At 70.7% G+C, this 47,214-nt stretch carries 45 protein-coding genes; 24 read left to right on the top strand and 21 right to left on the bottom strand.

Annotated features, from left to right (window positions below):
* Positions 1-1,189 (bottom strand): alpha-amylase family glycosyl hydrolase (locus tag K8638_RS41800; protein WP_223760373.1); only part of this gene is annotated, 1,189 nt, incomplete at its 3' end.
* Positions 1,190-2,157: 968 nt separating this feature from the next.
* Positions 2,158-3,102, bottom strand: coding sequence for a tetratricopeptide repeat protein (locus K8638_RS41795; protein ID WP_223760372.1), 945 nt, complete (start codon positions 3,100-3,102; stop codon positions 2,158-2,160).
* A 123-nt stretch (positions 3,103-3,225) separates the two neighbouring features.
* Between K8638_RS41795 and K8638_RS41790 the strand changes: the two genes are divergently transcribed.
* The 5 genes from K8638_RS41790 (at position 3,226) to K8638_RS41770 (ending at position 9,497) form a co-directional block, all read left to right on the top strand.
* Positions 3,226-3,774 (top strand): hypothetical protein, encoded by a 549-nt coding sequence (locus K8638_RS41790; RefSeq protein ID WP_223760371.1) that lies wholly within the window; start codon positions 3,226-3,228, stop codon positions 3,772-3,774.
* Positions 3,775-3,882: 108 nt separating this feature from the next.
* A complete protein-coding gene (locus K8638_RS41785; RefSeq protein WP_223760370.1) occupies positions 3,883-5,226 on the top strand; it encodes a TIGR00366 family protein in 1,344 nt (447 codons plus the stop codon).
* A 94-nt stretch (positions 5,227-5,320) separates the two neighbouring features.
* A complete protein-coding gene (locus K8638_RS41780; RefSeq protein WP_223760369.1) occupies positions 5,321-5,824 on the top strand; it encodes a hypothetical protein in 504 nt (167 codons plus the stop codon).
* Between the two features lie 546 nt (positions 5,825-6,370).
* Positions 6,371-6,667: a hypothetical protein gene (locus K8638_RS41775; RefSeq protein ID WP_223760368.1), complete on the top strand. Its 297-nt coding sequence runs from the start codon at positions 6,371-6,373 to the stop codon at positions 6,665-6,667.
* Between the two features lie 304 nt (positions 6,668-6,971).
* Positions 6,972-9,497, top strand: coding sequence for a sodium-translocating pyrophosphatase (locus K8638_RS41770; RefSeq protein WP_223760367.1), 2,526 nt, complete (start codon positions 6,972-6,974; stop codon positions 9,495-9,497).
* Positions 9,498-9,581: 84 nt separating this feature from the next.
* On the opposite strand, the gene K8638_RS41765 is transcribed toward K8638_RS41770, so the two are convergent.
* Positions 9,582-9,902, bottom strand: coding sequence for a transcriptional regulator (locus K8638_RS41765; RefSeq protein WP_223760366.1), 321 nt, complete (start codon positions 9,900-9,902; stop codon positions 9,582-9,584).
* Positions 9,899-10,303 (bottom strand): hypothetical protein, encoded by a 405-nt coding sequence (locus K8638_RS41760; RefSeq protein ID WP_223760365.1) that lies wholly within the window; start codon positions 10,301-10,303, stop codon positions 9,899-9,901. Before K8638_RS41760 ends, K8638_RS41765 begins: the two co-directional genes overlap by 4 nt.
* Before the next feature lie 411 nt (positions 10,304-10,714).
* Between K8638_RS41760 and K8638_RS41755 the strand changes: the two genes are divergently transcribed.
* The 3 genes from K8638_RS41755 (at position 10,715) to K8638_RS41745 (ending at position 12,237) form a co-directional block, all read left to right on the top strand.
* Positions 10,715-10,918, top strand: a complete 204-nt coding sequence (locus K8638_RS41755; RefSeq protein WP_223760364.1) for a cold-shock protein — start codon at positions 10,715-10,717, stop codon at positions 10,916-10,918.
* Between the two features lie 101 nt (positions 10,919-11,019).
* Positions 11,020-11,586 (top strand): DUF99 family protein, encoded by a 567-nt coding sequence (locus tag K8638_RS41750; RefSeq protein ID WP_223760363.1) that lies wholly within the window; start codon positions 11,020-11,022, stop codon positions 11,584-11,586.
* A 216-nt stretch (positions 11,587-11,802) separates the two neighbouring features.
* On the top strand, positions 11,803-12,237 hold the full coding sequence (locus K8638_RS41745; RefSeq protein ID WP_223760362.1) for a hypothetical protein: 435 nt from the start codon (positions 11,803-11,805) through the stop codon (positions 12,235-12,237).
* A gap of 79 nt (positions 12,238-12,316) precedes the next feature.
* Here K8638_RS41745 and K8638_RS41740 read toward each other — a convergent pair whose 3' ends face one another.
* From K8638_RS41740 to K8638_RS41730, 3 genes are read right to left on the bottom strand one after another with little or no spacing between them, the layout of a single operon-like run.
* On the bottom strand, positions 12,317-12,850 hold the full coding sequence (locus K8638_RS41740) for an NUDIX domain-containing protein (RefSeq protein ID WP_223760361.1): 534 nt from the start codon (positions 12,848-12,850) through the stop codon (positions 12,317-12,319).
* 56 nt (positions 12,851-12,906) lie between these two features.
* Positions 12,907-13,404 carry a hypothetical protein gene (locus K8638_RS41735; protein WP_223760360.1) on the bottom strand — a complete coding sequence of 166 codons (498 nt, stop codon included), beginning with the start codon at positions 13,402-13,404 and terminating at the stop codon, positions 12,907-12,909.
* The gene (locus K8638_RS41730) at positions 13,394-13,951 is read right to left on the bottom strand and encodes a DUF2378 family protein (RefSeq protein ID WP_223760359.1); all 558 of its coding nucleotides are present in this window, start codon (positions 13,949-13,951) and stop codon (positions 13,394-13,396) included. The genes K8638_RS41735 and K8638_RS41730 overlap by 11 nt, the downstream gene beginning before the upstream one ends.
* A gap of 53 nt (positions 13,952-14,004) precedes the next feature.
* Between K8638_RS41730 and K8638_RS41725 the strand changes: the two genes are divergently transcribed.
* Positions 14,005-14,757 carry a hypothetical protein gene (locus K8638_RS41725; protein WP_223760358.1) on the top strand — a complete coding sequence of 251 codons (753 nt, stop codon included), beginning with the start codon at positions 14,005-14,007 and terminating at the stop codon, positions 14,755-14,757.
* Positions 14,758-14,824: 67 nt separating this feature from the next.
* Here K8638_RS41725 and K8638_RS41720 read toward each other — a convergent pair whose 3' ends face one another.
* The 5 genes from K8638_RS41720 to K8638_RS41700 form a co-directional block, all read right to left on the bottom strand.
* Complete coding sequence (locus tag K8638_RS41720; protein WP_223760357.1) at positions 14,825-17,947, bottom strand: efflux RND transporter permease subunit; 3,123 nt, start codon at positions 17,945-17,947, stop codon at positions 14,825-14,827.
* 37 nt (positions 17,948-17,984) lie between these two features.
* Positions 17,985-19,091, bottom strand: coding sequence for an efflux RND transporter periplasmic adaptor subunit (locus tag K8638_RS41715; RefSeq protein WP_223760356.1), 1,107 nt, complete (start codon positions 19,089-19,091; stop codon positions 17,985-17,987).
* Positions 19,088-19,873, bottom strand: coding sequence for a TetR/AcrR family transcriptional regulator (locus tag K8638_RS41710; RefSeq protein ID WP_223760355.1), 786 nt, complete (start codon positions 19,871-19,873; stop codon positions 19,088-19,090). The genes K8638_RS41715 and K8638_RS41710 overlap by 4 nt, the downstream gene beginning before the upstream one ends.
* 241 nt (positions 19,874-20,114) lie before the next feature.
* Entirely contained in the window at positions 20,115-20,927 is an 813-nt protein-coding gene (locus K8638_RS41705; RefSeq protein WP_223760354.1) for a M57 family metalloprotease, read from the bottom strand.
* Between the two features lie 298 nt (positions 20,928-21,225).
* Positions 21,226-21,927 carry a DUF2293 domain-containing protein gene (locus K8638_RS41700; protein WP_223760353.1) on the bottom strand — a complete coding sequence of 234 codons (702 nt, stop codon included), beginning with the start codon at positions 21,925-21,927 and terminating at the stop codon, positions 21,226-21,228.
* A gap of 134 nt (positions 21,928-22,061) precedes the next feature.
* Here K8638_RS41700 and rnz point away from each other — a divergent pair, with 134 nt between their 5' ends.
* Complete coding sequence (gene rnz, locus K8638_RS41695) at positions 22,062-22,985, top strand: ribonuclease Z (protein ID WP_223760352.1); 924 nt, start codon at positions 22,062-22,064, stop codon at positions 22,983-22,985.
* Positions 22,986-22,988: 3 nt separating this feature from the next.
* On the opposite strand, the gene K8638_RS41690 is transcribed toward rnz, so the two are convergent.
* Entirely contained in the window at positions 22,989-23,513 is a 525-nt protein-coding gene (locus K8638_RS41690; protein WP_223760351.1) for a hypothetical protein, read from the bottom strand.
* A 226-nt stretch (positions 23,514-23,739) separates the two neighbouring features.
* On the opposite strand from K8638_RS41690, the gene K8638_RS41685 reads away from it, so the two are divergent.
* The 3 genes from K8638_RS41685 to K8638_RS41675 all read left to right on the top strand — a co-directional run bounded on the left by K8638_RS41685 (position 23,740) and on the right by K8638_RS41675 (position 27,200).
* Entirely contained in the window at positions 23,740-24,510 is a 771-nt protein-coding gene (locus tag K8638_RS41685; protein ID WP_223760350.1) for a rhomboid family intramembrane serine protease, read from the top strand.
* Positions 24,511-24,671: 161 nt separating this feature from the next.
* Positions 24,672-26,372: an amidohydrolase gene (locus K8638_RS41680; RefSeq protein ID WP_223760349.1), complete on the top strand. Its 1,701-nt coding sequence runs from the start codon at positions 24,672-24,674 to the stop codon at positions 26,370-26,372.
* 270 nt (positions 26,373-26,642) lie between these two features.
* Positions 26,643-27,200: a hypothetical protein gene (locus K8638_RS41675; RefSeq protein ID WP_223760348.1), complete on the top strand. Its 558-nt coding sequence runs from the start codon at positions 26,643-26,645 to the stop codon at positions 27,198-27,200.
* Positions 27,201-27,245: 45 nt separating this feature from the next.
* Here K8638_RS41675 and K8638_RS41670 read toward each other — a convergent pair whose 3' ends face one another.
* Positions 27,246-29,243 (bottom strand): hypothetical protein, encoded by a 1,998-nt coding sequence (locus K8638_RS41670; protein WP_223760347.1) that lies wholly within the window; start codon positions 29,241-29,243, stop codon positions 27,246-27,248.
* A 102-nt stretch (positions 29,244-29,345) separates the two neighbouring features.
* Here K8638_RS41670 and K8638_RS41665 point away from each other — a divergent pair, with 102 nt between their 5' ends.
* Positions 29,346-30,584 (top strand): DUF6068 family protein, encoded by a 1,239-nt coding sequence (locus tag K8638_RS41665; protein WP_223760346.1) that lies wholly within the window; start codon positions 29,346-29,348, stop codon positions 30,582-30,584.
* Positions 30,581-30,901 carry a DUF4286 family protein gene (locus tag K8638_RS41660; protein WP_223760345.1) on the top strand — a complete coding sequence of 107 codons (321 nt, stop codon included), beginning with the start codon at positions 30,581-30,583 and terminating at the stop codon, positions 30,899-30,901. The genes K8638_RS41665 and K8638_RS41660 overlap by 4 nt, the downstream gene beginning before the upstream one ends.
* A 39-nt stretch (positions 30,902-30,940) precedes the next feature.
* Here the strand turns inward: K8638_RS41660 and K8638_RS41655 are convergent, their stop codons facing one another.
* From K8638_RS41655 to K8638_RS41645, 3 genes are all read right to left on the bottom strand, one after another.
* The gene (locus K8638_RS41655; RefSeq protein WP_223760344.1) at positions 30,941-31,507 is read right to left on the bottom strand and encodes a GNAT family N-acetyltransferase; all 567 of its coding nucleotides are present in this window, start codon (positions 31,505-31,507) and stop codon (positions 30,941-30,943) included.
* 300 nt (positions 31,508-31,807) lie between these two features.
* Positions 31,808-32,248, bottom strand: coding sequence for an organic hydroperoxide resistance protein (locus K8638_RS41650; RefSeq protein WP_223760343.1), 441 nt, complete (start codon positions 32,246-32,248; stop codon positions 31,808-31,810).
* A gap of 16 nt (positions 32,249-32,264) precedes the next feature.
* Positions 32,265-32,720: a MarR family winged helix-turn-helix transcriptional regulator gene (locus K8638_RS41645; RefSeq protein WP_223760342.1), complete on the bottom strand. Its 456-nt coding sequence runs from the start codon at positions 32,718-32,720 to the stop codon at positions 32,265-32,267.
* 163 nt (positions 32,721-32,883) lie between these two features.
* Here K8638_RS41645 and K8638_RS41640 point away from each other — a divergent pair, with 163 nt between their 5' ends.
* From K8638_RS41640 to K8638_RS41630, 3 genes are all read left to right on the top strand, one after another.
* Positions 32,884-33,669: a HipA family kinase gene (locus K8638_RS41640; RefSeq protein ID WP_223760341.1), complete on the top strand. Its 786-nt coding sequence runs from the start codon at positions 32,884-32,886 to the stop codon at positions 33,667-33,669.
* Positions 33,647-34,057, top strand: a complete 411-nt coding sequence (locus K8638_RS41635; RefSeq protein ID WP_223760340.1) for a DUF3037 domain-containing protein — start codon at positions 33,647-33,649, stop codon at positions 34,055-34,057. Before K8638_RS41640 ends, K8638_RS41635 begins: the two co-directional genes overlap by 23 nt.
* Positions 34,058-34,163: 106 nt before the next feature.
* Positions 34,164-35,144, top strand: coding sequence for an endonuclease/exonuclease/phosphatase family protein (locus K8638_RS41630; protein ID WP_223760339.1), 981 nt, complete (start codon positions 34,164-34,166; stop codon positions 35,142-35,144).
* Positions 35,145-35,163: 19 nt separating this feature from the next.
* Here K8638_RS41630 and K8638_RS41625 read toward each other — a convergent pair whose 3' ends face one another.
* Positions 35,164-35,679 (bottom strand): DUF421 domain-containing protein, encoded by a 516-nt coding sequence (locus tag K8638_RS41625; RefSeq protein WP_223760338.1) that lies wholly within the window; start codon positions 35,677-35,679, stop codon positions 35,164-35,166.
* Between the two features lie 67 nt (positions 35,680-35,746).
* Entirely contained in the window at positions 35,747-36,520 is a 774-nt protein-coding gene (locus tag K8638_RS41620) for a J domain-containing protein (RefSeq protein WP_223760337.1), read from the bottom strand.
* A gap of 192 nt (positions 36,521-36,712) precedes the next feature.
* Between K8638_RS41620 and K8638_RS41615 the strand changes: the two genes are divergently transcribed.
* From K8638_RS41615 to K8638_RS41590, 6 genes are all read left to right on the top strand, one after another.
* Positions 36,713-37,432 carry a PaeR7I family type II restriction endonuclease gene (locus K8638_RS41615; RefSeq protein ID WP_223760336.1) on the top strand — a complete coding sequence of 240 codons (720 nt, stop codon included), beginning with the start codon at positions 36,713-36,715 and terminating at the stop codon, positions 37,430-37,432.
* 24 nt (positions 37,433-37,456) lie between these two features.
* Positions 37,457-39,148, top strand: coding sequence for an Eco57I restriction-modification methylase domain-containing protein (locus K8638_RS41610; protein WP_223760335.1), 1,692 nt, complete (start codon positions 37,457-37,459; stop codon positions 39,146-39,148).
* A gap of 63 nt (positions 39,149-39,211) precedes the next feature.
* The gene (locus K8638_RS41605; RefSeq protein ID WP_223760334.1) at positions 39,212-41,833 is read left to right on the top strand and encodes a M1 family aminopeptidase; all 2,622 of its coding nucleotides are present in this window, start codon (positions 39,212-39,214) and stop codon (positions 41,831-41,833) included.
* A 198-nt stretch (positions 41,834-42,031) separates the two neighbouring features.
* Complete coding sequence (locus K8638_RS41600) at positions 42,032-43,978, top strand: PAS domain-containing protein (RefSeq protein ID WP_223760333.1); 1,947 nt, start codon at positions 42,032-42,034, stop codon at positions 43,976-43,978.
* A 196-nt stretch (positions 43,979-44,174) separates the two neighbouring features.
* Positions 44,175-44,348, top strand: coding sequence for a hypothetical protein (locus tag K8638_RS41595; protein WP_223760332.1), 174 nt, complete (start codon positions 44,175-44,177; stop codon positions 44,346-44,348).
* 4 nt (positions 44,349-44,352) lie between these two features.
* The gene (locus tag K8638_RS41590) at positions 44,353-45,444 is read left to right on the top strand and encodes a DUF3616 domain-containing protein (RefSeq protein WP_223760331.1); all 1,092 of its coding nucleotides are present in this window, start codon (positions 44,353-44,355) and stop codon (positions 45,442-45,444) included.
* Between the two features lie 33 nt (positions 45,445-45,477).
* On the opposite strand, the gene K8638_RS41585 is transcribed toward K8638_RS41590, so the two are convergent.
* A complete protein-coding gene (locus K8638_RS41585; protein WP_223760330.1) occupies positions 45,478-46,380 on the bottom strand; it encodes an anti-sigma factor in 903 nt (300 codons plus the stop codon).
* Complete coding sequence (locus K8638_RS41580) at positions 46,377-46,931, bottom strand: RNA polymerase sigma factor (RefSeq protein ID WP_223760329.1); 555 nt, start codon at positions 46,929-46,931, stop codon at positions 46,377-46,379. Before K8638_RS41580 ends, K8638_RS41585 begins: the two co-directional genes overlap by 4 nt.
* Positions 46,932-47,214: the final 283 nt, after the last annotated feature.

Here is a 47,214-nt window from a genome sequence, read left to right as displayed (position 1 = left end):
CGTGAAGGGGGCCTATACCCCTCGGCCCCCCAAGCGGAAGCCCGCCGCCTCCCGCAGGTGAAGATGCGATTCCCCTGCGGTGGGGGTCCTTCTCCCAGTCGAGCGGCGGAGGCTCCTGATAGGGCTGGTAGGCCGCACCCATCTCGTCCCCCGTGTAGACGAGCGGGAGTCCGGGCAGGGTGAAGAGCAGCGTCGCGGCGGCGCGGGTGATGTCGGGGCCGTGGCGGGTGATGAAGCGCTCGCCGGTATCGTTGTTGTTGATGAAGCGCATCACCATGCCACCCGGAGGCGTCTGGGCATCCGCGAGGGCCTCCCGCAGCCGGGGGGCAATCCGCGCGGGGTCCTCCCACACCTTCTCCCAGGCCCAGTGGCCCGGCTCGCGGGTCCAGTCATAGGCCGCGTCGAAGCCATGGCGGAAGTAGTAAGGGTCCTTCGCGCTCGCCTCCGCGACGAGGAACACCGTGGGCTTCAGCTGCTCCAGCGCGGCGCGCGTGCGCGTCCAGAGCGTGGCGTCGCGCGCCTTCACGCCCCAGGCCACGTCGAGCCGGTAGCCATCCACGTCGAAATCGCGGACCCAGTACTCCAGAGCGTCGATGACCATGTCATCGACGCGCGGGTCGTCGAAGTTGAGGTTGGGCAGGTGCTCCCAGTCGAAGTAGTGCTCGGGCTTGCCCGGCGCCTTCCAGTCGTAGAATTCGTAATAGGGAGACGCCTTGCCGCGCCGGAGCGCGTCCTGGAAGAAGGTGTGCTCGCGCGCGGTGTGGTTGGGGACGAAGTCCATGATGACGTGCATGCCCAGCTCGTGGGCACGGCTCACCAGGGCGCGGAAGTCCTCCTTCGTCCCGTAGTCCGAGCGAAGGTCGAAGTAGCTCGTCACCGAGTAGCCGAAGTCCCCCGGAATCGTCTCGTTGATGGGGGACAGCCAGATGACGTCGACGCCCAGTTCCTTGAGCTGGGGCAGCCGCGCGGTGACGTCCTTGAAGGGCTGCTTGCCGAAGAGGCTCGGCACGACGCCGTAGAGGGTGGCGTCACGGCCCCAGGGGTGGGCCCAGCCACGGCCGGAAGTGGGAGCGGAAGCCGCGGCCGAGCGCGCGGGAGCCGCGGCGTGGGCGCTCACCGCCAGGAGAAGGACGAGTGCAGGGACGGAAAGCGCCCAGGCGGGGCGCGCGGCCGGAGCGGGACGGGACATGGCCGCGTGGCTAGCATGTCGCGGGTGGGGCCCCCCGCCCCGTGCGCGCGAGGTGTCGTGAGGCGGAAGGTCCGCGTGTGGGCTGCTGAGCAGAAGGCCCGGGCATTCGCCGCTCATTCATGACGCAGCAGGGAATCACCCAAGGACAGGCGCCGCCCGGCGGTGCCTGGGCCATGGCGGTCCATCGAAAAAGGCGCGGCCGGGGCGGCCCTCGATTGAAAGGAGAGCTCCTCCCGCAGCGTGGTGTCTACCCCAGGGGTCTGACATGGCGGGGAGGCTGGGGCCTGCCACCGGCAAGGACCCGGCGGGTCACGCGGAATGGACGCTCCATTCCGCGCAGGGCGGCCCGGAGCAGGAGACAAGGCGGGGAGGTAAGGCCGAGAAGCGGGAGCGCTGCACGGGCCACTCGGAACGGAAGCTCCATTCCGGACCTGGGCGACCCGGGTGGAGGAGCTGACAAGATGGAGAGGCCAGGCCCATGAGTGGCGAGCGCGTGGCGGGCCACGCGGAATGGAACTTCCATTCCGAACCTGCCACGGCTCGAGGGAGGGCTGACAGGCCGGGCGGGAAGGCAGCGCCCGTGAGCGGTGAGCGCATGACCGGCCACGCGGAATGGAAGTTCCATTCCGGGCCTGGGTGGCTCGGGGGCTGACAGTCCGGGCGGGGGGCAGGGCCCATGAGCGGTGAGAGCATGACCGGCCACGCGGAAATGGAAGTTCCATTACGGACCCGAGCGGCGCAGGGGGCAGGCCGGGGAGGCGGGCCCGATGAATGGAGAGCGCCCGGAAGGCCGCTCGGAACGGACGCTCCATTCCAGACCTGCGCGGCCGGGGGGCGACATGGCGGGAAAGCGGAGGCTGGGGCCTCGCACGCGCTCAGGCTCCGGGCACTCCGAACATGTCGGAGATGCCGTTCCTGCGACTGCGCGGCCGAAGTGGCTTCGCGGCAGGACTCATCCGCGTCCTGAATCAGTAGCCGAAGACCTGCTTCTGCTTTCCCTTCGCGAGCAGTGCATCCTCCTTCCGCTGCTCGCGGGCCACCCACGCCTGCCCCTGTTTCCACTCAGCGTCGAGCTCCACGCACACGCCCTTCCACGTCAAGTCCTCGCCGTCCGGGTTGTACTTCCGGACGACGCGCATAAGGCCCGCGGCATGATCGGCCGCGAGTGAATGGCCATGCAGCTCGGCCTGGCGCAGGGCACGCAGCGCGAGGTGCTTGTGGCCGTGCCATGCGAGCGCGTTGCCGAGGCTGAACCACAGGTGCGGGCTCTTCTCGCCGCTGCCGAAGCGAATCATCCCAACGAGCCCCTCCAGGACGTCCTTCGGCAGCTCGGGCCGCTCGCCAGGGTTGGCCCTGCGCTTCTCGCTCAGAACGAAGGCGGCCCTGCCTGCATCGATGGGCAGGCCCAGGAACTCCTCCTTCTGGACGAGCGTGGGGTCCTCCTTCAGCCGCATCAGGTACTCGATGGCGCGCACCTGGTACTTCTCACGGCCGAAGTGCGCGTCGGGGTTGATGGCGATGGCGCGGCGCAGGTGCTCCAGGGCGCGCGGAAAGTCGCCCGCGTGGGCGTGGAAGGTGCCGACGTTCGCCTGGGTGGTGTAGAGACCCGGGAAGCGCTTCTCCTTGGCCTCCATCGTGGCGAGCGCCTCGGGAATGCGGCCGAGCTTCTCGTACGCCACCGCGACATCGTCGAAGCGCTCGGGGCGCACGTCGGGCCGCTCCAGCATGGGCAGCGTGTACGCCAGCTTCTTCTCGTAGAAGGCCGGCGAGTGCTTGAAGATGCGCCCCCGCACCACGTCCGCCACGTCCCTGTGGTTGAGCGACTCCTCCTGGAGGGTGTCGTTGTCCCAGAGGCAAGCGTCGGCGGGGTGGAAGGGCAGCAGCAGCGCCGCGGACAAGAGCAGGGCGGACACATGTCTCATGGCGCCAGCGTAGAGCACCGTGGCAGGGCCGGGACACGGCGTGACACCGGCGCGTCCGAGCGAGACCGGACTCATGGCGGCGGTTTCCTGGAAGTGACGTAGGCTCCCCCGCGCATGCTCCCTCCCGAAGAGCTCGAAGCCCTGCGTCGTGAACTGGCCTTCCTCGCCGGCGATGAGGTCGGGGAGGAGCTCCTGGCCGAGTTGCTGAGCCGCGTGGTGGAGGCGACGCGCGATGCCAGGGGGGAGCGCACCCTGCGATTCGAGTCGCCTCACGAGGAGGGTGAGCTGTTGACCTGGACCCTCCTCCCCCCTGACGAGCACGTCGACCCGCAAGCGCCGCCCGCGCTGAGACGCATCCTGGAGCGCTGTGGGGGCTCCTGGCTGGGGGAGCCGGGAACGTCGGGCTCCGTCGTGCTGCACGACGGCTTCTCGGGGACACTGGGCGCACTGGGGCGTGACCTGGGACTGGACGCGGAGCGTGACGGTTTCGAGTACTCGCCCGAGCTGTGCGCGCCCATCGATGTCGGGTTCGGCCGAGTCTTCGTCTACCACCCCGTCACTGGCGAACTGCGTCACTTCGACCAGGACGGAGGACTGGAACCCGAGAACCAGGGCGACGTGGGCTCGTGCTTTCTCGCCCTCATCGAGGACGCGCTGGGGTGATGGCTCATGCCACGCCCCTCGCACGAGGGCCCTCGAGGAGGAAGAGAGTGTAGAACTGCCCTCCCCTGCCCCGTCCCGGGGCACGGCCCTCACAGGAGCCCCCGTCGCGTGGAGACCCTCGTCCGCATCGCGGAAGCACTCGGCCGCTTCTCGGCGCGCTTCGTCCCCAGCGCCTTCTCCATCGCGGTGCTGCTCAGCCTGCTCACCATGGGGCTCGCCATGGGGTGGGCGGGAGCCGCTCCGCCCAAGGTGCTGGAGTCCTGGGGCGGCGGTTTCTGGGAGCTGCTCACCTTCTCCATGCAGATGGCGCTGGTGATGTTCACCGGCTACCTGCTGGCCCTCACCACCCCGGTACGCGCCCTGTTGGAGCGCGTCTCCGGACTCGCCCGCACGCCCCGTGGCGCGGTGACGCTGATGGCCTTCGTCTCCATGGCCCTGGCCTACATCAACTGGGGCCTGTCCCTGGTCGCCAGCGCCATGCTCGTGCGCTTCATGGCGCGCCGCCGGCCGGACGTGGACTACCGGCTGCTCGTCGCATGCGCGTACTTCGGCCTCGGCGCCACCTGGCACGCGGGCCTGTCCGCCTCCGCGCCGCTGCTGGTCGCCACGCCGGGCCACTTCCTGGAGAAGAGCGTCGGCGTGCTGCCCATCGACCGCACCCTCTTCTCTCCCTTCAACGTGGGCCTCACCGTCGCCGTGGTGGCCGGCATGACGCTGCTGGCGTGGGCCCTGCACCCACGGCCGGAGAACGCGGTGCGGGTGGACCCGGCCCTGCTGGAGAAGCTGGGAGACTTCGTCCCTCCCGAGCGCCCCAGCGAGCGGAGCCCCGCCGTCTGGATGGACCACTCGCGGCTGCTCAACGTCATCTTCGGTGTGCTGGGGCTCCTGTGGCTGGGCCGGCACCTGTGGCTGAACGGCGGCTGGCGCGCGCTCAACCTCAACGTGGTGAACTTCACCTTCCTGGTGCTGGCGGTGCTGCTGCACGGCACACCCGCGCGGCTGCTCAAGGCCAGCGAGGAGGCCGGCACCGTGCTGCACGGCATCGTCCTCCAGTTCCCGCTGTACGCGGGCATCTACGGCATCTTCAAGGCCACCGGCCTGACGGACCGCATCGGCGAGCTGTTCGTGTCGCTCTCCTCGCGCGAGACGTTCCCCGCCATCGTCTACCTCTACAGCGGCGTGGTGAACTACTTCGTCCCCTCCGGCGGCTCCAAGTGGGCCATCGAGGCGCCCTACCTCCTGAACGCCGCGTCCACGCTGGGCGTGGCGCCGGAGAAGGTGGTGCTGGCGTACGCCTGGGGCGACATGGCCACCGACCTCATCCAGCCTTTCTGGGCGCTGCCGCTGCTGGCGGTGGCCCGCTTGGAGTTCAAGGACATCCTCGGCTTCCTGCTGGTGGCCTTCCTCGTGTACCTGCCGCTGGTGACGCTGGCCTTCTTCCTGTTCGGGTGAGGGCTGGGCGCATGCCGTGGGTTCTGTGCTAGACAGGGGCAGGCAGGCGGCCCTGGGGGCCAGCCTGCCCAACACAAAGAGGGGACCCTGAAACATGAAGAAGATGCTGACGCGGAGCGTGGTGTGCGCGGTGCTGGGCATGTCGTCGCTGGCCATGGCGCAGGACGCCGAGGCTCCCGCCAAGGAGCCCGCGAAGGTTCCGAGCGCCGACGCGGTGCGTGACACCTGGAACTACTTCTACAAGGGCCAGGGCCAGGGTCCGGTGCTGGTGGAGGCCAAGCTCTGCACCGAGGTGGCCAAGGAAGGCCCCAACAAGTTCGAGTGCATCACCGAGGTGGGCCCCGAGGGCGTCAAGGCCGGCACCACCACCATGCTGTGGCAGGCCTACCTCGTCCCCCAGGGTGACTCCATCGAGGACATCATGGTGCAGACGAAGCAGGGCAACGTCGTCCGTGAGACCAAGGACGTGAAGATCAAGGGCGAAGGCTGGCGCGCCCGCCAGTGGACCGGCGTGCGGCTGAACAAGCCGGGCAACTGGACCGTGACGGTCATGCGCGGCGACCAGGTGCTCAAGGAGCTCCAGGTCAAGGTGAACTGAAGTCACCCCGGAAGAACCGAAGCACCCCGAAGTCCACGACGCCCGCTTCGAGCCGCGAAGGCCCGAGCGGGCGTCCGTGTTTCCAATGGCTCACATCCCCGCGGCAACCTGTCGCTCCCTCGCCTGGCAATGACAGACATCCGCACCCCACCCTGTCCACACCCGGACACATGGGGCCCGGAGGCCACGTCCTGCGGCTTCGCCCCGCGTGGCCGCCCCGGGGGCAGGAGGGTCCGCCGCTTTTTTCCCCGACGTCCTCCGGAGGACAGGGAGTTTTTTCAGGACGGAAGACATCTTTCTCGTCCCAGGGGCCAGGGTTGGCCACGTCCCCAGAGGGAAGCCGCTTCGCGGCGCACCGTGGCAATGCCCTTGCAGAAGGGGAGCGGCGGTTGAGGGGCAGGGGGCTGTCGGTCGGGGGCGGGGGAGAAGGCCGGGGCGGGGATGGTGGGGCGGAGGTGGATTATCGCGGTGTGCGCGACAGGACTTCTCCTCGTGGGGTGCGGGGAGAAGGCGCATGCGTCGCCGCGGGCTCCGGGCCAGGAGGTAGTGGGGTCGGTCGCGGACGAGGGCGAGGGAGTCATCGCGTGGTCGCGGTCGCGGGTGCTGGGGGACAGCGAAGCGCCGCACATGGTGGTGGCCCCCGACGGGGACGTCCTCGTCGCGGCGACGTACCGGGAGCCCGTGGACATCGGGGGAGGCCCCCTGCCCTTCAACCGTTTTTCGAGGACGCCCCGCCTGCTGGTGGCGCGCTTCTCCCCGGACGGGGCCCTGCGCTGGGCGCATCCTGTGGAAACCCCTTACCCGCGAGCCCAGGACGGCTCCCTTCTCCGACTGAGACCCTGAGTCCGTCAAGGTTGTGAGCACCCGGTGGGTGGGATTGACCCCGCTTTCCCTGCAAAGTCGGTGGATTGATACATATCCAACACTTCGTGAATTCGACATTAGAGCCGCGTCCATGCTATTCGCGGGTTTGCCTTCAGGGCGAGCGACCCGCGCCATGAAGGGCGAGGCTGTGCTGAAGCGCAGGCGCGCGGCGTCCCCGCTCGCAGGCGGCCAACCCCTCGACACCACTCCCTGTTTCCCTGCTGACGCGCGGAGTCACCAGCCGCGTGTCTGGAAATGAGACCCTGTGAGGAGTTGCACCCCCATGACACGCACCGTTTCACGCATGGACGTTCTCCGGAAGAGCGTCACCGGCGGAGCCGCCAGAGTCCTCGGACTGCTGGCGGTCCTCGCCACCAGCGCCGCCCACGCCAGCGAGGCGGACCTCGTCCTCCCCGACTTCACCACCGTCACCTTCGTCGGCGGCCTGAACGGCTACCAGCTGCTGCTGTCCGGCATTGGCGTCTGTTTGCTGGGCCTGGTGTTCGGCTTCATCCAGTACGCCAGCCTCCAGAAGATGCCCGTGCACCGGGCCATGCTCGAGATTTCCGAGCTCATCTACGAGACGTGCAAGACGTACCTCGTCACCCAGCTCAAGTTCATCGGCATCCTGTGGGCGCTCATCGCGGTGGTGATGGTGGGCTACTTCGGCTTCCTGCGTCACATGGACGTGGGCCGGGTGGCCATCATCCTGGTCGCCAGCCTCGTGGGCATCGCCGGCTCCTGCGGCGTGGCCTGGTTCGGCATCCGCGTCAACACCTTCGCCAACAGCCGCACCGCCTTCGCCAGCTTGCGCGGCAAGCCCTACCCCACCTACGCCATTCCGCTCCAGGCGGGTATGTCCATCGGCATGGTGCTCATCAGCACCGAGCTCCTGCTGATGCTGGCCATCCTCCTGTTCATCCCGGCGGACTTCGCGGGCGCCTGCTTCATCGGCTTCGCCATCGGTGAGTCGCTGGGCGCGTCCGCGCTGCGCATCGCGGGCGGCATCTTCACCAAGATTGCCGACATCGGCTCGGACCTGATGAAAATCGTCTTCAAAATCAAGGAAGACGACGCGCGCAACCCGGGCGTCATCGCGGACTGCACCGGCGACAACGCGGGCGACAGCGTGGGCCCCTCGGCGGACGGCTTCGAGACCTACGGCGTGACGGGCGTGGCGCTCATCACCTTCATCCTGCTGGCGGTGGAGGTGCCCTTCCGCGTCCCGCTGCTCGTCTGGATTTTCGTGATGCGCATCGTGATGGTGCTCGCGTCGCTGGCCGCCTACGGCCTGAACAACGTGTTCCAGTCCGGCAAGTACAAGAACGCGGACCAGATGAACTTCGAGCACCCGCTCACCGCGCTGGTGTGGGTGACGTCCATCCTCTCCGTCATCCTGACGTTCGCGGTCAGCTACGTGCTCATCCCCGAGCTGGGCGGTGACACCACGCTGTGGTGGAAGCTGTCGGCCATCATCACCTGCGGCACGCTGGCGGGCGCCATCATCCCGGAGGCCATCAAGGTCTTCACGTCCACCGAGAGCCGCCACGTGCGCGAGGTCGTCACGGCCAGCCGCGAGGGTGGCGCGTCCCTCAACGTCATCTCCGGCCTGGTGGCGGGTAACTTCTCCGCCTACTGGATGGGCCTCATCATCGCCGGCCTCATGGGCCTGGCCTTCTGGTTCAGCGGCGCCGGCAGAGCGGGCGTGGACGTGGGCCAGCTGATGATTGCCGCCCCGGTGTTCGCCTTCGGCCTGGTGGCCTTCGGCTTCCTCGGCATGGGCCCCGTCACCATCGCCGTGGACTCCTACGGCCCGGTGACGGACAACGCGCAGAGCGTGTACGAGCTGTCCCTCATCGAGAACGTCCCGAACGTGAAGGAAGAGGTGCAGCGCGACTTCGGCTTCGCGCCGGACTTCGACAAGGGCAAGCAGTACCTGGAGGAGAACGACGGCGCGGGCAACACCTTCAAGGCCACGGCCAAGCCGGTGCTCATCGGCACGGCGGTGGTGGGCGCGACGACGATGATTTTCTCCATCATCGTGCTGCTGGTGGGCATCATCCCCGGCATCGGCGGCGAGCAGGTGTTGGACCCGGCGAAGGCGCAGTTCCTGTCCCTGCTCCACGCCCCGTTCCTCCTGGGCCTCATCACCGGCGGCGCCATCATCTACTGGTTCTCTGGCGCGTCCATGCAGGCCGTGTCCACCGGCGCCTACCGGGCGGTGGAGTTCATCAAGGCCAACATCCGGCTGGAGGGCGTGGAGAAGGCCAGCGTGAGCGACTCCAAGAAGGTGGTGGAGATCTGCACCCAGTACGCGCAGAAGGGGATGATCAACATCTTCCTCGCGGTGTTCTTCAGCACGCTCGCCTTCGCCTGCCTGGAGCCGTACTTCTTCGTGGGCTACCTCATCTCCATCGCCATCTTCGGCCTCTACCAGGCCGTGTTCATGGCCAACGCCGGTGGCGCCTGGGACAACGCGAAGAAGCTGGTGGAGACGGAGCTGAAGGCCAAGGGCACGGACCTGCACGCGGCCACCGTCGTGGGCGACACCGTGGGCGACCCGTTCAAGGACACGTCCTCCGTGGCGCTCAACCCGGTCATCAAGTTCACCACCCTCTTCGGCCTGCTCGCCGTGGAGCTGGCGGTGGAGCTCGTGGCGGCTGGCCAGCAGACCCTCACCCACGTGCTGGCGGGGGTGTTCTTCGTCCTGTCGACGGTGTTCGTGTACCGCAGCTTCTACGGCATGCGAATCCAGAGCGTCGGCGGCACCTCCGAGCTGAAGGCCGAGGCGGCGGTGAAGACGGCCTGAGCCGTCCTGCCGCGGTCCTGAAGTGACACGAGCGGCGGGGTGCCCCCGGGTGCCCCGCCGCTTCGCTTCTTCCCGCGGCCCGCCTCAGCTCGAGACGCGGAAGGCGGGCGGGTCGATTCGCGTGGAGCGGCACTCCGGGCAGGCGCCCGGCCGGGTGAGACGCTTGCGCTCCTTGAAGGTGAAGCCGCAGCGGATGCAGCTCGCCGGCAGCACCTCCAGCCGCAGGCCCTGGGCCTTGAGAGAGCGCTCCAGGTGCGTCAGGTGGTCGGCCACGTCCTTCTCGGAGATGCCCACCAGGGTGGAGAGGTCCTTCGCCGTGAGGCCGCCCTCCGGCGCCGAGGCCAGCGCCTCCTCCAGCGCGCCCCGCACGGTACTGCCCCGCGCTGGAGGAACGGGCGCCTTCACCCGCCAATCGCCTCCGGGTCCGTCGCCAGCTCACCGCCCAGGTGCATGCCCGTCTGGCACCGGTAGTCCGTCACCAGCGCGACCAGAATCGACCTCAGGCCCATCACGACGTGCACCACGGTGGCCATGCGGCTGCGCTTCGCGTAGCCCAGCACGAAGGGCGCGAGGATGGCGGCGGCCCCGTAGGCGTAGTCCGCGATTTCGTGCGCCTCGATGGGGATGAGCTTGGTGAGACTCATGCGGTAGTCGGTGAGCAACGACACGCCGATGACGGAGGAGCCCAGCGCCAGCCCCGCCGCCTTCGCCACCGGGTCACCCGACAGGATGCCCGCCAGCGCCGTGGCGGCACCGCCCTGATAGTCCAGCACCGAGTGCACGTCCTGCGGAATCCACCGGCGCACCGGCAGCCTTCCCAGCAGTGGGCGAGAAGGAATTCCAGCCGCGGCGCTTTTATCCAGTGCGCGGCGAACCACGCGGCGGATACCGCGCTCCGGCTCGGGGGGAGGCGGGGTGAATGGGAGGGAAAGGTCCGGGACCTGCGACTCGGCCATGGCGACACTCCTTTTCCGGTCATGACGTTGACGCCAAGGTAGGCACGCCGCGCCCCGCGCATGACGTCAGGGCCCTCGCCTGCCCAGGCCCCGGGGGCCGCCGCGGCGTCCGGGCCAGGCCTGCCCGCTCGTGAGGCGGACGGGGGGGCTTCCACTCGGAGGCCCGCCCCGTGCAGACTACGGCACGCAGTTGGCCCTCCGGATTCTGAGAGGGCGAAACACCCGCGGCACGAGCCGCTCTGAAACGAGAGAACGCGATTCATGGCAACCGGTACCGTCAAGTGGTTCAACGATGCGAAGGGCTTTGGGTTCATCGTGCAGGACGGCGGCGGTGAGGACGTGTTCGTCCACCACACCGCCATCAACATGGACGGCTTCCGCACGCTGCAGGAAGGCCAGAAGGTGGAGTTCGAGGTCGGCCGCGGCCCCAAGGGCCTGCAGGCGCAGAACGTGCGTCCGGCCTGAACACCCGCCTCCTGTAGACGCCCCGGAAGCCCGGTCTTGCGATGGCGAGGTCGGGCTTTCTCTTTTGCGGGCGAGGCCGCCTCTTGCGAGGCTCACGGCCCATGCGCCTTCCCCGCATCCCCCGAGTCATCGGCTTCGACGATGGGCCCTTCGCGCGCCGCCCCGGCGCCGCCGTGCCGCTGGCGGGCGTGGTGTGCGGGGGCACGCGCTTCGAGGGGCTCGTCTGGGGGCGCGTGCGCCGGGACGGGTGGAACGCCACGCGAGAGGTGTGCCGGCTGCTGGAAGGCGGCAAGTTCCTCCCGCAGCTGCACCTGGTGCTGCTGGACGGCATCGCCTTCGGCGGCTTCAACGTGGTGGACCTGCCGGAGCTGGCCGCGCGGCTGAAGAAGCCCTGCGTGGCGGTGATGCGGCGCCCTCCGGACCTGGACGCGGTGGAGCGCGCGCTGCGGCGCCTGCCCCGCGCGGACGAGCGCTGGGCGAAGCTGAAGCGCGCCGGGCCCATCCACCAGTTCGGCGGCTTCACCTTCCAGGCGCAGGGAGCGGAGCCACCGGAGGTGGCCGAGGCGCTGGCCCGCGTGACGGACCGGGGCCACGTGCCCGAGGCGCTCCGGCTGGCGCACCTCATCGGCTCGGCCGTCGTCACCGGAGAGAGCGGCCAGCGCGCGTAGGCGGCGTGGGGTCCGGGCAACCCCCCGCATCAGGTGCCACGCGAGGATTTCGCTGACGCGGGACGCGGCTGCTGGCGGGCCGGAATGTTCCGTCCATTTGAAACATCGCGGGCGCAATCCATTCCCACAATTCCAACCCGGCCAGAGCGCCCGGGGGTGGGGTGCATTCCAGTGTCTGTTTTTGTTAGTCTTTGCCCTCGCGAGGAGGGCGCACCCATGTTCGAAGTCACGAATGACGTGAACCGGAGGACCATCACCGTCCGGCTGAGCGGGTTCATCCGGCCGACTGAGATGAAGGACTTCGCCACCGCCTACCGGAGCGCGACGGACACGTTCGCGGGTGGACGGCACCTGGTGCTGGCGGACATGCGCGGGCTGCGGACGCTGGAGCCGGAGTCGGCGGCCATCTTCGGCGAGGTGGTGTTGTACGGACGGCAGCACGGCTGCCTGATGTGCGCGCACGTGTCGGACTCGACCATCTCCCGCCTGCAGACGGCGCGGGTGGCGTCCGAGGCGTCGCCGGACGACGACATCACCGTGGACTGCGTCTCGCTGGAGGAGGCGCACGCGCAGCTCGCCAAGACGCGCGCCCGCCTGTTCCTCGGCACGGAGCCCGCCCCCGTCAGCGTGGCGCAGGCGGCGGCGCGCTGAGGGCGCGGCGCCCCCGGGCGCTGAGCTCGAATCATCGACATGACGCGAGCGGCGCGTCGGGCCGCCCTCGCGCGGGGGCTCAGCCTCGCCGGCGCCTCGCGTCCTCCAGGTAGGCGCGCACCAGCCCGGAGACGGGCAGGCGCAGGGCCGTGTCCAGGTCGATGAACCCGGCCCACGTCACCTCGCGGCGGTCGATGGTGAGCCCCGGCTCGGCCTCCACGTCCACCTCCAGGAAGTGGACGTGGTCGTCCTTGTTCTCCTCGGAGCCCACCGTCTGGAAGACGGTGCGCAGGGCCGAGGGCGCGAGGCTCACGCCGACCTCCTCGCGCAGCTCGCGCGCGCCGCACTGCTCGGGGGACTCGTCCCGGTGGAAGCCACCGCCGGGCATGCTGAAGCGCAGCTTGTACGAGTTCTGGACGAGCAGCACGCGCCCCGCGTGCCAGACGCCCACGAAGACGCCTCGCGTGCGGGGCCGGCGCACGAACCAGTACACACGCGCCAGCGTATAGGCGCCGCGGTACAGCGTGCGGGCCAGTGGGTCCACCAGGCGGTTCAGCCCCGCGGCACGGGGAATCACGGTTTCATGCTCGGGGCGCTCGTCGGGGCGGGACATGGCCGCATCATGAAGGACGCGCGGGCCGGTGTCCCGCCGGGCCCGCGCGGGTACCTTCAGCGCCGCAGCTCCGCCGGCACCCTGTCCAGCCAGCCCACCTCCAGCACGGCCCACAGGCCCAGCAGGATGGCCTCCGCCGCGTCGTGCCGCAGCGACGTGGGCTTCGCCGCGCCGGACCAGCCGATGATTCGCCGGGCCAGCACGTCCGCCGCGTCCTTGGCCAGGGCGCCGCTGCGCTGCTCCCGCGCGTACAGCAGCTTCTCCCGCCAGTCCTCCGCCGCCACCCGCAGCACGGGCAGCGCGCGCCGCGACGCCTCGCGCTCCCACACGTCCGCCACCGGCCCGCCGCCCTCCAGCACCAGCCACGCCAGCGGCCCCACCCCATGCAGCACCGCCGGCACCGCCCGCTTCAGCCGCGCCTGGGTGCCGAAGTTCTGCGAGCGGTACTCGCGCAGCCGGCCGTCCCGCCCGTACAGCGCCAGCCCGGAGCGCAGCCCCAGGTCCACCGCGAGCAGCCCCGGCCCGGCGCCGGAGTCGCGAGCCTCAGGCCCCACGCCTGTCATCCCAGGCGAGCCGGTAGGTGACGTGGTCGTCGGTGAACTCCCGCACCTCCACCACGGGCTGCCGCGCTCCCATGGCACGCAGGCCGGCCAGGAGCGCGCCCCGGGTGAAGTAGCGGATGGGCCCCGCCTCGTTCATCCACAGGTCCACCGCCGTGGGGGACACGTCCTCCAGGCGCGTCTCGGTGTAGTTGTTGCCCGAGCGGAACATCTGCCGTGCCCGGCTCACCCCGCGCCGGGGGCCCAGCAGCTGAATCACCCCGAAGGCCGCGCGCCCCAGCACCGTCTCGCGGTAGCCGTCCACCATGCGCTCGCCGAGCAGCCCGTAGCCGACCTCGTCCGGCACGTCCGGGTGCAGCTCGCGCGCGGCCACCTGCACCGCCCTGCACCAGATGTCGAAGCCGTAGGCGGGCTGGAGCTTCCTGTCCAGGTCCACGCCCACGTTCTTCAAGCGCTCCCGGAGCACGGGCGTCATCCGCCCCACGAGGCCCCGCACGAAGAGGCCCTCCAGGGTGTGCTCGAAGACGAGCTTCTCGGGCATGCTCCAAGTCTACCCCGGTCCGCCGGGAGTTGCGGAGAGGGAGAAGGAATCCCATGGGACTGCAACGACAACTGGCCCTGCTGGCGATGAACGCGACGCCCCTGCCGGGCAAGACGAATTTCCTGGAAGAGCTGGGTATCGCCACACCGGTGCCGCCGGTGCCGGGCTCGATTGGGGCGGTGGCGCACGAGCCGTTCCTGGCGTTCAACACGAAGCGGATGTTCGACCTGCTGGTGGCCTTCACCATCGGCGACTTCCCGAGTGGCGCGGGGTGCTCGGATTACTTCAACCCGCGCAGCCCCTGGTACAACGTGTTCTACGGCGCGTACGGCGTGCGCTCGTACAAGCGCGACGGGAGCCCGTGGGGCTTCAAGAGCGACGGCCGGCCGGACGTGGACGAGATGCTGGAGGTGCCGCGGCTCGACTACAACTTCCTCACGGCCGGAGAGCTGGGGTGCCCCGCCTCGAGGATGTGCTTCGAGGTGAAGGAGGTGACGCAGGGCCGCGAGGGCGCGTGGCACTTCGCGGACGTGGCCTGTGTCATCCCCAGCGGGCTGCACCGGGTGGAGGACGCGCAGGCGCCGGACCTCACCTACTACGCGGTGTTCGGCGTGCCCGAGGAGGACTACCTCGCCGGCGGGCGGGAGAGCTACGAGCCGGTGCCCATGCGCGGGCGCATGTACTGGCGCCCCGTGGCCGAGCGCCTCACGCTCGTCTGGGGCGGCCTGTGCCCGGACACGGCCGCGGGCCAGGGGCTGATGCGCGCCATCCTGGACGCGATGACGCCGGTGTATGCGGGGCGGTGAGACGGCCGCTACCGCACACCGACTGAGAGCCCGCGGCGTCACCGCGGGCCCGAGGCCCCAATCCCCGTCACGCCGCGCGGCCGGGCTCCTGCTTCACCTCCGGCGGCGCTCCGGCGGCGGGCGCCGTGCCCGCCGCGCGGCGGCGGAAGAAGCCCAGCCGCTCCATGCCGGCGAACACCACCGGCACCACCAGCAGCGTGAGGAAGGTGGAGGTGATGACACCACCAATCACCGTAATCGCCATGGGCGCGCGGAACTCGGAGCCCGTGCCCGTGCCCACCGCCGTGGGCACCATGCCGATGGCCATCGCCGCGCTCGTCATCAGAATCGGCCGGAGCCGGCGCGGCCCCGCCTTCATCAGCGCCTGGTCCACCGTGTCCCCCTCGCGCAGGTGCTGCAGCGCACCGTCGATGAGGAGGATGGCGTTCTTCGTCACCAGGCCCATCAGCAGGATGACGCCAATCATCGCGCCCATCGACAGGTGGTAGCCCGTCACCACCAGGCTCAGCAGCGCGCCCACCAGCGCCAGCGGCAGCGACACCATGATGGTGAACGGGTGCTTGAAGGACTCGAACTGGCTCGCCAGCACCATGTAGATGAAGACGAACGCCAGCAGGAACGCCGTGCCGAACGCGTCGTTCTGCTCGTCCAGGCTCTTCATCTGCCCGTCATACGTAATCGCATACCCCACGGGCAGCGGCTCGGCCGCCACCTTCGCCTTCAGCGCCGTGGCGATGTCACCCAGCGCCGCGCCCTTCGCGAGCTGCGAGTAGACGGCAATCTGCCGCTCCCGGTTCTCGTGCTCGATGACGCTCGGCCCGTCCCGCAGCTCCACCGACGCCAGGTCCGACACCGGCAACAGCCCCCGCGGCGTGTACACCTCCAGCTCCCGCACGCGCTCGGGCGTGGCGCGGTCCTTCTCCGACAGCCGCACGCGGATGTCCGTCTCGGTGATTCCCTCGCGCAGCTTCGCCACCACGTCGCCGCTGATGGCCAGCCGAAGCTGCAGGGCCAGCGCGGACGCGTTCAGCCCCGCGTCCGTCGCCCGCGCGCGGTCGATGCGCACCTGCATCTCCGGCTTGGGCGGGTTGGACTCCACCCGCACGTCCGCCGTGCCGGGCAGGCCGCGGAGGATTCCCGCCACGCGCTCGGCCTCCTGGTTGACGCGCGCCAGGTCCGGGCCGGTGATGCGCACCATGATGGGGTAGTAGTCCCCCAGGCCCTCCAGCATCGGCGGGTCCATCAGGTTGACCCGGGTGGCCACCAGTGCCGGGGTGAGCAGCGCGCGGGCCTCCTCCTTCAGCGTGGCGATGCCCTTCGCGCGCGCGTTCTTCCCCACCGTCAGCACCCGCAGGCGCGCCTTGTTCACGTCGCCGTTGGTGCCGACGATGGTGTAGATGTCCGTGACTTCCGGCAGCTTCTTCAGCAGCGCCTCCGCCTCGGCGGCGCGGGACTCCGTCTCCGACAGGTTCACCGAGTCCGGCAGCGTCAGGTCCACCAGGAACTGCGAGCGGTCCTCCGGTGACATGAACTCCGCGCCCAGCCGGCTGGCCGCCCCGAAGGACAGCACCAGCACCAGCACCGTGATTCCCGCCGTGGCCCACTTGTGCGCCAGCACCCAGCGGAGGATGCCCTCGTAGAAGCGCTCGGTGCCGTCCAGGAAGCGGCGCAGCACGGCCGCCACCGCGTTGTCCCGGTGCACCTCGCCCGGCTTGCGCGTCTTCGCCAGGCGCGACGACAGCATCGGGTCCAGCGTGAAGGAGATGAACAGCGAGACGAGCACCGCCACGCAGATGGTGATGCCGAACTGCTTGAAGAACTGGCCCACGATGCCGGGCATGAAGGCCACCGGCACGAACACCGCCACCAGCGACATGGTCGTCGCCAGCACCGCCAGGCCCACGTCCTTCGTGCCGTTGGACGCGGCGCTCACCGGGTCCTCGCCCTTCTCCAGCCGGTGCGTAATCGCCTCGCGCACCACCACCGCGTCGTCGATGAGCAGGCCGATGGCCAGCGACAGGGCCAGCAGCGTCATCTGGTTGAGCGAGTAGTCCAGCACGTACATCACGAAGAACGTGCCGATGACGGAGGTGGGCAGCGCCAGCGAGGAGATGAAGGTGCCGCGCGCGTCCAGCAGGAACATCAGGATGATGAGCACCGCCATGGCGCCGCCGAAGACGAGCGCAATCCACACCTCGTGCGCGTTCTCCTGGATGAGGACCGACTGGTCGATGAGCAGCGTGGCCTCGAAGCCGTTGCCCAGCGCGGGCTCCATCTTCGCCATCGTCTTCTTCACCGCGTCGCTCACCGCCAGGGTGTTGGAGCCCGGCTGCTTCACGATTTCGAGGATGACGGCGTCCTTGCCGTTGAGCCGCGCCAGGGTGCGCCGCTCCGCCACGCCGTCCTTCACCGTGGCGATTTCGTCCAGGCGCACCTGCGCACCGGTGCGGCTCTTCGCCACCGGCAGCGCGCGAATCTCGTCCACGTCGCGGAACTGCCCCAGCGAGCGCACCGTCAGCTCGCTCGGCCCGAGCCGCAGCCGCCCCGCCGGCAGGTCCAGGTTCTCCGCGCCCACGCGCTGGGCGATGTCCAGCGGCGACACACCCGCCGCGCGCGCCTTGTCCAGGTCGATGTCGATTTGAATCTCACGCGTGTCGCCGCCGGTGACACGCACCTCCGCGGCGCCCTCCAGCTGCGCGAGCGCGGGCTTGATGCGGTCGTCGATGAGCCGGCGCAGCTCCTGCGACGGCAGCTTCGCGGACACCGCGTAGGTGAGGATGGGGGTGGCGGACAGGTCCACACGGCCGACGACGGGCGCGTCCGCGTCCTGTGGGAGCAGGTTGGCCACGCCCGCCACCTTGTCGCGCACGTCCTGCACCGCGCGGTCCAGGTTGGTGGACAGCTTGAACTGCACCACCACGATGGCCAGGTTCTCCCGGCTGAAGGAGTGAATCTTGTCCACGCCGCTGATGCCGGCGACCGCGTCTTCCAGGGGCTTGACGACCTGCGTCTCGATTTCGCCCGGGCCCGCGCCCTTGTAGACGGTGTTGATGACCACCACCGGGAAGGACACGTCCGGGTAGAGGTCCGTGCCCAGGCGCCCCAGGCCCATGAGGCCCAGGACGACGAGGCAGAGCGACAGCATGGCCGTGAAGACGGGCCGGCGGATGGAGACGTCGCTGAGAAGCATGAGGAGGCTCCAGGTGGGCCTTGAAGGAGACGGCCGGCTACTTCACGGAGACGCGGGTGCCCTGGGCGAGGCCCGGCGTCGGGTAGTCGATGACGGACTCCAGCGGCGTGGGCGCCAGCACCACCACCTCGCGCTCGCGGCGCTCCAGCACCTGCACGTCCACGCGGCGGACCTCACCGGCCGTCACCACCCAGACGTGGTCGCCGTTGTTGGAGGACAGCGCGGTGCCCGGCACCACCTGGGCGGCCTGCGCCTCGCCCATGGGCAGCACCGCGCGCGCCAGGGTGTGGGCCACGAACTGGCCGTCCGCGTTGGGCACGCTCAGCTCCACCGGCACGCGGCGGGTGGCGGGGTCCGCGGACGGGAGGATGGTGCGCACCACCGCCTCCTCCGTGGAGGCGCGCGCGCCGATGGACTCCACGCGCACCTTCACGCCGGGCTTCAGCCGCGAGCGCATGGACTCGGCCACCGTCGTCTTCAGGAGCAGCGTGTCCAGGCGCTCCAGGGTGAACAGCGGCGTGCCCGGCGCCACCGTGGCGCCCGTCTGCTCCGGCGCGTCGACGATGGTGCCCGCGAAGGGCGCCTTGAGGTCGTGCCGGCGCCGCGCGGCGCGGGCCTGGGCGAGCTGCGCCTTCGCGGCCAGCACCTGCGCCTTCGCCTGCTCGGCCTGCGCGGTGGAGGAGCGGTTCTGCAAGTCACTCACCCCACCCTCCTGCTGGAGCTTCGCGTTGCGCGCGGCCACGTCGGCGGCGATGGCGGCGGCGGCCTCGGCGGCGGCCACCGCGGCCTCGGCCTGGGCCACCTGCGCGTCGGAGATTTCCGGGTCGAGCTGCGCGAGGACGTCGCCCTTCTTCACCCCCTGGCCCTTCGTCACCTTGACGGCCGCGAGCCGGCCGCCCACCTCGAAGCCCACCTGCAGGCCCTGGGCGGGGAAGAGCGTGCCCGTCACCTGCTCGCTCGGCGCGGCCTGGACGGTGCGCGCGGCGACGACCTTCACGGTGGGCGTGGCGGGCTCGGCGGAAGCGGTGGCGGCCGGGGACGAGGAGGCGTCCGCCTTCTGGCAGGCGGACAGCGACAGCGCGGCGGTGGCCACGCCCATGGCGGCGAGCGCGCGGGCGGCGGACGGCTTCCTGGTGGGTTTCACGGGCGGTTCCTCGGGGTGCGGCGGGTCTTCGCGCGGGCGAGGGGCCGGCGCGTGGAAGGAGTGGCGGGACGAGGGACGCGGCTGGTGGCCGCGGGCACGGGCACGGCGGCGGGCACGGACCGGAGCACGTCCTGCCGGGGCACGGTGCCCTCCTGACACAGCCGCTGGAGCGTGCGGGCCCAGGCGGAGAGGTCCGGCTTCTTCTCCAGATATGCGAGCTGCTGGGAGAGCAGCAGGAAGGCGCCGACGATGACGGAGCCGAACAGCTCCGGGTCCATCTCCCGGTCCACCGCGCCCGCCTCCTGCAGGCGCCGGAAGTTCCGGGCGACACGCTCCACCTGCGCGTTCGTCACCCGCCACAGCAGGGACTCGAAGGCGGTGCCCTGGCTGCCGGAGACGAGCACCCGGCAGACGTCCCGGTAGGCCCACACCAGCTCCAGCGCCTCCAGGTCGTACGCAACCTCCAGCTCGATGAGCTGCTGGTAGCGCCCGCTGCGCTCCAGCCTGTCGCCGGGGCCGGGGATGCCGCGCTCCTCGAGGAAGCGCTCCACGGCGTCCATGCGCCGCACGTTCAGCGAGTCCATCTCCGCCTGGAACGCGCCCACCACCTCCCCGAAGAGGGCCTCCTTCGACGGGAAGTGCAGATAGAAGGCGCCCTTCGACAACCCACACGCGGCGGTGATGTCCTCGATGCGCGCGCCCCGCAGCCCCTTGCGGGCGAACTCCGCCCGGGCGGCGCTCACCAGGGCATCACGGGCATGAGGGTCAGCGGGGCGTGCCATGACGGGGCGGTTACTAACCCGCCGGTCAGAAACAACGCAAATGTGACTGAACGGCGGGTCAGAAACCTCACGGGGCGGCTTATCGGCGGGTGAAGCCGGAGTCGCGGGCCCCGGACTCCGGGGCGTGTAGGCCGGCCCCCACCCCGTGAAAAAGGAAACGGGCGGCCCCGCGGATGCGGAAGGCCGCCCGTCCCTGCCACTCACGCCGGCCCCGGGGGCGCGGCGCGAAGGGCCGTGGGGACTACGGGTAGAGGATGGCCGCGCCCTGCTTGTCCAGGTTGGTCAGGTTGAGGCTCCAGGTGTTGGTGCCGTTGCACTGGGGGTAGTGCATGACCGAGCTGGAGTCGTACGGCGTCAGCGCGCGCCAGTTGGCGTCCTCGTAGCAGACGCCGGCCTCGGGACGGGTGTGCTCGTGGCGGAAGCCGATGGTGTGGCCCAGCTCGTGGCGGAGGATGCCGTCCAGGCCCGGGGCGCCCGAGGAGAAGGACGAGTTGTCGATGAGGATGTTGCGGCTGCGGCGGCTGGAGTTGGGGAAGAAGGCGCGCGCCAGGTACTGGCCGTTCACGTTCACCGGGTTCACGTCGAACACGACGTTGCTGTTACGCGCGGTGCAGTTGCTGTCCTGCGCGGTGACGTGGATGAAGTTGATGTTCGCCGCGCCCTCCCAGGCGCTGGTCGCGGTGTTCATCGCGCTGACGACCTTGCTGTAGTTGCTCCCGAACTTGCTGCTCACGCAGTAGGTGAGGTTCAGGGCCTGGCTGGCGGTCCACTTCACGTCCTGGCCGCCGCTGTAATAGACGGCCAGCCCGCCCTCCATGGTGCCGATGCCGGACTTCGCCTGCTCGAAGACCTCGCGCAGCTGGGCCTCGCTCTCCACGGCCTGGTCGCCGGAGAAGATGATGATGCCGGTGTCCGGCTCCACGTAGGTGCTCGCGCGGAACTCCTCGAAGGTCATCTCGCCGAGGTCCTTCGGCGCCTCGGCCTCGGGACCACCACACGCGGTACCAAGAAGAGACACACCCGCCAGCAGGGCCATGTTGCGGAACTTGAGCATCGTTCTTCCTTGATGAGTTTCGAGGGAGTAGCCCCGGGCAGGAAGGCACATCCCTCCCCCCGGCTGCGCCCTTGCAGAGCAAGCTCCGCGCCAGCCCCGCCAACGTAGGAATTTTCAAGGGTTGGAGAAGACTCGCTCCGAGTCCGTGGTGCACCCCGGCGCAGGCCAGGCATCCAGTATCGTCAAATTTATTTACAAAATCTGCGGGTGTCCCAGGAGACTCAAGGGTTTACCGGCGCTCCCCCGCCGTCCCGATATCGGACAGGGCCGCCCGAATCCCGGACACCGCGCCGGGCCCTCACGGAGCGGTGGGAGGCGGCTTCGCGGGTGCCGCGAGGGCCCTGCACAGGGGACAGGAGGCGGGGCCGTGGGGGGTGTCGCGGCGGTGCAGGTCCAGCACGGCGCGGGAGATTTCGGCCAGCTCGCGGCGCACCTCGCGCCGGGCGCCCTTCACGCGGGCGATGCGCATGTCGTCGTAGCTTGTCGTCTGGTGTCGCATCCAGGCGATGACGGCGGCCTCGGCGCGGCGCTCGATGGGGATGCGCTCGGTGCGGGCCACGGTGCCGCTGCCCACGGGGGTGGCGTGGGCGGCCACGAGGACGGCCATCCGCTTCGCGTGGGGCATCCACGCCGGGGAGAAGGCGAGGAAGCGCAGGACGGAGTTGGCGAAGTCGACCTCGTACTCCTCCTGCTCCCGGGCACGGCGGGCGCGGCCGGCGGCCAGCTTCTTCTCGTAGGCGGGGGTGGCGCGCTCGGCCTCGAGGGCGGCGCGGGCCTGGAGGATGTGGGCCTGGGGCGCCCACACTCCGCGCGAGAAGAGCTTGCGGCCCACCTTCTCCTGCACCGTCCAGGACGGGCCGGCGGCCTTCACCCGGCGGGTGAGTCCGGCGTCACCGGGGGGAAGCAGGGCCCAGCCCTCGGGCACGGTGAGGACGCGGCCGTCCGCGGTGCGCACGCGGCGGGGGTCGGCGGTGGGGCCAACAATCAGGGAATCAGACATGAGAGTGTCGGGGGGGCGGCCTCATAGCGCAGGGAGCGTCAGTCAGGGAAGCACGGGCGCGTCCAACCCTGGTAAATGGCCGCCTCGCGCCGCACCCTGGCGCTGGAGGTCCTCTTCGCGTGGGAAGCGCCGGCATGTCCCTCCTCAGGCTCACCTTCCTCGGCACTTCCGCCGCGCAGCCCACGCTGCACCGCAACCTGTCCGGGCTCGCGGTGAAGGCGGACGCGGACCTGCTGCTCTTCGACTGCGGCGAGGGCAGCCAGCGGCAGATGGTGCGCTTCGGCACCGGCTTCACCGTGGACGCGGTGTTCTTCACGCACTTCCACGCGGACCACTACCTGGGAATCATCGGCTTCCTGCGCACGCTGGGGATGATGGGGCGCACCGAGCCCATGCGCCTGTACGGCCCGCCCCCCGCGAAGCGGCTGCTGCACCAGGCCGTGCACCTGGGGCTGGAGTCGCTGGCCTTCCCGGTGGAAATCATCGAGGTGAAGGACGGGGACGTGATGCGCCGCGACGGCTACTCCATCCACGCGGTGGGCGTGGACCACCGCATCAACGCGCTGGCGTACGCGCTGGTGGAGGACGAGCGGCCGGGGCGCTTCAACCTGGAGAAGGCGCGGGCGCTGGGCGTGCCGGAGGGCCCCAGCTTCGGGAAGCTGCAGAAGGGCGAGGCGGTGACGCTGGCGGACGGGCGGGTGGTGCGGCCGGAGGACGTGCTGGGCGCGGCGCGGCCCGGGCGCCGGCTGGTCATCTCCGGGGACACGCGCCCGTGCGCCTCCGTGGTGCGCGCGGCGAAGGACGCGGACCTGCTGGTCCACGAGTCCACCTTCTCCGACGACGAGCAGGAGCGGGCGCTGGAGACGCGCCACTCCACGGCGCGCGAGGCGGGACGGGTGGCGCGCGAGGCGGGCGCGCGGCGGCTGGTGCTCACCCACCTGTCCAGCCGCCACGACACCGACCCCGCGAGGCTGCTCGCGCAGGCGCGCGAGGAGTTCAAGGGGCCGGTGGAGGTGGCCTTCGACGGCTTCACCGTCGAGCTGCCGCTGCGGGACTGAGCGCTACTCGATCTTCTCGGCCTGGGCCTTCAGCGCGGCGGCGGACTCGGTGTCGACGCGCTGGATGAGCTCCCACTCCAGCTCCTCCTCGCGGTTGAAGTTGCCGGTGTCGGTGCGCGGGCCCGCTTCGTTCACCTCGTTGGGGCGGCCGGTGGTGTTGTCGGCGCCGCGCGACTCGGTGGAGATGCGCTTCCAGTACTCGATGGAGCACTGGCCGGGGCCCTTCTCGATGCCGCGCACGAGGTAGGCCACGTAGGTGGTGCCCAGGGAGGAGGGAGCGCCCTCCATCTTGAACTCCGTCGAGGCCTCGAAGCCCTCCTTGCCGGCGCGGAAGGAGAAGCCCTTCTCCTTCAGCAGGGCGACGGCCTGGGGCCACACCTCGGCGATGGGCTTGCGGTACACGTGCTCGCGGGCCTTGTCGTGCAGGAAGGCCTCGCGGCGGCGGCCGGCACAGCCAGCGGTGGTGAGGGAAACGGCGGCGAGCAGGAGCAGCGCCGTGGCACCACGACGGGACAGCGACAGGTTCATTCTCAGGACTCCCCCGGAAATGTGAGGTGCGCAACCATCCCTCACCCGACGCACGGCGCCAAGAGGCCTCGAGGGATGGTTTCCTGGCGCAAGCGTCCCACCCGCGCTCAGCGTGTAGGAGCCGGGCGCGAGTGACTTCCGCGGCGCCACGCCTCGGGCGCCGCCCCCCCCGGGCATTCAATCCCGTGCCCGCCAGGGCGAGCCGTGCACATGATGGGGGCCAGCGATGATTCCCATCAGCGACGACAACCCGACCCTGCGCACCCCCGTGGTGACGTACCTGCTGCTCGGCGCCATCCTCTTCACCTGGGTGGTCATCCAGGGCGCGGGGTTCGACGCCTACAAGCTCGCGGCGAGCGTGTGCGACCTGGGCATGGTGCCCGGCGAGCTGACGGGCCGCGCACCGCTCGGGTTCATCCTGAAGATGGGGGACGGCATCGGGTGTGGCATCGACAACGAGGCCATCAACCGCCTCACCCCCATCACCTCCATGTTCCTGCATGGCGGGTGGATGCACCTCATCGGCAACTGCCTGTTCTTCTGGGTCTTCGGCAACAACGTCGAGGACAGCATGGGGCGCTTCCGCTTCCTGGTGTTCTACCTGCTGTGCGGGCTGGCCGCGGCGGGGGCGCACGTGCTGGTGGACCCGGCGTCGCCGGTGCCCACGGTGGGGGCCTCCGGCGCCATCTCCGGCATCATGGGCGCGTACCTGGTGCTCTACCCGCGCGTGCGGGTGAACATGCTGTTCGTCATCTTCATCTTCATCCACATCATCCCCGTGCCCGCCTGGGCGGTGCTGGTGTGGTGGTTCGTGGTGCAGGTCATCAGCGGCCTGCCCCAGCTCATGACGGTGGAGCAGGTGACGGGCGGCGTGGCCGTCTGGGCGCACGTGGGCGGCTTCGTGGCCGGCGTGGTGCTCATCAAGCTGTTCCAGAACCCGCGCTACACCGCGCAGCGCACGACGTGGCGGCACCGGCTGCACCCGGACCATCCGTAGACGCCCCCTCGCCTGCCCGCGTCGTGACGGCCCGCGCACGCCGCGGCGCGCCGAGGTGCCCGCCCACCGGCGGGCGCTGGCCCTCCACCACCGGGTGCGCCAGAGTGCAGCGCCGCCAGTCCCGGGGGACGGGGCGGACTTCGAGGCAGGTGCGAGACACGATGCTGCGACGACTCGGTGGACTCTTCGGTGCGGTGCTCCTTCTGACGGGCGTGGCCGGTTGCGCGAAGCGCGCGCCGGAGGCGGAGGCCGGCAAGGGCTCCACCACGGGCACCACGGTGTACGTGGCCAGGCGCGTGAGGACGCTGGATACGGACCGGCCGGTGGTGGACGCGCTCGCCGTGCGCGAGGGCAAGGTGCTGGCCACGGGCCCGAAGGACGAGGTGCTGGCCGCGGCCGGCCCGGGCGCGCGAGTGGTGGACCTGGGTGACGCCACCGTGGTGCCGGGCCTCACCGACGCGCACGGCCACCTGGCCGGGCTGGGCAGCGGGCTGGTGACGGTGAACCTGGAGGGCGCCAGCTCCAAGGCCGAGGCACTCGAGCGCGTCGCCGCCGCGCCGGAGACCGCGTACCAGGGCGAGTGGCTCATCGGCCGGGGGTGGGACCAGAACGACTGGCCGGAGAAGGCCTTCCCCTCGCGCGTGGATTTGGACGCGAAGCACCCGAAGACGCCGGTGGCGCTCAGCCGCGTGGACGGGCACGCGCTGTGGGTCAACAGCGAGGCGCTGCGGCGCGCGCGGATTGGCCGCGACACGAAGGACCCGGCCGGCGGCCGCATCCTCCGGGGCCCCGACGGCGAGCCCACCGGCGTCCTCGTCGACAACGCCATGGACCTGGTGTTCGCGGTGCTGCCGCCGCCCACGGACGCGCAGCACGAGGCGCAGCTCGCCGCGGCGCTCGCCCGCTGCGCCCAGGTGGGGCTCACCGGCGTGCACGACGCGGGCATGGACCTGCGCACCTTCCGGCTGCTCCAACGCTGGGACAGGGACGGGAAGCTGCCGCTGCGCGTCTACGCCATGGCGGACGGGCAGACGGCGGAGCGCGAGGCCTACCTGAAGGAAGGGCCCTTCCAGGGCAGGCTGCTCACGCTGCGCGCGGTGAAGCTCAGCCTCGACGGCGCGCTGGGCAGCCGCGGCGCGGCGCTGCACCAGGACTACAGCGACGAGCCCGGCCACAAGGGCCTGCTGCTGCTGTCGCCCGAGGAGTACGAGGTGCGCGTGAAGTCCTTCATGGCCCGCGGCTTCCAGGTGTGCACGCACGCCATTGGAGACCGGGCCAACACGCTGGTGCTGGACGCGCTCACCCGCGCGGCCGAGGCCACCGGGACGAAGGACGGCCGGCACCGCGTGGAGCACGCGCAGGTGCTGCGGCTGGAGGACATCGACCGGCTGGGCAGGGGCGGCTTCATCGCCAGCGTGCAGCCCACGCATGCCACCAGCGACATGCCCTGGGCGGAGGCGCGCGTGGGCCCGGAGCGCATCCGCGGCGCCTACGCGTGGCAGCGGCTGAAGGCCTCCGGCGCGGTGCTGGCCCTGGGCAGCGACTTCCCCGTGGAGCGCCCGGACGTGCTCGGCGGGCTGTACGCGGCACGCACGCGGCAGGACGCTGGCGGCAAGCCCCAGGCCGGGTGGTACCCGGACCAGCGGCTGAGCGGCCAGGAGGCGCTGGAGGGCTTCACCGTGGGCGCCGCGTACGCGGCCTTCGCGGAGGGCCAGCGCGGGCGGCTCAAGCCCGGAATGGACGCGGACTTCGTCGCGCTGTCCGTGGACCCGGTGGACGCCCCCACGGCCGAGCTCCCCGGCGCCACCGTCCGCCTGACGGTGGTGGCGGGCACCGAGGTCTTCCGCGCGCCCGCGAGGTGAACCTCGCTTCAGGTCCGGGACAGGGAAGTAGTCGGCCAGCCACACTGTAGTGATTCAGTGTGGCGGCCACACAGCTCGGAATACTCCGGGAAGGTTGCTGCCCCTAAAGACAGGTAGCCGCGACTTCCCCGCCATGCCGCAAGCTTCACTGCCAGCTATTTTCGCAGAGTTGAAGGGTGCTCTAGCATACAGAATCGCCGCCACTCTCCGGCCGGGCTACTTCAGCCCACCGGATGGCGCGGGGGGCCTCTGGCCGTGACATCTGATGCATTGTCTGGAGTTCATTACAAAGGCTTCACCGTCCAGAACCTGCTCGCCTACGTGCACGAGCGGTTCGGGGAGGAGACCGCTCGCGCGGCGGTGGAGTCGCTGACACCGCAGCTGCGGACCCATACGGACCCGCGGACGACGCTCGCCGTGGGCTGGGTGCCGGTGGAGACCTATTTCGGCATCGTCCAGCACGTGGTGAACCAGCACTTCGAGGGCAACCCCGCGGGCGCGCAGACGATTGGCTACGAGGTGACGCTGCGCGACATCCACTCCATCTTCAAGATGGTGCTGCGCTTCACCACGCCGGCCATGGTGCTGGGAATGGCGCGGCGCATGTGGCGCTCGTACTGCGACCAGGGCGAGCTGCTGCACGCGGAGGAGAACGGCACGGGCGTGCTGACGCTGCGCCAGTTCTCCTACCAGACGCCGGTGTCGCTCAACGAGCTGGCCGGTGGCTTCAAGGCCTACCTGGAGTGCTCGAGCGCGAAGAACCCCCGCGTGGAGGTCATCGCGCCCGGAGCCGACGGCTCCCTGCGCTGGCGCATCATCTCCGGTTAGGCCGGACCGGGTCGCCTGCGTTCCCCCCGCGAGCCCCCGCCGCGGCTACAGCTCCGCCGTGTAGCTGAGGGACTGGATGCGGCGGTTGAGCTCCTGCTGCGCGGCCTGCCGCTCCTTCATGAGGCGCTCCAGCTCACGGCCGATGGCCTCCAGCCGGTCCTCCTGCTCGTTGAGCTTGGCGACGAAGCGCTCCGCCAGCTCGCGCTGCGACACGCCGCTCTTCAGCGACTCGATGTTGGAGCGGATGCGCTCCTGGTCCTTGAAGAGCTGGTCCCGCTCCGCCGTCAGGCGCTGCTCGTCCTGGGACAGCGCCGCCACCCGCTCGCGGATGGCCACCACCTCGCGCAGCGCGTCCGCCACCTGCCGGTCGACGTAGCGCGACGACACGAAGTACGCCACCTCGTCCAGCCCCACGTTGGAGAGGAGGTACTGGCGCTGGCCGCGCGTGCGCTCGGACACCACCAGCTCGTCCTGCGAGGTGGCGGCCAGCTCGCGCTTGAAGCGCCAGAAGCCGTCCGTCGTCTCCGCCGGCTCCGGAGCGTCCTTCATCAGCTCCCAGCCCGTGCGCGGGTGCTCCACGTACAGCACCTGCGGCCGCGGCGCCTTGTTGCGCACCAGGTACTTCGTCTGCCGCACGTGGAAGTACTCCACCACCAGCGTGCCCCGGCTCACCACCACGCGGAACACCGGGCCGTCCTCCGTCCGGTCCTCCACCGACACCACGCACCCCAGCTCCACCGCGTACGGCACGAAGCGCTTGTCGTGCGGCTTCATGGTGTCCAGCATCGCCTCGCCCACGTAGCGCTCGTCCTCCGTCACCGTCACCGGGCCGCCCTCCAGCGTCAGGCCCGTGGTGTTCTTCAGCTCGATGCAGGCCATGGGGTTCTTCTCGCGCGTGGTCCGGTTGTAGAGGAGCACCCGCCGGCCCTCGAAGGCCTTGTGCAGAATGGGCACCAGCGCGCTCTGGTTGCGGTGCACCGTCACCGGCCGGTCCACGCCGTACTCGAAGAGGTCCCCCACCTCCTTCGTCAGCGTCGTCACCGCCACGCTCTGCTCCATGGCCTCGCGCAGCCGGGGCCCCCCGGCCGGGCCGCCGATGAGCGCCTTCTCCGCCCGGGCCCTCCGGGGCCCTCCCGGGGCCATCGAGGGCGCGGGAGGCGGAGGCGCCGCGACCGCCATGGGCGCCGCTGCCATGTCCATGGCGCCGTACCCCTCCTCCGGAATCACCGGCGCGGCGGCCGCCTCCGTCCTCACCTCCACCACCGGCCGCTTCATGTAGCGGGGGTTGTAGAGGTCGTGCACGAAGGACACCGGCAGCCCGGCGATGAGCGACAACTGGACGTCCACCCAGTCCTCGTCACCGGTGTTGTCCACCAGCGCCCAGCCCTGGAGCAGCGGGGGCTCGCCCTCGTCCAGGAGGATGCGGTAGCTCGTCTTCCATACCGGCGCCTCCAGCACGTAGCTGACGAACAGCTCGCGCTCGCCCTGGCCCGCGGTGAGGATGGCCATCCGCTTGGTGTCCTTCTTGTACGAGGACAGCACCGTGGCCAGGTAGAACTCCAGGTCCTTGCGGACCGTCTCGTCCAGGAACTCCAGCTCGGAGATTTCCAGCACGTCGAAGGTGCGCAGCGAGCCGCCCACCAGCAGCGACAGGAAGGGGCGCACCACGCTCGTCTCCCCCGCCGCCACCGCGAGGGAGTCCAGGCCGATGATGGAGCCCTCCACCTGGCCGCCGCCCACGCGCGCCCGCACCCGCGCGCCCTTGATTTGCCCCAGCAACGCCGTGAGGCTGCCGTCCTCGGGGATGCGGATGGTGGCCTCCGCCAGGAGCTGCTCCAGCGGCTTGGTGGAGTCGTAGCTCACCGCCGACACCGAGCCGCCCGACAAGTCCAGCACCGTCAGCGACTTCAGGACGTCGTTCATGTCGCGCGCCTTGAAGTCCAGGTGGAGCGTCTCGCTGCCGCTCACCTTTCCCCGGCGCTCGAAGTAGCCGACTCCATGCTTGTAGAGGACGACACGGCGGATGGGCAGGTTCGTGGGCATGAGGCGTGAAACTCCAGGATTGTTGGGAACGGCCAGTGCCACGGTGTATCAAGCCCCGCCAGGGGTCGCGCAATCCCAGGCCCCGCCACGAGGTCGCACGACATGCGAATTTCCACCGCTTCCCTCCTGTCCCGGCCCGCGCTGCTGTGCGCGGCGCTGGCCCTCGGCCCCGGCTGCAAGAGCGTGGAGCCGCAGGTCTCCCGCCCCTCCGACGGCACCACCGTGGGCCAGGACACCGGGGCCGTGTCCACGCCGGAGTCCTCCACGCCGGAGACGCCCGGGCGCGGCACGTCCCCCTGGCAGCGCGCCCGCGTGGGCGACCGGGTGACGTACGCCTTCTCCGCCAACCGCGGTGGAGGCCGCACCCAGCAGCCCACCGTCGCGGTGGCGGGCGTGGTGGCGCTGGAGGTGGTGGCGGTGGAGGCGCCCTGGGTGTGGCTCAGCCTCTCCTTCACCGGCGACTCGGGCTCGCCGCTGCCGCTGCCGGGCCTTGCACGCTCGCTGGTGGTGCCGGTGCGCTCGGACGTGACGCGGCCGCTGGACGTGCCGCGCGAGGGCGTGGAGAGCACCGAGCAGCCCACCGCCGCCGGCCGCACCTGGGAGGCGAAGCGCTACCTCAACGACCAGCGCATGGTGGACGGGCCGCTCCAGAACCGGCTGTACGCGGTGGAGCCCGGCCCGCTGTACCTCACCAACGGGCTGCTCGACGCGAGCACCACGCTGTCCGGCTTCGGCTCCGGCGGAAGCTCGCAGCTCACCCTCATGGAGGCGCGCCAGGGCAGCGGGGGCGGCACCGGCACGGTGCCCGCGCTGACGCTGCCGCTGGGCCCGGGCACCTGGTACGACGTGCGGACGGAGCCGGACGGCACGCAGTCCGTGAAGCGCACCTGCCTGGGCGCGGAGCGCGGCCATGTGCTTCGCCAGGAGGGGACTCCCGCGCAGGGCGGCGCGCCGTGCCCGGACTTCGCGCAGGCGGAGGTCCAGCCGCTGGAGGAGGCGGTGCTGGCCCTGGCGCTGGACGCGGTGGGCATGGCGAGGGAGTGGCCGCCCCGGCCGGCGGGCGCCATCTCCCCGGTGCGCGACTCGGTGGCCGTGGGTGAGCGGCAGGTGCCGGCGCTGCGGTACGACGTGGCGGAGCGCGTGGACGGCACTCCGGGGCTGCGCGCCGTGGCGTACGCCGCCGACCCGTGGGACGGCGCGCTGGCCGGGCTGGCCCACGAGACCCGCTTCCAGATGCTCAGCGAGACGCTCTACCGCACCACGCCCGCCGGCAGGCGCGAGCCCGTGGACAGCACCCGGCTGGCGGGCTGGGGCGCCTGGGTGCCGGGGGCGAAGCCGTGACGCCCGCCCTCTACACGGTGGTCATCGAGGTGGAGCCCGGCGCCGAGGAGGCGTGGAACCGCTGGCACGAGGACATCCACGTGCCCGAGGTGCTGCGCGAGCCGGGCTTCCGCTCCTGCCGCAAGTGGCGCGACACCGAGCCCGCGAAGGACGGCTGGGCGCGCTACGTGTGCCACTACGAGCTGACCGACCTGGACGCGGTGCGTCGCTACTCGGCCAGCGAGGCCGCGAAACGCCTGAGGGGGGATTCGGAGGCGCGCTTCGGCTCCGTCACCCGCCACTCCCGGCAGGTCCTCACCGAGGTGAAACGTTTCTGAAGCACCCGCGCGGGCCGCCGTGAAACGCGGCGGCCCGGCTCAGGCGGAGAGGGCCTGCGAGAGCGTCCTCAGGTACGAGGCCCTGACGGTGCTGGCTGGCGGCGGCGCCATCAGGAAGTGGCCCCGGGAGTCCGCGGGCAGGTCCAGGCGCAGGCGGAGGTGGCCCTCCAGCGCGCCGTCCTCCCGGGCGCGGAAGCCCATGGACTCCAGCACCCGGCGGGCGGTGTCGCGGCCCAGGCGGACATACGCGTCCACGTGGCGCAGGCCATCCAGGCGGACGCCGCGGCGGATGGTCTCCGCGGCGGCCCAGTGGCCCGCGCCCGACAGACGGTACGGCGCCGTCACCGCGCAGCTCAGCCGCGCGTGGCGCTCCTCGCGGCGGATGCCGGAGAGCGCGGCGAGGCCGATGATGCCGCTGCCCTTCTCCGCCACCGCGAACAGCCGCACACCCTCCGCGGCACCCCAGCGATTCACCGGCCCGGCGCCGGGCTCGGGCCGCAGCCACCCGAAGACCTCGGCGATGTCCGGGTCCTCCAGCAGCAGGCTCACCGCGCTCGAAACGGCGCTGCCCGCGACTTCAATGGGAATCAGCTGGCGCTCACGCATTGGGTTCGTCCCCCCGTCGGCGAACTCATGACTTCAAGGGACGTGCCATTATTCAAAAGCGCACTGACATCCATGAGGGTCCGTGCGGGTACTGCGCCAGGATTGCGCGTCCGGAGAACCACACCCGCGCCGCGCGCAGGATTTGCGCTGCGTGTCCGGGGCTCCACGCGTGGCCTCGGCGCCACGCGAGGCCGGCTCCGGCCAGGAGGGACGCCCCGCCGGGCCACCGCCCCACCCCGCGCGCGAGCACGACGGACCGGCCCGGGAGTGCCCGGACCCGGTCCGCGTACGGGCTTGTCACTACTCCGCGACGGAGACCTTCACGTCGATGTTGCCGCGCGTGGCGCGGGAGTACGGGCACACCTCGTGAGCGGCCTCCATCAGCTTCTGGGCCTCGTCGCGGGGCATGCCGGGGAGGATGCCCTTCAGCTCCACCGCCAGTCCGAAGCCACCGTCCGGCGTCTTGCCGATGGTGACGGAGGCGGTGATGCCCACGCCCTCGCCCAGCGTCTTCCCCTGCATGCGCGCCACCAGGCGCAGCGCGCCCTCGAAGCACGCGGAGTAGCCCGAGGCGAAGAGCGTCTCCGGGTTGGCCTTCGCGCCGCCCGGGCCGCCCATCTCCTTGGGAAGGGCGAGCTGCAGGTCGATGACGCCGTCCGCCGAGCGGACGTGGCCGGAACGGCCGCCGTGGGCGGTGGCGGTGGTGGTGTACAGCGGGGTGGTGACGGGAGTGACGGCCATGGAGTGCTCCTCGGAGTTACTTCGTGGGTTCAGGTTGGGACTTCGACAGCGTTTCGAAGAGGCGGCGGACCTCACGGCGCAGGCGCGACAGCTCCTCCAGCGACAGGCCCATCTTGCAGGCCATGGCCTCGGGAACGGACACGGCCTTGCGGCGCAGGGCCCGCCCTTGCGACGTGAGGTGGACGTGCACCGAGCGCGCGTCCTCGGTGGACCGCTCCCGCCGCACCAGGCCCTGGGTCTCCATCCGCTTCAGCAGCGGCGTGAGCGTCCCCGAGTCCAGGTACAGCCGCTCCCCCAGCTCCTTCACCGTCACCCCATCCGTCTCCCACAGCACCAGCATCACCAGGTACTGCGGGTACGTCAGTCCCAGCTTCGACAGGAGGGGCGCGTAGGCCTGGGTCATCGCCCGGGCCGCCGCGTAGAGCGGGAAGCAGAGCTGCAGGTCCAGCTTGAGCGGGTCATCCACCGGCATGGCCAATCAATAGGGCACAATTAAATTGCTCGCAATCAATTCGACGGAAGAGGGCTTCGGGCCGGACGCCCCGTTCCGGGGCGCGCCGCGCCGTGGTACAGGGCGGCGCGCGCGCACACGGCCTTTCAGGGAGGCCCGGGCCGCGCGAGGACGGGAGAGCTGGATGCCGAGGACGGTCATCGCCACGCGCTACGTGACACCGCTGCGCGAGGGCGGCTCGCTGCCCGCCATCATCGAGGCGGACGACGCGGGGCTGTATGTCGTGAAGTTCCGGGGCGCGGGCCAGGGCGCCAAGGCGCTCATCGCGGAGCTCATCGCCGGGGAGCTGGCGCGGGCGGTGGGCCTGCGCGTGCCGGAGCTGGTGCTGGTGGAGCTGGACCCGGCGTTGGGCCGCAACGAGCCGGACTCGGAGATTCGCGAGCTGCTCAAGGCGAGCGCGGGCCTCAACCTGGGGCTGGACTACCTGCCGGGCTCGGTGACGTTCGACCCGCTGGCCGGTCCCTTCCCGAGCGTCGAGGTGGCCTCGGCCATCGTCGGCTTCGACGCGTACATCACCAACGTGGACCGTACGCCGAAGAACCCCAACATGCTGAGCTGGCACCGGGAGCTGTGGCTCATCGACCACGGGGCGGCGCTCTACTTCCACCACTCGTGGGAGGACTGGGAAGCGCGCAGCCAGAGCCGCTTCGGCCCCATCAAGGACCATGTGCTGCTGCCGTGGGCCAGCGCGCTGGCGGCGCAGGAGGCCCTGCTGCGCGAGCGCCTCACCCCGGAGGTGGTGGAGCGCACCGTCGCCGCCATTCCCGAGGCGTGGCTGACCTCCGTGGAGTCCCCCTTCCCCACCGCCAACGCGCACCGGGCGGCGTACGTCAGCTGGCTGAACAAGCGCGTGGAAGCGCTGCCAGCGTTCCTCGAGGAGGCGGCCCGTGCCCGCGCCCAGCTCGTTTGACTACGCCATCATCCGCGTCGTGCCCCGCGTGGAGCGCGAGGAGTTCATCAACGCGGGCGTCGTCCTCTTCTGCACCACGCAGCGCTTCCTCGGCGCACGCGTGGAGCTGGACGAGGCGCGGCTGAAGGCGCTCGCGCCGGACGTGGACCTGGAGGCCGTGCGCGGCCACCTGGAGAGCTTCCGCCGCGTCTGCGAGGGCGGGAAGGACTCCGGGCCCATTGGCCGCCTGCCGCAGAAGGAGCGGTGGCACTGGCTGGTGGCCCCGCGCAGCACCATCATCCAGACGGGCCCGGTGCACTCGGGCCTGTGCCAGGGCCCCAGCCCCGAGCCGGGGCAGGCGCTGGAGCACCTGCTGGACACGGTGGTGCGCGTGAAGCGGCCCGCGTAGGGCCGGGGAGGGGGCGGGCGGACAGGCGGCCGGGTGTCCGGAAAACGCGGCATGCCCCACGGGGACACGGCATCGCGGGTCGGAGGTTGGTAATTTCAATGGGGGAATGAGCGACTCCGCTTTGCGAATCGTCACGTACAACGTCCGCTACTTCGGCCACATGCTGCGCGGCCTCGCGAGCACGGTGGGGCCCAAGCGCCGGGTGGCCGCCGCGCTGTCCGCGCTGGACCCGCTGCCGGACATCGTCTGCCTCCAGGAAGTGGAGACGTCGTCCCTGCGCAGCACCATCGCCCACCGGCCCAGGCAGCCGGGCGAGACGCAGCTCGCGGCCTTCATGGGACGCATGGAGGAGACCTTCGGCGCCCAGGCGCGGGACATGCCCTACGAGGCGTTCTACTTCCGCGCCCACCACTACAAGCTGGCCGAGGTGTCGCTCTACACCACCGGGCTGGCGGTGCTCGTCAACACCCGCACCGTCGAGGTGGACACGCACAACGTGGACGCGCCGCAGCAAATCACCCACCACCACGTGCAGCGGATGAAGGACCGGAAGCAGAGCCGCATCTGCGCGCACATGCACCTGCGGCGGCGCTCGGATGGGCGGGCCTTCCACATCTTCAACACGCACCTCAGCCTGCCCACGCCGTTCGCGAAGGAGTTCTGGGCGACGAAGGACAAGATGGGCCGCGGCGTCAACCAGCTCCACGAGGCGCGCAAGCTGGCGGAGTTCATGCGCTCCCTCTCGGGCGACGAGCCCTACATCGTCTGCGGGGACTTCAACTCGCCGCCGTCCTCTCCCGTGTTCAGCTACCTCACCGGCGACGCGTGCCTCACCTGCGCCCAGGCCGCCGTGGGGCAGATAGACCCGAGCGTGTCGCGCGGCTTCCCCACCGCCGGCTTCATGCACATGCGCATGCACCTGGACCACATGTTCTCCAGCCCCGGCGTGCGCTGGCTGGACGCCGAGGAGACCCGGCCCTTCGGCGACACCACCAGCCGCTTCCACGGGCTGTCCGACCACATGCCCATCATCGCGCGCTTCACGCTGGACGCCGCGCCCGGTGCGGCCGTGCCCTCGGTGGGCTGAAGGCGCCCGCCGCGGCGGCTCACTGGAGGGCGGTGCCCTCGCCGCCCTCCTTCTTCATCATGAAGGTCACCTTCCCGTCCGGCTCCAGGTAGGCCAGGCGCACCCTGCGGAGGGACTCGGTGCCGTGCTCGCGCAGGCGGCTGAGGAGCTCCTCGCGGGACATCAGGCACCTGCGCAGGTTGGCCTCGTTGACGCGGCCCTCGCGCACCAGCTCCACCGGCCGGCCCTCCAGCACCACCGCCGCCTTGTGGCTGCGCATGGCCAGCCACGAGAAGAGCCGGTCCCACGCCGCCAGCGTGCCCAGCCCGATGAAGGCAGCGGAGAGGCTGTCGTCGTCCGCCACGATGGTCTTCCGCAGGCAGACGGAGATGATGAGCAGCAGGACGATGTCGAAGGTGGAGGAGCGCGCGAACTCCTTGCGTCCGGACAGCCGCAGCACGACCTGCGCGAAGAGGTAGACCGCGGTGGCGCGGAACACCACCTCGAAGGGGTTGAGCTCCGGCGTCCAGAGTCCCTGCCAGTCAAAAGGCGCCATGGCACCAAGTTGCGCACGGCACAGCGGGCCACGGAGGGCCCGGCCGGGGAGCGGGCGGGCGGGCGCCTCACCCCTGCCTCGTGAGCGCCTGCTCCACCACCTCCCAGGCCTCCAGGATTTCACGCGTGCGGCGCTCGGCCAGGGCGTGGAACTCGGGCGCGAGGTGCGCCACCTTGTCCGGGTGGTACTGCGCCACGAGCGCCCGGAAGGCCCGGCGCGCTTCGTCCAGCGGCGTGTCCCGGGTGATGCCCAGCAGCGCCCAGGCATCCCTGGCCTCGGAGGGAGGCACGGGGGCAGGTGGCGGCACCCGCGTGCCCCGCGGTGGCGTGGCATCGTCGTCCGGAGCCCACGTGCCCGTACTGGCGGGACGGCGGGGCGGGCGGGGCGCGGCTTCCGGACGGCGCTGGCCGGGACGGCGCGCCGGGTCCGGCGGAGGCACGCGCGGGGTGAGGCGGCTGAGCGCTTCCTGGAGGAACCAGAGGTCCTCCGCCGGAGTGCCGTGCTTGCGCACCACCACGCGCGGGCGGCCATCCTCCAGCAGCAGGTAGCCCGAGGCGGCGGCGTAGGCGTCATCCCGGCTGTCCGGGTAGAGCCGGTCGCCGAGGTCTCCGAGCGGGTCCCTCCACATGCCCTCGACGGTGCCCTCGTCGGCCACCAGCACCTGCGAAAGCACGCCGCCGTACAGGCGCTCCAGCGTTGCGAAGGGCTCGCGCGCCTGCGGCGGCCGCATGGCCGGGCCGTGCCGCACGCCCGTCACGAGCAACAGCCCCCGCGTCCCGTCCACCTGGGTGAAGAGCGCCTCACGCACCTGCCTGTCTGAGAAGAAGAGGACGGACTGCACGGTGGAACACAGCCTAACCGCGAGCAGTGGGGACGCGCGCGCACGCTGCGTGTGGAGGAGAACCTCAACGAATCAGGGCAGCGGTTCCCCTCCTGCTCGAGAAGTCGCGCCCCTCCCGAATCCACAGGAAAATCCAGAAAGCTCCCCACCCACTGCCGCCTCCAAACACGAGGCGTCCAGAGACTTCGCCCCATGAGTAAAGTGCCGCCGAATCATACCTCCCTGACCCGAGATGCAGTCGCCCAGTACTGGAGCACCCTGGAACTTCAGGGAAGCAAGCAGCGCTCAGGGGATGCTGACCGAGGGAAGCGGGCAGCGGTCACGGGCGGTAAGCAGATGAACGGGTTCTGCAGACTCGTTCAGCACCTCCTCCTTGAGAACGGGATCACGGACGAGGACATCCACATCGAGCGAACCCTGGAGTTGCCGGGCTACTTCCGGCCCACCAAGAAATGGGACATGGTCGTCGTCCACAAGAAGAAGCTGATTGCCGCACTGGAGTTCAAGTCCATGGCGGGCTCCTTCGGCAACAACTTCAACAACCGCGCGGAGGAGGCCATTGGTACAGGTGCGGACATGCGGCTCGCCATCAAGAAGGGGGTATTCGGTCGCGGAGCTCGCCCTTGGATTGGCTGGCTGATGCTCCTGGAGGAAAGCGAGGACTCCATGCGGCCTGCCCAAATCAAGGAGCCTCACTTTCCCGCACTGCCGGACTTCCAGGGCAAGTCCATCGCGGGTCGCTTCGAGGCACTCCTGCGGAAGCTCGTGAGCGAGGGGCTCTTCGATTCATCCGCGCTGCTCATGTGCACGCGCGATGGAGGTCAGAGGGGTCTGTACACTGAGCCTGTCAAGGACCTGGGCATGGGGCAGTTCCTCTCCTCCCTGGCGGGTCATATCCGCAAATCCCTCTGAGAGAGACGCAGGCAAGAGACCGACATGCAACTGCAGATGGACCTACCCACATCGTTCGGGCGAACCGCCTACCAGTACGGAGAGCGCTCCTCCGGGGAAACGCACGGGGTCGTCCTGACGAAGCCCCACATCGTGGAGCTCATCCTGGACCTGGTGGGATACACCCCGGAACGCTCCCTCGCCTCGCTGCGCCTGCTGGAACCCGCGGCGGGAACCGGTGCGTTCCTGGTCCCAGCGGTTCGAAGGCTCCTGGCCTCTGCTCGGCGCGAATCGGTCAAGCCCTCCGAACTGGACAAGGCCATCACGACCTATGACGTCGACCCCACACACGTCGACGCCACGCGCTCGGCACTCCGCAAGGTTCTTCTGGAGCATGACGTCCCGGGCAGGACCGCGAACCGTCTGGCCGAGCACTGGGTGCGCGAAGGTGACTTCCTGCTCACCCCCGAGAAGCCCTTCGACTTCGTCGTCGGAAATCCCCCGTACATCCGAATCGAGCAACTAGCGCCGGACCTCCAGGCAGAGTACCGGCGCCGCTACAGCTCACTGTTCGACCGCGCGGACCTCTATGTCGCGTTCATCGAACGCGGGCTCGACCTGCTCAAGCCGACCGGAACCCTCTCGTTCATCTGCGCGGACCGGTGGATCCTCAACAAGTACGGGGCTCCATTGCGCAAGAAGCTCGCGGACAACTTCCGGATGCACGTCTACATCGACCTGCACCGCGCATCGCCGTTCGAGTCGGAAGTCATCGCCTATCCGTCCATCTTCGCCATCAGCCCTGGGAAGACCGAGCGGGTGGTCGTCGCCAGCATGGCGAGCGCCGCGCCTGATGAGTGCCTGAGCATCCAGCGTCACTTGTCGCAGCAACAGCCCGTGCACCACCCTGGAGTCTCTCTCTCCACCTATGATTCGTGGTTCCAGGGAGATGAACCCTGGGTGCTCAGCTCTCCCGAGCACCTGGAATTGCTCCGCTCGCTGGAGGCCCGCTTCCAGCCCATTGAAGCCGACGGAATGACCAAGGTCCGAATCGGCGTGGCCACGGGTAGCGACAAGGTCTTCATCGTACCGAAGGGTGTGGACATCGAGCCCGACCGGCTTGTGCCACTGGTCAAACGAGAGGACATCGAGAACGGGCGCATCCGCGATGCCCAGCGCTATGTCATCAACGCCTTCGAAACCGACGGTCGTCTCGTAGACCTCAAGCAGTACCCGCGCCTCGCACGTTACTTCCGCACCCATGAGGACGCATTGCGCAAGCGTCACGTGGCACAGAACAAGACGACGGGTTGGTTCCGCACCATTGACCGCGTCTATCCGGAACTGGTTCCCGTCCCCAAGCTGCTGGTGCCGGATATCGCGGGCTCCAACGAAGTGGTTTTCGAGGAGGGGCACTACCATCCGCACCACAACCTGTACTTCGTCACGTCCACGGCCTGGGACATGGAGGTGCTGGGTGGGCTGTTGAGTTCGAGGGTCGCGCTCTTCTTCATCTGGTCCTACGCCGTGAAGATGCGAGGTGGATACCTGCGATTCCAGGCGCAGTACCTCCGCCGCATCCGCCTGCCGCACCCCGAAGACCTGCCCAAGAAGCTGACAGGTGCCCTACGAACGGCCTTCCGCCAGCGGGACTTCGCGAAGCTGGATGAGTTGGCCCTGGCGGCCTACGGATTGAGAACGCTGCCCAGGTTCGACTTCGTTGATACCCGACGCTAGACCACACTTTTGTGCGCTGTGACTCGACGGTGGCGCGGGCTTGCGGAAGAGTCTTCACTGCTTATGCGCTGCTGCCACCGCCACGCCGCTGAGTCCATCCCGCCTTCCGACCCACACCCCTTCTCGCTCCCCGGCGCCACCGAGCACTACGCCGCCGAGCGCCCCGTCCGCGCCGAGCACGTCCGCCTCGAGCTGGACCTCGACTTCGACCGGAAGCGCCTCTCCGGCGTCTGCACCACCCGCGTCTCCGCCGTCCGCCCCGTCTCCACCGTCACCTTCGATGCCGTGGACCTCGACGTCTCCCAGGTCCTCGTCGAGGGACAATCCACGCGCTTCTCCAACTCCGGCGCCCACGTCCGCGTCGAGCTGCCCGCGCCGCTGTCCCCCGGCCACGCCTGCGAGGTGGCCATCCACTACGCGTGCCACCCCCGCCGCGGCCTCTACTTCTGGGGCCCCGACGCCGGCTACCCCGACCGCCCCCGCCAGGCCTGGACGCAGGGCCAGGACATCGACGCGCGCGCGTGGTTCCCCAGCCTGGACACCCCCGCCCAGAAGGCCACGTCCGAGGTCATCGCCACCTTCCCCGCGGAGATGACCGCCCTCTCCAACGGCGTCCTCGTCAGCGACCGCACCGACGGCACCCGCCGCACCCAGCACTTCCGGATGGAGCAGCCCCACGCCCCCTACCTCGTCACCCTCGCCGTGGGCGAGTTCGAGGAGGCCACCGACTCCGCCGGCACCGTCCCCCTGCGCTACCTCTTCCCCAGGGGCCGCCGCGAGGACGCCCTGCGCTGCGTGGGCCGCACCCCGGAGATGGTGCGCGTCTTCCAGGAGCTCACCGGCGAGCCCTTCCCCTGGAGCGGCTACGCCCAGGTCTTCCTCACCGAGTTCATCCTCGGCGGCATGGAGAACACCACCGCCACCAGCCTCACCGACTCCGTCCTCCACGACGCGCGCGCCCAGCCGGACTACACCGCCGAGCCCCTCGTCTCCCACGAGCTGGCCCACCAGTGGTTCGGCGACCTCGTCACCTGCCGCGACTGGCCCCACGGCTGGCTCAACGAGGGCTTCGCCACCTGGTGCGAGGTGCTCTGGAAGGAGCGCGCCGACGGACAGGACGAGGCGGACCAGCACCGCGTCGTCCAGCTCGAGGGCTACCTGGGCGAGGTGCGCGAGCGCTATGCCCGCCCCATCGTCGCGCGCCGCTTCCACGCGCCCATGGACGTCTTCGACCGGCACCTCTATGAAAAAGGCGGCCTCGTCCTCCACGAGCTGCGCCGCCGCCTGGGGGACGCGCTCTTCTTCCGCGGCCTGCGCCACTACGTGGCCCGCCACCGCCACGGCTCCGTGGAGACGGTGGACCTGGCCCGCGCCATCGAGGAGTCCACCGGCCACAACCTGGACGCCTTCTTCGACCAGTACGTCTTCGCCCCCGGCCACCCGGAGCTCAAGGTGGAGGTGCGCTACGAGGCCGAGGACGCCCGCCTGCGCATCAAGGTCCGCCAGACGCAGCGCACCGACGGCGGCACGCCCGTCTTCCGCCTGCCGCTCGACGTCTCCGTCACCGCCGACGGGCTGGACACGCTCCACCGCCTGGAGGTGACGGACGCCGAGCACGCCTTCCTCCTGCCCTGCCCCACCGCGCCCACGCAGGTGCGCGTGGACCCGCGCCGCGACGTGCTCGGCACGCTGGACGTGGACAAGGCCGCGGGCCTCTGGCTGGAGGAGCTGCGCGCCGCGCCGGAGTCCCGCGCCCGCACCGAGGCCGCCGTGGCCCTGGGCAAACACGGAGGCATGCGCGCCGTGGAGGCGCTGGGCGACGCGCTCGCGGATGCCCGCCTCTTCTGGGGCACCCGCGCCGCGTGCGCGAAGTCCCTCGGACGCCTCCGCACGCCCGAGGCGCGCGCGCGCCTGCTCGCCGCGCTCACCACCGAGCACCCCCGCGTGCGCCGCGCCGTGGTGGCGGCGCTGGGGGAGTTCCGCCGCGACGCGGACGTCACCGCCCGCCTGCGCGCGCTCGTCGAGGCCGGGGATACCAGCTACTTCGTGGAGGCCGAGGCCGCGCGCAGCTACGGCAAGGTGCGCGCCCCGGACGCGGTGGCCGTGCTGGAGGCCGCCACCACCCGGCCCTCCTTCCAGGACGTCATCGCCGTGGGCGCCATGGACGGGCTCGCCGAGTCGCAGGACCCCGCCGCCTTCCCCATCGCCGTGGCGCGCACCGCGTATGGCCAGCCTCGCCTCCTCCGCCGCGCCGCCACCCATGCCGTGGCGAAGCTGGCCGAGGTGGCCGGCCGCAAGCGCGAGGCCGTGGACCTGCTCGCGGAGCTGCTGAGGGACCCGCTCTTCCGCGTGCAGATGGGCGTGTTCGAGGCGGGACGCGCGCTCGGTGACCGGCGGCTCATCCCCGCCCTGGAGGGCACGCCGCTGGAGGACCCGCGCGCCCGCCGCGCCGCCCGCGAGACGATACGCGCCCTGCGTGAGGGCGAGCCCCAGGCCCGCGAGGTGGCCGCGCTGCGCGAGGAGCTGGACCGCCTCAAGGAGGAGACCCGCGCGCTGCGCGAGCGGCTGGAAGGACTCACGCTGGGAAGCGGGGCCCCCAAGCCTCCGCGCACGCGAGCCGCGGGCCGCGCGAAGCCCACGGCGCGGAAGAAGCCGGCGCGGGGACGGACGGGGAGCAAGCGCTAGCAGGGCGCCCGCCCTCCCGCCCGCCTCGCGGACTGACCAGTCTCATCAGCCGGCCGCATGGCGGGAGGCGCGACGCGCGACGTCAATGGCTACTTGTATGGAAAGGGGACACGCCCGCCGCGCCTCGCATTGCGGGCGCCAGGGCCCCAAGTCCCAGCCCACCGGCCAGGCAGGTGCGGAGCGGGCGCAGGGGAGCGCATGGCCGACGCCACAAATGAGCTCAGTGCGTGGCTGGATGCCGCCGTGGACCCATTCGTGGCCTGCGACGCCCATGAGCACATCTGCATCCTCAACAGCGCCGCCGAGCGGTTGTTCGGCTGGAAGCGGGAGGAGCTGAAGGGCCAGCACGTCTCCTGCATCTTCCCCCAGCGCCTGAGGGAGTATGCCGGGAAGAGCCTGCTGCGCTACCTGCTGTCGCGCAGGGACTCGCTGGGAGGCCGGGCCATCCGCGTGCTCGCGCGCCGCAAGGACGGCGTGGAGGTCCTCGTGGAGCTGACGGTGGGCTCCAGCGGGCAGGGCGAGAAGGAGCGCATCGTCATCAACTTCCGGCGCCTGCACGAGGTCATCGACACCGTGCACGAGCCGGTGGAGCACGCCGCGCGCCAGGTGAAGCCGGCCCCCGGCGGGGGCAGCACCAACGGCGACTCCCTCTACCGCGTCCTGGTGGAGAACGCGCCGCTGGGCATCTTCCACTTCGACACCACCCCCGTCGTCACCGCCTGCAACGACAGGTTCGTGCGCATCATCGGTTCGCCCAAGCGCATCCTGGTGGGCCTCAACCTGCTCAGCCTCCGTGACGAGCACATCCAACACTGCGTGCGAGAGACGCTCGCCGGACGCCCCGCCGACTATGAGGGGGAGTACCGCTCCGTCACGGTGGACAAGCGGACCCCGGTGCACGTGCGCTTCACCCCCATCCGCGACAGCTCCGGCCGCGTGGAGGGCGGAGTGGGAATCGTCGAGGACATCACCGAGCGGCGCCGCACCGAGCGCGAGCGCGACGAGAGCCTTGCCCAGCTCGCCACCCTGTTCCGCACCGCCCCCATCGGCCTGGGCTTCCTCGACACGGACCTGCGCTACGTGCGCGTCAACGACGTGCTGGCCGGCCTCAACGGCAGGCCCCCGGAGGCGCACGTCGGCCGTCACCCGCGCGAGGTGCTGGGCCCCACCGGCGCGGCGGTGGAGCAGGCCATGCGGCGCGTGCTGGAGTCGGGCGAGCCGCTGGAGAAGCGCGAGGCCACCTCCGCGGAGCTGGGCATACCCGGCCCCCTGCGCCACATGGCCGGCAGCTTCTATCCCGTGCGCGCGCCGGACGGCCGCATCCTCGGCGTCGGGGTGCTGATTGAGGACATCACCGACCGCAGGCGCGCCGAGGAGGAGCGCGGACGCCTGTACCGCGAGGCCCAGGAGGCCATCCGCGTGCGCGACGACTTCCTGTCCATCGCCTCGCACGAGCTGAAGACGCCGCTCACCCCGCTCAGCCTCCGGCTGGCCACGCTGGAGCGCCGGCTGGAACGCGGCGAGCACGTGGACCCGTCCACCCTGCGCCACGCCCGCCAGCACCTCTTGCGCATCACCGGCCTCATCAACGACTTGCTGGACGCCTCGCGAATCGAAGCGGGCCGGCTCGCGCTGCACCCGGAGACGACACGGCTGGACGACCTGGTGGAGCATGTCCTCCAGTCCATGGAGGTCCACCGCGGTGGCCACACCCTCCACTTCGAGCGTCCCTCTCAGCCCGTGCTGGTGCGGGCCGACCCGTACCGGCTGGAGCAGGTCATCTCCAACCTGGTGGAGAACGCGTTCAAGTACAGCCCGGACGGCGGCATCATCCGCGTGGCGCTGCGCACGCGCGGCGAGATGGCGCTGCTGTCGGTGACGGACCCGGGCATCGGCATTCCCCCGGACCAGCAGAAGCTCCTCTTCGACCGCTACTTCCGCGCGCGCAACGTGTCCTCGCGCTCGTACGGCGGGCTGGGGCTCGGGCTCTACATCAGCCGCGACATCGTCGAGCGCCATGGCGGCCGCATCTGGGTGGAGAGCGAGGTGGGCCGCGGCTCGACCTTCCACGTCGCGCTGCCCCTCTTGAAGGGAGCCACCGCGGAGCCGCCCGTGGAGCAGCAGGGACAGCAGCACGTACACTGAAGCTCCGCCACCCACGGGTTCGCAAGAAGTACAGGCCCGCCTGTCCTCCACTGGCCAATGGGACGGGGCAAGCGACGGGAATCACACGCTTCGTGGGCCGGCCAACAGAGAAAGCGACTGGATTTTCACGCTCCGGGCGCTGGCACGCCGGGTGCTCCATTTCCGGGTGGGAGGATGACCCCAAAGGATGGAGACCATGACGACGGACACGCCCGCATGGACCCGAGACAATGAAGGCTGGGTCGTCCGCGTGAGGATGGGCGGACGCATCCAGGAGGTCCGCTGCACCAGCGAGAGCCAGGCGCGCTACATCGCCGCGGTGCTGGCCATGAACCCGCCGAAGCCCGCGAACCCGCGGCTGCGAAACTAGGCGCATGGAGACGCCCCAGCTCCTCGGACGCCTGCTGCTGAAGTTCGACGCGGACGCCGCCGCGGTGCCGGAGGATTTGTCCGCCGCCGCACGCGCGCCGGATGGCGGCGTCTGGGTGGCGTCGGACGAGCACGGCGTGCTGCACCGGCTCAGCCCCGAGGAGCCCCGCGTCTTCTCCCACCAGCAGCGCCATGACGTGGCGGCGCGGCTGGGGGTGAAGGGTGGCGAGGAGATGGACATCGAGGCGCTGGACATCCAGGACGGCCACCTGTGGCTCGTCGGCTCGCACAGCGCCGTGCGCAAGAAGCCCAAGGGCAAGCGCGTGGAGAAGGACCTGGCCCGGCTGGCCACCGTGGAGCACCAGCCCGCGCGCTTCATGCTGGCGCGCCTGCCGCTGCCCGCCACGGAGGAGCAGGGCGGGCCGGAGAAGGCCTCACGGAGGGGCGCGGCGAAGCTGGAGCCGTCGGGCTCCGGCGGCAGCACGCTGGTGGAGTTGCTGCGGAGCGACGAGCACCTGGGCCCCTTCCTCGTGCCGGCCGGCAAGGGCGCTCCGCCCGGGGCGCTGGCCATTCCCAGCAAGGACAACGGCCTGGACATCGAGGGGCTGGCGGTGGACGGCGACCGCGTCTTCCTGGGGCTGCGAGGCCCGGTGCTGCGCGGCTGGGCGGTGCTGCTGGAGATGGAGGTGGTGGACACCGGCGGCGGCTTCCTCGAGCCGAAGCGCAGGAAGAAGAACGGCTGGTACCGCAAGCACTTCCTCGACCTGGACGGGCTGGGCATCCGCGAGCTGAGCCGGTACGGGGACGACCTGCTCATCCTCGCCGGGCCCACGCTGCCGCTGGACGGCACCATCCGCCTCTACCGGCTGCGCGGCGGGCTGCGCCTCACCGAGGATTCCCTCCACAGGCAGGCTCCGGGAGACCTGGAGCCCCTCTTCGACGTCCCCCGCACGGAGAAGACGGACCACGCGGAGGGCCTGTCCCTGTTCTCCTACTTCGAGCAGGACGACTCCGTCCTCATCGTCTACGACTCACCCTCGCCGCAGCGGCGCTACGGGCCGTGCGGCGTGCTGGCGGACGTGTTCCGGCTGTTCTGAGCGGGACGGGACGACGGCTTCCCGCCCGTGTCCCTAGCGCCCTTGCGGCCCGCGGCGCAGCGCCGCGGCGCGCTCCCGAGCCTCCTCGGCCCAGCCCGGCTCGCGCAGCGCCGCCACCGCGTCGAACGCCTCGGCCGCCGCCGCGTCCCGGCCCAGCTCGCGAAGCACCAGCGCCCGATTCCACAGCGCCTGCGGGTGCCGGGGCTGCTTCTCCAGCACGCCGTCCAGCAGGGTGAGGGCCTCCTCCAGCGCGCCCGCCGACATCGCCACCACCGCGCGGTCGCTGTCCACGTCCGGCGAGGCCGGCGCGCGCCGGAGGTACTCCGCCGCCCGCTCCCGCTCGCCGCGCAGCAGGTGCCCCGTGGCGAGCCCGTGGAGGTCCCCCGCCTCCTCCAGCTTCGCCAGCTCCCGCAACGGCACCAGCTCCTTCGGGCGTTCCTCACCCGAGCGCATCACGGCGTATGGCCGGTGCGCGCTGGCGCCGGACCAGCTCAGCCGCGCCTCGAGGGAGCGCGTGGGGGCCAGGGCCAGGACCTCCGCGCCGGTGTCCGGCACATTCCCGGGCGAGCGAACCACCACCACGGCGAGCACCGCGGCGAGCGAGCCGGCCAACAGGGCGGCGGCCACCCGGCTGCGCCGGTGGCTCCATGCCGGGCGAAAGGAGCGCGAATCCGCGGCGTCCCGGCGCGGCTCCGGCGCGTGCGCGCGCCGCGAGGGCGGAGCCAGTGTCACCGGACCGGGCTGCTCCGCCTCCAGCTCCGCCAGCCGCCCGCCGAGCGCCTGTAGCTGGAGGATGTCATCCAGGTCCGCCTGGCACTGCTCGCAGGTGGCGAGGTGCGCGCGGAAGGCGTCCGCCTCCTCCGGGGACAGCTCGCCGTCCGCGAAGGCATGCACCTGGTCGTGGATGTCGAGGTCCCTGGGCTCGTGCGCGCTCATGAGACCTCCTCTCCCGGGGGCTGGGGCATCAGCAGTTCCTTGAGCCGGCGGCGCGCGCGGATGAGGCGCGTGCCCACCGTGGCCTTGGGAATCCCCAGGCGCTCGGAGATTTCGATGTACGAGCGGCCCTCCAACGAGTGCATCCGGTACACCGCGCGGAACTCCTCCGGGAGCTTCTCCAGCGCCTCGCGGAGCTGCTCCGGGGTGATGGACGCCCACGCGGGAGCGGCCTCGGCCTCCGGGGCGGCGATGCGCTCTTCCAGGTCCTCGGCGGACACGTCCGCGCGGCGCTCGCGCGCGTGGGAGCGGCACCGGTCGATGAATCGGTGATGGAGGATGGTGAGCAGCCACGCGCGCCCATCCGTCCCGGGACGGTACCGGGCCAGGTTGCGAAGACCGCGCTCGAAGGTTTCCTGGACCAGGTCCCGCGCGTCGGCGGCGTTGCCGCACAGGCGCAGGGCGGTGGCGTGCAGCGCCGCCTCATGCTCCCGGGCGAATGCCGCGAACCACCGGCTGTCCAGGGTTGGCGATGACTGGGGCCTGCTATCCACTCGGTGTGCAGGCTGGACTGTCCGGTCCTGGCCAGTCAAGCCCCGCGTCCGGGAAAGGCCGGAGAACAGGACGGATGGTTGCAGGGCGAAAGCATTCATGGCGGTCGCCCCTCTCAACGGCGCACCCCGCCCATCTTCCCGGGGAATTTTCCGGCGGATTTTTCCGCCCTGACCGAGCGCCCCCGGACGGGCGGGCGCCCGCCCTCCTAGGAGCGTGTTGCTGTAACGGGCAAGGAGCGAGGTAAAGGGCTCCCTGCTGCACCTGGGCCGCCCGTCCCTCCGC

It is taken from the genome of Myxococcus sp. RHSTA-1-4 (genome assembly GCF_020037125.1).
Lineage (GTDB): Bacteria > Myxococcota > Myxococcia > Myxococcales > Myxococcaceae > Myxococcus.
This window is presented reverse-complemented; position numbering and strand designations above follow the sequence as displayed.

Coding starts and splice junctions, on each gene's coding strand:
- K8638_RS41790 (WP_223760371.1), top strand. CDS start 3,226: ATGCTCCCTCCCGAAGAGCTCGAAGCCCTGCGTCGTGAACTGGCCTTC.
- K8638_RS41780 (WP_223760369.1), top strand. CDS start 5,321: ATGAAGAAGATGCTGACGCGGAGCGTGGTGTGCGCGGTGCTGGGCATG.
- K8638_RS41770 (WP_223760367.1), top strand. CDS start 6,972: ATGACACGCACCGTTTCACGCATGGACGTTCTCCGGAAGAGCGTCACC.
- K8638_RS41755 (WP_223760364.1), top strand. CDS start 10,715: ATGGCAACCGGTACCGTCAAGTGGTTCAACGATGCGAAGGGCTTTGGG.
- K8638_RS41750 (WP_223760363.1), top strand. CDS start 11,020: ATGCGCCTTCCCCGCATCCCCCGAGTCATCGGCTTCGACGATGGGCCC.
- K8638_RS41745 (WP_223760362.1), top strand. CDS start 11,803: ATGTTCGAAGTCACGAATGACGTGAACCGGAGGACCATCACCGTCCGG.
- K8638_RS41740 (WP_223760361.1), bottom strand. CDS start 12,850: ATGTCCCGCCCCGACGAGCGCCCCGAGCATGAAACCGTGATTCCCCGT.
- K8638_RS41730 (WP_223760359.1), bottom strand. CDS start 13,951: ATGCCCGAGAAGCTCGTCTTCGAGCACACCCTGGAGGGCCTCTTCGTG.
- K8638_RS41725 (WP_223760358.1), top strand. CDS start 14,005: ATGGGACTGCAACGACAACTGGCCCTGCTGGCGATGAACGCGACGCCC.
- K8638_RS41720 (WP_223760357.1), bottom strand. CDS start 17,947: ATGCTTCTCAGCGACGTCTCCATCCGCCGGCCCGTCTTCACGGCCATG.
- K8638_RS41710 (WP_223760355.1), bottom strand. CDS start 19,873: ATGGCACGCCCCGCTGACCCTCATGCCCGTGATGCCCTGGTGAGCGCC.
- K8638_RS41705 (WP_223760354.1), bottom strand. CDS start 20,927: ATGCTCAAGTTCCGCAACATGGCCCTGCTGGCGGGTGTGTCTCTTCTT.
- K8638_RS41700 (WP_223760353.1), bottom strand. CDS start 21,927: ATGTCTGATTCCCTGATTGTTGGCCCCACCGCCGACCCCCGCCGCGTG.
- rnz (WP_223760352.1), top strand. CDS start 22,062: ATGTCCCTCCTCAGGCTCACCTTCCTCGGCACTTCCGCCGCGCAGCCC.
- K8638_RS41690 (WP_223760351.1), bottom strand. CDS start 23,513: ATGAACCTGTCGCTGTCCCGTCGTGGTGCCACGGCGCTGCTCCTGCTC.
- K8638_RS41685 (WP_223760350.1), top strand. CDS start 23,740: ATGATTCCCATCAGCGACGACAACCCGACCCTGCGCACCCCCGTGGTG.
- K8638_RS41680 (WP_223760349.1), top strand. CDS start 24,672: ATGCTGCGACGACTCGGTGGACTCTTCGGTGCGGTGCTCCTTCTGACG.
- K8638_RS41670 (WP_223760347.1), bottom strand. CDS start 29,243: ATGCCCACGAACCTGCCCATCCGCCGTGTCGTCCTCTACAAGCATGGA.
- K8638_RS41665 (WP_223760346.1), top strand. CDS start 29,346: ATGCGAATTTCCACCGCTTCCCTCCTGTCCCGGCCCGCGCTGCTGTGC.
- K8638_RS41655 (WP_223760344.1), bottom strand. CDS start 31,507: ATGCGTGAGCGCCAGCTGATTCCCATTGAAGTCGCGGGCAGCGCCGTT.
- K8638_RS41650 (WP_223760343.1), bottom strand. CDS start 32,248: ATGGCCGTCACTCCCGTCACCACCCCGCTGTACACCACCACCGCCACC.
- K8638_RS41645 (WP_223760342.1), bottom strand. CDS start 32,720: ATGCCGGTGGATGACCCGCTCAAGCTGGACCTGCAGCTCTGCTTCCCG.
- K8638_RS41640 (WP_223760341.1), top strand. CDS start 32,884: ATGCCGAGGACGGTCATCGCCACGCGCTACGTGACACCGCTGCGCGAG.
- K8638_RS41630 (WP_223760339.1), top strand. CDS start 34,164: ATGAGCGACTCCGCTTTGCGAATCGTCACGTACAACGTCCGCTACTTC.
- K8638_RS41625 (WP_223760338.1), bottom strand. CDS start 35,679: ATGGCGCCTTTTGACTGGCAGGGACTCTGGACGCCGGAGCTCAACCCC.
- K8638_RS41615 (WP_223760336.1), top strand. CDS start 36,713: ATGAGTAAAGTGCCGCCGAATCATACCTCCCTGACCCGAGATGCAGTC.
- K8638_RS41610 (WP_223760335.1), top strand. CDS start 37,457: ATGCAACTGCAGATGGACCTACCCACATCGTTCGGGCGAACCGCCTAC.
- K8638_RS41605 (WP_223760334.1), top strand. CDS start 39,212: ATGCGCTGCTGCCACCGCCACGCCGCTGAGTCCATCCCGCCTTCCGAC.
- K8638_RS41600 (WP_223760333.1), top strand. CDS start 42,032: ATGGCCGACGCCACAAATGAGCTCAGTGCGTGGCTGGATGCCGCCGTG.
- K8638_RS41595 (WP_223760332.1), top strand. CDS start 44,175: ATGACGACGGACACGCCCGCATGGACCCGAGACAATGAAGGCTGGGTC.
- K8638_RS41590 (WP_223760331.1), top strand. CDS start 44,353: ATGGAGACGCCCCAGCTCCTCGGACGCCTGCTGCTGAAGTTCGACGCG.
- K8638_RS41585 (WP_223760330.1), bottom strand. CDS start 46,380: ATGAGCGCGCACGAGCCCAGGGACCTCGACATCCACGACCAGGTGCAT.